Genomic DNA, 40,765 nt, shown 5'->3' with positions numbered 1-40,765 from the left:
ACTATGATAAATTGTCCTGGATTTGATGATTTTGCTACTCTTGGTGCTTCTATATCCATTAGATAGATATTTTCGTTTAGTTGTCTTTTTTTAACTATCTTGTACATTTTTCTCCTCCATATCATTACTTATGTGTATCTTTTAATCTTTAATACAATACTGTATTAATTAAGGACTATGAAAAACTCCATAGTCCCTTTTTTACCTTTACTTCTTTATCTCAATTGTTGCTGGTTTATAATCTAAATATTTTTTACGTTTTTCATTTATTACTTCCATGTTAGAGAAGTATTTTCTCATAGTGTCTTGTATTTCGAAGAAGTGATCCTTAGCTCCGCTGCCATTGATCATTGATTTTCTATATCCATCTTCTTCTATTATAAACTTCCACTTTCCATTTTCATCTTTTTCTAAATCTCCACCGCAGTGGCATACAGGACATTCTATTTTGAAGCCTTGTTCATTCCAATGTGGCTCTCCTAATGATAGAACATTTGAGTGACAAACTGGACACCAACCAAGGTTCTCATCTCCAAGAAAACCAACTTCTTCATAGTTTTGAATTCCCTTAACTACGTTTTCTCCAAGCTTTGCTGCTCTTTCTATACTTTTTTCATTAAGAAGAACTTGTCCAGGTCTTGGTGCACGATTTATCATAACTTGGTCAACCACCTTGATGTCTTGAGTTAATAGGGTAATATTCATACTTTCTAGGGCAAGTGACATCCAGCTTCTAGTAGAGCCTCCATTTGCAATAATTCCACCAACTCTATGTTTAAAGTAAGCAGGATTATTTACTTGTTTATGGAAATTGGGCTCATATGCTAAATGACGGTCTGTGAAGATTCTGTATAAACCTGCGGGCATAAATGAATACGCAGGGACAACTACAATAACACCATCAGCGGCTAACCATTCTTGCATAATTGTATCCATATCGTCTTTATCTTTAAATACACATTCAGGAGCTTCTCCCTTTTGTGTGAATTTTACGGTGCAAGACTCACAGCCAGAACAAGGTTTAATATTATAATTGTGAAGGTTAATCATCTTAACTTCTGCACCTAGCTCCTCCGCTTTCATTAGAGCTGCTTTAGCTAAAATTTCCCCATTTCCATTTCTTCTACCTGCTGTTACTGCTAAAATTTTCATTTCTACTCCTCCATATTACTTACTATCATCTTAAGTTTCAGTTTATATCTCTGCTGCTGTATCAAATCCAGCGTGAACTGCTGAATATACATTCCCTATTTGTTTTCCATCTCCGATAATATAAACTTCTGTTTCTGGAATAGCATGTCTAAGGCTAGCTATAACATCTTTACGTGGTCTCATTCCTAAAGCTAATGCAACTGTATCTGCTTCATATTCTTTCCATTGGAACCTAGAATTTATAGTCTTAATTCCTTTGTCAGTAATTTCTTCTAGCTTAGTATTAGTTACAACTTTAACTCCATGTTTCATTAATAAAGATTGCAATGAGAATCTGTTGATTAATGAAGAACCATTTAATAATGCTTCTGGTCCTTGCATTTCAAGAAGCGTTACGTCCTTACCTTGCATTGCTAAATCTACAGCTGATTCAGCTCCTGTAAGTCCTCCTCCAACAACAATTACTTTGTTGCCTACTGGTACTCTTCCACAATCTACATCTCCTGACCAATGAACATGTTCCTTATCAACACCTGGTATGTTAGGAATAAGCGGAGTAGCTCCAACAGCTATAATTAAAGCATCTGGATTTTCTTCTTTTATCATATCTTCTGTAGCTTCTGTATTTAACTTTATTGTTGCTCCGCATTTTAAAGTTTGAGCAACTATCCATTCCAAGTAGTTCTTTAAATCCTTTTTAAATGCAAGGTCTGTAGCATGTTTTAAAGTACCGCCTAATGTTTCTTCCTTTTCAAAAAGCACAACTTCATGTCCTCTTTCAATAGAAGTAAGTGCAGCCTGCATTCCAGCTGGCCCACCACCAACTATTACTACTTTTTTCTTAACATCAGCTTTTTGAACTTTTCCACCTGGATATTCTGTTTCACGTCCATTAGTTGGGTTAACAGAACATCTAGTTTTCTTAAAGAATGCTGAACGCCCGCAACAAGTATTACAACGTACGCAAGGACGTACATCTTCAACTTTTCCAAGAGCGGTTTTTCTCATGAATTCTGGGTCTGCTACAAATGGTCTTGCCATAGCAACAAAGTCAACTAATCCTCTTGATAATATTTCTTCTGCATTTTCTAAAGTCATAACTGATCCAACTGCCGTTACATATAAATCATTACCGACTGCCTTTTTAATTTCTTCAGCAAAATGTATGTTTAACATGTAAGGAACATATAATGGTTGAATCATGTATTGAATAGTAAATGGATTTGGAAGCATACCTGCTGAAACATGAAGTATATCAATTTTATCTTTTATAAGTTTAACAAATTCAATAACTTCTTCAACTTTCATTCCGCCTTCAACTAATTCATCTGCACTAATTCTGTACTCTAATATAAAGTTTTCTCCAACTCTTCTACGTACAGCTTCTAATAATTCGATACAGAAACGTGCTCTATTTTCAAAACTTCCACCATATCTATCAGTACGTTTGTTTACGTATGGAGATAAAAATTGTGAAGGAAGCATACCATGAGCTCCATGAATCATTACCATTTTAAATCCGCTGTCTTTACATCTTCCAGCAGCATCTGCAAAATCTTGAATAGTTTTATTTATTAATGGAATGCCCATTTCTTCAACTTCTGCTGGTGTTTTACCTTGAAGTTTAGAGAAGAATTCATCAATTTCAGCTGGTTTTGGAGTAGAGCTAACTGGTTTTAACCCTTTAGTCGCTAAGTTCATAGAGTTAGCAAAACGTCCTCCATGGTTTAATTCTATAGAAATTAAAGAGCCATATCTTTGTATTTCATCAGCTAAATCATCTAGACCCATTTTTACATTATCATCACCTAGATTAATTTGTCCCTCATGGTCCATTGCATGTTCCCAGTTTATCGCAGAGTCACCTACTGTAACTATTGCTGCACCACCTTTAGCAAAGGGTCTATAAAACTCAATTACTTCTTTAGTAACCCATCCTTCTGGAGTTGCCATACAAGGTACCATAGGTGCTACCTCTATTCTATTCTTAAACTCCACTCCTTTTATTGTTATTGGCGAAAACACATTTTTATATTTGCTCATTACTAATTCCTCACTCTCTCTTAATATTCATCCATGTTCATTTAAATTTAACTAAAAGATTTCTCCATTCATTTCACTATATAGGTTTGGTAATATCTCTGCTAAATTGCTATACTCCTCAACATTATGGAAGGCTAGTCCCATAGGAGCTTGAATTGGCATCTGTATTCCATCTGGAAGTAATTTGCAAAGCTTTTTATCAATTATGTTATATCCCATCCAAAATCTTGTACGTGATTCCACTCCTCCATCTACTTCTCTAAATAAATGCATCATTACAGCAGGGGCTTTAGGTCCGCCAGCTCTTGACTGTGCCATACCATTACCACATACTACTGTTATGTTCTTTTCTTTAAGTTCCTTAGGATCAAAACCTATTTGTTCTGGGCTTAAGAACGAAATCTGAATATCCTCTGGTCCATTTCCTGTATCTTCTATTACCTGATGTACACGTCCTTGGAATTTTTCTAACATTGGCGTCTCAGGATTAAGTATTTTTTCTCTATCTTCATCACTTATTGATATTCCATAATGACCGTCCCTAAACCATAGCATGTACCTTAAATCCTCAAGAGCATGCCATGCAAACCACCAATTAATCATATCTAATGAAACCCCTGGAAACTTGTTATTAACAGCAACATAACCAGCTCCATTTTCTAAAATGCAATATCCTGTTTCTACTTCATGGTATCCCGATTCAAGTAAGTGGTTTATGTCTTCAGGTTTTAATGCTTTCTCTGGGCTCATAGGTCCTTTTTTTAGAATCTCCATTAATTCTGGGTTTGGAGTTGCAAGTTGCTTATAAAAGTACTTCGAATATGACTTTTCTTTTTCTTCGTTGCTTAATTCTCTTTTTAAATCTTTTATCATATCTCTCTCCTCTTTTTTAATACTCTAGTAATCCTTTTCACATAGAATAATATTTATCTTCTTACTTGTTTATATTTTATCAATGTTGAAAATTTAATTAAAATACCTATTTGTTATTACTGTTATACGTTATTAGTATGATGTTTTTTAATTAAGGGCAAAAAAATAAGCTAGTACACATATATACTAGCTTTACTCACATACTACTCCACCTTCACTTCACTTAAAACTCCATTTACAAAGTGTGGTATGCTTGAATTCATATTTTCTTTTTTCCATGCCATTATTACATCTACAAAATCATTTTCAACCTTAAAAACTTTTATATTTTTATTGTCGTATCTTACCTGTGAATCAAACAATGCAACTCCTACCCCCGCCTCAACACAAAGGAGCACCGACTCTATATTGGGAAGCTGCTTTACTATCCTTGGATCAAACCCATTTTTTCTGCATATCTTTATTATTCCATCAAAGCCTTTAGGTGATTCATCTCTAGAAATTATAACAAACTTTTCATTTTTAAGGTCTTTAATGCTTAAACTTTCAGATTTAGCTAATGGGTTGGACACATCCATTACTATATAAGAGTTTCCTCTATAAACTGTGTCCCACACAATTCCTAATGAATCGTCGACTTCAAAGGAAAGGGTAAATATTATATCTAGTTTCCCATTAATAAGTTTTTCTCTTAACTGTTTAAAACCATAGCTTTCAACAATTAGATTAGTATTTTTATGTTTTTCTTTAAATTTTCTAATTATCATGGGCAAAAACACACTTGTATTCATAGATTCTAGGCATCCAATAGTTAAGGTGCAATTCTCACCTAAATTGGGCTGTTTTACTTTTTCTATTGCCTGCTCTATAGAATCTACAACTCCATTTATTTCTTTAAATAAGACCATTCCAGCTGATGTTAATCTTACATTTCTCTTAGTTCTAAAAAAAAGTTGGACTCCTATCTCATTTTCTAATATAGCAATTTGTCTACTTAAAGAAGGCTGAGAAACATATAAATTTTTAGCTGCTTCTGTAAAATTTAAATGCTTAGCTGCAGCAAGAAAATACTCAATTTGAAGTAAGGTAACCTTTTCATAGTTCACAAAAACTCCTCCAATATTTTGTTTTCTATATTTTCCATAAGGACAACTTAAATATATCAGAGGTAGATAGATAATTCAATCTAAGATATTTACCCTTTAAATGAAAAAATACCGCCAAAATTTCAATATTTCGGCAGTATTCTTAATTAAGCTATATTAAACCAATGCTTAATAAATATTATCTCCTATTAGAATTACTTATAATTCTAGTTAACTGTATTATTTTAATAAGTATCTCCAAGCATAGGTCTTACATTTATTTCTTCTACAACTGCTTGAGGACTTAAAGTTAGTAGAACACCCACAAGTTTTGCTATATCACTTGCTTCAAGTAATCTTCCTTCTGGAGTTTTTTCATTAGGAGTTCTTTTTTCTGTAAAAGTTCCTCCAGGATTAAGTAGTGTAACTCCAATCCCTAATTCTTTAAGTTCATTTCTTAAACTATATGCATAGGATTTTAAAGCCCATTTAGAAATTCCATAAAGTGATCCATAATCAACTCTTATGCTTGCTGTAGAGCCTATGATTATTATTCGTGGATACTCTCCTTTTTTAAGTATATCTATAAATCTCTGCACCAATTTATAATTAGAAATAACATTAACTTTTAATAACTCTTCAAGTTCATATGGAGACGCTTTTACTACTGATCTTAAAGAACTTCCAAAGTAAGCTGCATTTAAAATAATTACATCTGGTGAAAAGTTTCTTTTGGAGGTTTCTTCTATTAAAGTATCAACATCATCTTTTAAATCCCAAGCAAATCCGTTAACTCTTTCAGAAAAGCCTGAAACAGCTTTGTTTAATCTATCTGAATCCCTCGCAACTAAAAATAATTCATGTCCACTTTTATGGAGTTCTTTAGCTACATCTAATCCAATTCCCTGACTTCCTCCAGTTATAAGTATCTTCATTTTAAAACCTCCTTTTAATTAAAATCTATACATTAGCTATTATAGCCTCATTTAAAGTTTTTCTTTGAGGAGCATATGGTGTTTGATCTGGATATCCAATATCTACATAAGTCACAAGTTTTATATACTCTGGAAGATTAAAGTGTTTACTTATTCTTTCAATCATTGTCTCATTAAATGTAAGCCAAACTCCTGATAACCCAAGCGCATGAGTAGCTAATACTATGTTTTGAGCAGCAGCTCCCACATCAATAAGTCTGTTTCTTACAGGATTTAATGGATTTGCTCTATAAACTCTCTCGTCTTGTAGAAGCACTAAATGTACTGGACCTCCTGGAACATCACTTCCTCTAAATAATTTAGGGGTTGTCTCTTCTCTAACTATTAGATATTTTATAGATTGTAAGTTGCATGAGTGTGCTGCCCACAATCCACTTTCAAGTATCTTTTCTATAAGTTCTTCTGGAACTCTATCTTCTTTAAAGTGTCTCACTGATCTTCTCTCTTTTATAACCTTAAAGAATGTTTCTTGTTCTTTATCCGATAATTTATATGATTCAAATTCAGATAAATCTAAACTTTCACCCTTAAGTAATACTTCTGATAAGCCTATTAGCTTCTGAGCGTATATATATTCTGGTAATTCCTTAGAAATATTTCTTTTTTCCCATAAATCAAGAAACTTTTTAGCTGTATCCGATTGATTTTCTTTTAATTTCTCTTCTCCGTGAGCAGCTGAATAAGTTTGAATTTCTAGAGTATGGTGTATTCTTTCTCTGAACCTTGCTCTGAATTCCACCTCATCTAATGCTAAATATTCTTCCTCCAATAGGTTAAATTTTCTTAATATTTCTTCTGACATAATTATCTTCTCCTTCTTAATCTATAAAATATATTCTAATTTTTCTTCTAACTTAGGTGCATTTATTGAATTGATTTCTTTATGGATTTCATCAATAATCTCTAAAATATTTTCGTCATTTCTATTTCTTGGTCTTGAAAAAGGAACTTCAAAAATTCTACGTATTCTTCCTGGTCTAGGTGATAAAAGAACTACCCTTGTTCCTAAATAAACAGCCTCTGATACATCATGAGTTATAAATATTATGGTTTTTTTCTCTCTTTTCCACAAATCCACTATTTCATCTTGTAAAGATAACCTAGTTAGATAATCTACTGCTCCCAAAGGTTCATCCATTAAAAGCACCTCAGGGTTATTTACCATTGTTCTTGCCAGGCCTGCCCTTTGTTTCATTCCTCCTGATAATTGATGTGGATATTTATCTTCAAAACCTCTCAAATTCACAATATCTATATACTTATCAACAGTAGACTTTCTCTTTTCCTTATGAACTTTACCTATCTCTAAGCCAAACTCAATATTCTTTCTTATAGTCCTCCATGGAAATAACGAGGAATCTTGAAATACAACACCTATATCTTTACTTGGTCCATCCAGTTTTTCATTACCTAAAAATACATCTCCACTACTTTCCTTTAACAAGCCAGCTATAATTTCTAGTAAAGTACTTTTTCCACAACCGCTTGGACCCAGTATAGATACAAACTCACCTTCTTCAATTGTTAAATTAATATCTTCTAAAGCTTTTGTTCCATCTGTACCTGGGTATACTTTGTTTATATGATTTAATATAATTTTAGGCATATTCCCTCTCCTTTACTATTTCTTTGGTATAAAGCTTAAATCTACAATTTTATCTACATCATAAATTTCTTTTTGGAATCCCCATTTCTTTTGTAATTCCTGAGTTGTCTTTAAAGTTTCTATATTTATATTAGGTTCGTTTTCCCATAATTCTCTCTCTGGTTCTAAAGCTTTTACTAAAGTATCTTTAGGGATATTTAAATATTTAGTTGCAAATTCTAAAAACTCATCTTGATGTTCTTTAGCATACTCATTGCTCTTAAAATAAACTTCTATAACCTTTTTTACAGTCTCTGGATTACTTTTTATAAATTTATCACTAGCAACTAAAGCACCAGTATTAAAGTTAGGAACATAATCCCAGCCTTTTGCAAGTAATTTAGCTTTTCCTTCTATTTCTCCCATAGCTACAAATGGTTGATGTATTATTGTTGCATCAACTTGATTTGCTTCCAAGCTAGCATAAGCTTGTTGCATAGATCCGTTAGCTATCAATTCTACATCTTTATCTGGATCTAAACCATTTTGTTGTAGAATTTCTCTTACTGTAACATCCATTCCGCTACCTTTTTCATTAACGCCTACTCTTTTTCCCTTTAAATCTTTTATATCCTTTATTGAAGTTTTACCGATTAAATACCAAGCCCCTTTAGTTCTAAACATTGAGGATACTAATTTTAATGGGGCTCCTGTACTTGCCGCTGTTATAGCTTGAGAAGTATTTAAATCTCCCATATCTATAGAATCCGATGCTATAGCTGAAACCTTGTCTTTAACATCTACAAGCTCTAAATCTATCCCAGCATCTTTAAAAAATCCCTTCTCTACTCCAAACCAAAATCCTACAGCTGTCATGCCCTGATAAGCTGCATATCTTACCTTTAATGTTTCACCATCAGAAGAGCTTTCTTCTTTTTTTGCACATCCTCCTAAAACCCCTACAAACAAAGCACTTGCTATTATTACTGACAATACTTTTTTAATTTTTATCATTATTTACTCCTCCTTAACTTTTATGAATTCTTCCATTTTAGAAAAACTTTCTCTTCAAATAAATCTACTATCTTTACTAAAATTACAGATAATATAGTTACTATGATTATGATAAGAAATAACCTTGGTGTATTATAAACTGCAGCTGCTTCTGATAACATAAATCCCAAACCTTTTTTAGAAGCCTGCATTTCTGCAAATATAACACCTGTTATTCCTGTAGCTGCCATTACTCTTAACCCTGCAAATATACTTGGTATTGCTGATGGTAAAAGTACTTTTAAGATTGTCTGAAACTTAGAGGCCCTAAAAACTTTAGATACCTTTAAATAATTATTTGAGGTCTGTTTTGCCCCAGAGATTGTATTAAAGAATATAGTGAAAAAACTAAATAAGAATACAAGCACCACCTTACTTGAAAATCCTATTCCAAACCAAATAGTAAGTAATGGTATTATTGCTACTTTAGGAATAGACATAAGCCCAGACACAAAAGGTGCAAAGAACTTATCAACTTTTGGAAATGCTACAAAAAGTAATCCCAATATTATTCCCAAGGCAATAGATAACCCATAACCAGCTAAAAACTCTGAAATAGTAGCTAGAATATGTTTAAGTAATATATTCTTAGTTAGTAAATCCAATAACTCCTGGAATATCTGACTAGGCGAAGCTAAATACAGTTTATTTATTCTTCCAGATGAAACCACAAATTCTATAGCTCCCATAATAGCTAAAAGTAAAATGATCTGCCCAATTAAGTTTTTGCTATTTATCTTCTTTTTTTCCATAAGTATACTCACCTCTTAATAGTTCGTCCTTAGAAAAATATATTCTTTCGCAGGACTTGTCTCCCCAGAGCACATTTTTAGTTATCTTATGCGAAGTGTCTCCCGTAAAACCTTCTGATATGGTAGTATCAGTAACATCACAATATAATGAAGCAAATTCCTTAAACCAAGGATTTTTTTCAAATCGTGAAATCCAGGAAACCCCATAAGGGCAGTGTGATTCTTTAAGTTCTGGTACCCAACCCAAAAATGGAACGTCTGTTAGTTTGAATATATTGTCTGAAACTAAATCTAGATTCTCCTTTTTAGCCCTTTCTCTCATTGACTCAGTTCTTTCTATGGCCTTTTCAAATAGAACCTTTTTAAGTATTTCTCCTGTTTTTTCATTTCCAAGTTCCTCTACTAAAACCTTAGCAAAATAGAAATATAAATCTCCAAAATGTCTAGATGCAAGTCTTACTTGTTCTATGGCATACTCTTTATCAATCTGTTTTTTACTCATTTTTATAATCCCCCTTAAAAGTATTTTCTAATTTGTCCATATAATTTACATATTCCTTGATAGTAAACTTAGGTTTAAACTCATCCTTTATCTTTTTAGCTTCACTTGCCTTTTCTTTTAATAGTCTATATGCAGTTAAAGCCATTATTTTAGCGGTAACTATATAAGAAACCTCTTCATCTACAACATTAAAGTCTTCAGAATGAAGTGCTCCATTAACTCCTCCTGTTTCAAATTTTAAAACTGGAATTATATGAGTTAAATCTCCTACATCTGTTGAACCAGCCATGTGAGAACCTATTTCTGTCTTTCTAATCTCCCCATTAGGTATAACTTCTTTAGCAATATTAATTATAATTTCTGATGGCTTAAGTGGAATTACTGGTAAATACCCTGGAAGAGTAGTAATCTCTATTTCAGCACCTATAGCAATTGCTCCTGATTTAAAACTCCTATTAACTTTTCTATCAGCATCTAAAATAGCCTCAATAGACTTTCCTCTTACTAAAGTTTCAATAACAGCTTCATCAGGAACTACATTAACTAGATTTCCTCCTTTAGTGATTATAGGGTGAACTCTCACTGAATCCTCATCTTTAAAGGTTTCTCTTTGATAAGATAAGGCATTTAAACCTATGTTAGCCGCATTAAGTGCATTTATACCAAGATGAGGAGTCCCTGCTGCATGTGATGCCTTCCCCCTATACTTAATGAGTTTTGATAAAAATCCATTACTACTAGAATCTCCAACTATTACATCAGTTTCTCCAGGTCTTGTATGATGAACTACAGCTATATCAACATCATCAAACTCTCCTATTCTAATGAGTTCACTTTTGCCTCCACCGTATTTTATTAAATTCTTATCTTTTAAAGAGTTTTTAAACTCTATCTCTCCATATTCTTCTGAAGGAACTCCAAAGAAGATAACATTTCCCTCAATATTATTTATAATTTCCTCATGAGCTAAAGCTATTGAAGCTCCAATTATCCCAGCTAATTGGGCATGATGTCCACAGGAATGACTGGCTCCAGTACTTTTATTGGCATAAACATGTCCAGGACACACTATTGCATCCAACTCTCCAATTAAAGCGATATTTATGTCATCATCATTTAGCTCTTTTAGATATCCTTTAACCCCAGTAATAGCAAGATTGTCTTTTAAAACCTTTGTATTTTTACTTAATATTTCTTTTACTTTTTCAGCTGTTCTTGTCTCTTTATAACCAAGTTCAGCATTTTTATAGATGTCTCTTGCAAACTCTATAATTACTTGTTTATTTTCATCGATTACCTCAATGATTTTTTGTTCAACTTTATCCACTTTTTCAGCACCTCCATTACAATAATAATTAGCTTTTTCTTTAATTTATATTGTTTCCACAGGAAACTATTTATTTTAAAAAAGGCTGAGCTTTAAAAAGAATTTAAAATTTCTTTTTAAAGCTCAGCCTCTAGTATTTCTAGTCAGCTTAATATTCAATTCATTATTTTAAATAATTATTCCATATATTGCTCTAATTCCTCAGTGTATCTTTTAAGAAAGTTTAATACAAATTCCTTTTGCTCAATGGTATAATCATTAAATTCTTTGTCAAATGCTTTAGTTCTTATAGAATGAAATTCATAATGTCCATTAAATGCTTTAGTTCCTAAATCAGTCAGTTTAAAATATATTTCCTTTTTATTATCAAGAAATTTGTACTTTTTAATTAATCCTTTAAGCTCCAACTTTTTGGTCACTTTAGATACAGTACTTTTGGTAGTGTTCATTATTTTAGCAATTTCAGTTGTGTTAGCATCAGAATTTTTGCCTATTACCTCAAGCATATGTATGTCAGAAGTATGAAGTTTAACTCCACAACTACCATAATCTCTAGACTGCTTTGATAGTATTTCATTAACTGAAAACATTCTTCCAATCATTTGATCTAACCTGATATTAAAATCTTCCACCCTATCCTCCATTTTTGTTTCCTGTAGAAACAATCCTTTAATACATATTAATACTATATGAATTGTATGTCAATATTTTTTTTCTAAATTTATAATTTTAAATCCGCCATTAATATTCCTAATATTTGATTTGTTTCACTTTTTATAGGTACAGACATTGCAATACAATAGCTATTAGTATCTACAGATATGTAGGGCTCTGAAATAAAGTCCTTCCCACTTATAGCTTCTTTGAAATATGGTCTATGAGAAAAATTAACATACACTTCATCTTCAGAATAATCCAAAGTAATGGCTTTTCTTAAGCCATCCTTCTGCATTAATGCGATTAATTCAAAGTAAGGATACTTTCTTATTTCGCTTAATAATACTGGAGTAGCTTTAGCATAATCCATAGTTATAAAACTAGAGTTTTCAGCTACTTTTTTTAATGTAGCTATTCCATCATTTATATATTGTTGCTTTTTATCGTCAATCTTATAATTTTTTACAAAACTATCCACGTACTCTTTTATGTCTTTGTTCATATCATTAAGGTTACTTAATCTATTAAATATATTTTCTGTTATTTTATATTGATCTTCTGAGGAGGCCGCTATTTCTGAGGTAGTAGAAAATAAATACTCAAATGTTTCATAAACATCATTTACTGCATTATCTATTTTCTCTATTCTATCAACTTGACTTGCTATATGATCTTCTATCTTTATAAACTCATCAAAAGATTTATGTGTTTGTACCTTTAGTGTATTTAAATAATTTTTTGTTGCTTTTGAAACTTCTACATATTCCTTAATATCCTCTATTTCACTTTGTAAGCTAATAGAAATGTCTTGTATTTCTTGTTTTACTTCATTTATAATTCCTTCTATATGTTTGGCTTGTACCGCTGAATTATCTGCAAGTTTCCTTATTTCTTCAGCCACAACTCCAAAGCCCCTTCCATATTCACCTGCACGTGCCGCCTCAATTGACGCATTTAAGGCTAAGAGATTCGTACTTTTACTTATCTTCCCAACCTCATCTACTATCTCTTCTATTAAATAAGTTTTTTCATTAAGATTTATTATTTTTTTACTAGTATTTAAGTTAGATTTTGCTGTATTTTCTATTTTTCTTATTAGTGTTTCAAGATTATCATAGCTTGAGTTTAATGCACTTATATTTTCTTTCTCCATTGTCTTAATATTTTCAGCTTTCTCTGCAATCTGCTTTGACCAATCGCTCACTTCATGAGAATAATCCTTGGTTTCTTCAATTAGCTCCATCTGCTTTTCCATATTATTAGAAATATCATTAATCATAGTGGCATTTTCTTTACTTGAGGCTTTAATATCAGCTACAGCATTTTTTAGATCTATAGTATAATTTATAATTTTATCTGATAGGGTAATAATCTGAGCTATTAATCCCCTAAACTTTAATATTACCTTATTTAGATTATCTCCTAGTGTATATCTTTTAACTTTATCCCCTTCAAAAGTTTTAGTGAGATCCCCTCTTGAAATATCTCTTAGTAGTAAATCTACCTCTTTTATATAATTTGATGAAAATATATTTTTTAACATAACCTTCCCCCATTCAATTGCATATTATCCCTATCTATTTAGTAGATTTTATCTCCATTTATATACTTTGTCAATGAGTTTTAGTCATATACACCATCAATTTTCCACTTTATAATTCTCAGCACTGTTTCACTGCACCTATGTTTTACTGCTCCGCTTTTACGCTGTTCCTATTTTTCTGAAGTCCTATTCACCACTTTTCCAATGTTCCACTGTTCCACTGTTCCTGTGCTTTTGCATAAAAACACTTCACTGTTTCAAATGACCTGCATACCGCTGATTTATTTACTTTTTATCTGTATAATCCTTGCATAACCTAACTGAATGTTTTCAGACAAAAAAACTGCGAATAAATCGCAGCTTTGTATTATTTAAATCTATTTATAATAAAATTCTTTTATAATTAACTTTTCCACTTTAGCAATAATGCAGAATGTATTATTACAACTACAGATCCTATATTATGTACCAATGCCCCCAATATAGGATTTAAAACACCCGCCATAGCGAGTATAATTGCTACAAAGTTTAATATCATTGATATAATGATATTAATATTTATTGTCCTCATAGTTCTTATTGAAAGCTCTATTAAGTGTGGTATTGCTTTTATATCATCACCTATCAGTGCTATATCTGCTGCCTCAACAGCTATATCACTACCTATTCCTCCCATAGCAATTCCTACAAAGGATTTCTTTAAAGCGGGAGCATCATTTACTCCATCTCCTACCATACAAATTCTTTCGTCTTCACTTTGAAATTTATCAATTACGGATAGTTTATCTTCTGATAAACACTCTGAATAAAACTCATCAATTCCTGATTCTAAAGCTATGTTTGAAGCAGTTTGCTTATTATCTCCTGTAAGTAAAACAGTATCTTTTCCTAATTTCTTAAGGTTCTCAACCATTTCTCTAGAATTATTTCTTAACACATCTTCTAATACTATAAATCCTTTTATTATAGAGTTCTCAGCTAAAAATACAATTGTGCATCCTTTGCTTCTAAATTCTTTAACTTTATCCTCTTGAGAAGAAGTTAAAGCTATATTGTTTTCCTTTAAGAGCCTGTCATTTCCTGCTAAAACCTTCTTGCTACTTATAGTTCCGTATACCCCTTTACCTATTTCCATCTTAAAGTCTGTTATGTCTTCTAGTTGCAACTTTGACACTGAATTAAAGTGCTCTACTATTGCTTTACCTAGTGGATGTTCTGATGATTTTTCAACACTAGCTATTAGTTTTAATAGCTGTTCTTCTGAAATAGATTCATCAAAAGACTTAACCTTAGTAACCTTAGGTTTTCCATAAGTTAATGTACCTGTTTTATCAAAAGCTATTTTTCTTACCTTTGATAATCTCTCTAGGGCATCCCCTTCTTTAATTAAAATACCGTATTTAGTGGCATTTCCTATCCCTGCCATTATTGCTGTAGGAGTTGCTAATACTAAAGAACATGGACAAAATACAACTAGTATGGTAACTGAACGTATGATTTCTCCTGTAATAAACCAAGTTGCTACTGCTGATACTAACGCTATAACAACAATCCAAGTCGCCCATCTATCTGCCATACCAACTATTTTAGCTTTTCCTGCATCTGCTGATTTAACAAGACGAATCATTTTTTGAAGTGAACTATCTTCACCAACCTTTGTTGCTTTCATTTCAAATGCTCCAAATTGATTTACAGTTCCACTAAAGACTTCATCTCCAGTCTTTTTATCCACAGGCATTGATTCGCCAGTCATAACTGATTGATCTATTGATGTTTCACCTTTTATCAAAACTCCATCAACTGGTATAGTTTCTCCTGGTAATACTTTAAGAATATCATTTACCAATACCTCTTTAGCAGTAATTATCTTTTCTTCCCCAGCTTTAATTACCCTTGCTGCAGTTGGGGTTAGGTTTACTAACTTTTCAATTCCTGCCTGAGCCTTTTTAACAGTACGTTCTTCTAGTAATGCACCTAAAGTCATAATAAATGCAACTTCTCCAGCTGCAAAAGTTTCTCCTATTATAACTGATGCAATTAACGCCATAGATACTAATACGTCTGCTTTGATATCAAACTCAGTAACTAATCCAATTATAGCCTCTTTAATTATAGGAAGCCCACATAAAATAATTGCAATCCATGCTAAATCAATAGGAGCTTGTACTAAGTCAAAGAAACTAAATATAAGTGATATTACTGAAATTATAAGTCCTAATATGGTGCGATTTTCTTCATCTTTAAATACTGAATTTACTATAGCCATAACAATATCTCCCTTCTTATATACCTATAGGGGTATATGTATATAATATTGTTTGGACTATTTTTTGTCAATAAAAAAGTAGCCAATTTTCATTGACTACCTTACTTTCCTTATGACATTCTTGAAAAATGTTCTATAGCTTTTGCAAATTCTTTAATAGTTTTATCAGCATCTCCATGTTCTATACCATCTTTTACACAATGGCTTAAATGCCCCTCTAATACTACTTGCCCAACTTTATGAATTGCACTTTTAGCTGCATTTATTTGAATCAAAATATTCTCACAGTCCACATCTTCATCTACCATTCTATCTATGGCATTTAACTGTCCCATAATCTTCTTTATTCTTCTATGTATATTATCTGAATCCATACATTGACGCATGATAACCCTCCATTCACTAACCCCATTGTTATTAATATGTAGAAAGAATATCATTCATATTAACTAATGTCAACTTTAGCTATCTTCTAGAATATTTTTTCAAAAGCTATTCTTTCATTTCCATCAAGTAGATAAATTATTCCACAGTATTCAAACTTGTTTTTCTTAAGAAGTTTTTGCATAGATAAGTTCTCTCTATGAGTATCAACCTTAATGCTATGAACATTATTAATTACACAAAGCTCTTCAACTTTTTTTATAATTTCAGATGATAAACCTAGACCCTTATATGTATTATCAACAGCTATCCTATGTATTACAGCATACTTATCATTAGTAATCCACTTACCATCATAGATATTGTTATATGTACTTTCTCCATCAAAGGAAACAGCTACTGTAGCTACAATATTATCATCTTTTAATAATACATAGCTATGCCCATTCACAATATCATTATTTATAGTATCACTATTTGGATAATTATTTTGCCATTGATTTATACCTTGTTCTTTAAAATAATCTTGAGCTTGCTTTATTACTACCATTACGTTATCAACATCTGCTTTAACTGTTTTTCTAAAATTCAATTTCTTCTCCATCGTTCATTCCTTACTGTCTAATTCTCTTATTATTTTTCCAAACTACAATTTAATTTCTATAAATTATATCACATTTTATTTAAAGTGTATAAAGCTAATTATATTTCTTTTTCAATGAAATTAACCCTCTATAATTTTCCAGTATAAATACTTCTATATTACACAATATATTAAGGAATACCTTACCTTTACAAAAATCATGTTCAGCTTTTAAATATTTTTCCATGGACATGATTAACTTTGATGGCAGCTGTATAGTTCCAACACATTAATAACTTTTTTAATATATTACCTAAATTAGAATCATATTTATTGAAATTTATCTTTCTTTAAATATGATTCTTTTTTAATTCTTTATAACTATACCAACTATTAGCAAAATGTCCTATCCCTAAAAATACAACTAAAATACCTAACCAAATTGATTTTCCTAAAAAAGCAGCAAATAAAAATGCTCCCACTGGAAAAACAGCCATAGGAATAGGTATAAAACTTAAAGGCTCCCATAAAAGTTTATATTCTTGTCCTTTAACTACATATCTACCCCACAAAAAATAATATATCAATATACATAATCCCATAAAAACAGCCCAAACATTTATAGTTAATTTCTCAAAGTTATTTTTAGATATAACTAAAATTAAAATACATCCAACCTGCCCTATTCTTTCTAAAACAGTAAATGTAATTCCTACATCTTTTAAAACCTTAGGTGCATTATTTGGTGGAAACTTTATTATTAATAAATTAGGTATAAATATAGCTATTGCAATCATTGTTCCTATTATTGAAAAACCCATTACTTTACCTCCTTTAGTTGATTTATTATAATCCTAATTATACCATGTGGGTTACATATAATAGTAGTCTTACACAGTAATAATGCGATATTGACTTGAGTATTTATTATGCTTGCTATAAAATAGTAATAAGGTTACACATAATAATTATATATGGTAAAAATCATTATGGGAGGTTTAAAATGTTATCAGAATTAATAAAGAAAAATAGATCTTATAGACGTTTTTATCAAGATGAAAAAATAAGCACTGAAACTTTACTTGAACTAGTAGATTTAGGTAGGTTATCTTCTTCAGCTGCCAACCTACAATCTCTAAAATATGTATTATCTAACGATGATGAAAAAAATCAAGTGATTTTTAATACTCTTGGATGGGCTGGTTACCTAAAAGATTGGGCTGGTCCTGAAGAAGGAGAAAAGCCAAGTGCATACTTAATACTCGTTAATGATACATCTATAAGTAAAAATCCTGCTATTGATGTAGGTATTGCTTCTACAAACATTCTATTAGCTGCTGTAGAAAAAGGACTTGGGGGTTGTATGCTTTTAAATGTAAATAAAAAAATTTTAGCACCAGCTCTAAATTTAAGTGATAATCAAGAAATAGCTATGGTTATAGCTTTAGGAAAACCAAAAGAAGAAGTTATTCTAGAAAGTGTTTCTTCATCTTCGGATATTAAATACTGGAGAGATGCAAATCAAACACATCATGTTCCAAAAAGAAAGTTAGAGGACATTATTATAAAATAATTTACTAGATAAAAGAAGAATTCAGATTAATTACTGAATTCTTCTTCTCTTATTTTTTCACCTTTTATTTTATAGCTCATATCATTTGTAGTTATAACTTTATATTCGCCGTTTTCATATTCTACTTTTGATATGCTAGCGTTTTCGATTCCAGATACATCAATGCTTTTATCTAATTGATTAAAAATATTCCTAAGTATACCTCCATGTACTACTAAAAGAATATTTCCTCCTCCATTATCAGAAGCTTCTTTAGTGATTTCAGTTAATGCACCCATTACTCTATTAATCATAATATCATAATTTTCAGCTTGTCCTGTTTCATCTAAAGACGCACAAGTATCTGCAAAAGCTCTCCCAAAGTCAGGTATTTTTAAGGCTTCTTCAAAGGATTTAATATTTAATTTTTTAAATATATCATTAAATAAAACCTTCTCTATTTCTCCCTCATATTTCCCAAAATGCATCTCTCTAAGTCCTGGAACCTCTACAAGTTCTAAGTCTTTATTAGCCTTATTTTCTCTTATAACAATTTTAGCTGTCTTAACTGCACGCCCTAAATCACTGCTATAAACTGCTTTAAATTTTATATCTCTTAATCCTAAAGCAGTACTTGTAACTACTTCTTCTCCCTCTTTAGTTAATACTCCATCACACCAACCTTGAACACGTTTAGCTTTATTTATTATGGTTTGTCCATGTCTCATTAAATATAGTACAACTTTATTATTATCCACAATCATTTATAAATTCCTCACAATCTTTATTAAAATTACCCTTATTACACTAACTTTTTCTTATAACAAAGTTTATATACTATTAATTATATATCAATTTTTCTTTTATAAATTTCTTTTTTTGTAAAAGTACCATTAAAATCACTTAACATCTATTAAGCTTTTTTTATCCTCGTACATATTTTTATCTGCTACTTTAATTAAATCAGTAAGATATTTCCCATCTCTAGGAAAAATTGAATAACCAACACTAATTCCAAGATTTTTGTTAGAATAAATATCGCTTACCTTCTTTTTTATATTTTTAATCATATCATTTAAAGCATCTATAGTTGTATATGATAAAAGAATTACAAACTCATCCCCACCAATTCTAGATACATGACCTCTTAATCCAACCACATTAGCTATTATCTTAGTGCTTTCATCTATATAATAATCTCCTTCTATATGCCCATATGTATCATTAACCATCTTGGTTCCATCTAAATCACATACTATAACAAAAAAAGGATTTTTCTCTCTTGCGACAGAATCATATATCTTTTCGATTCCATTTCTATTTAAAATACCAGTCATATGATCTGTCATAGCTGACTTTTCTAATTTATTCATCATTGTTTTAGTGAAATTACTCCATAATATTACTCCTATTATGTAGATAATTCCGCCTAAAGTAAATCCAGCTTTTCTTATATTACTAATAAACTCATAATCAAAAATACTTCCTATAAAATCAGCAAAGGTTGCAACTGTTAGCAAAGCTAATCCTCCTATTAATATAAGGAAGGTGTATGATTTAAGAGGCCATTTTTTATTAGTGAAGTATAATAATTTAATCATATAGAAAAGCAGTATGGCTACGGCCAAAAATATCAATAACTTTCGAAACTCAAACATGATAATTCTCCTAAAATATTAATATACTAAATATTATATATTACATTATAATATTATTCATTAACTATTATGTTAAGAATTTATCATCTTGATTATGTAATCATCCATGTAAATCTATCATAGCTTCAACTTATTTAATTTCTTCTATAACACCCTCACAATAATTCTTTACTCCATCAAATCCATTAACCTTATATGCTTTATTTAAATCACTGCCTATTCCAGTGCAGTTAGCTCCAGCCTTAAACCATTCATTTATGTTTTCCTTATTAACCCCGCCTGTAGGCATTACTTTAAGGTCAGGGAAGATTGATTTCACAGCACCAACAAAAGCTTTTCCAACAACATTTCCCGGGAATACTTTTATAAACTCTAAACCAAGTTTTCTTGCTTTATTTACCTCTGACATGGTCATAAGTCCAGGTATTATTAAAGTCTTTTTCTCTTTGCAGTATTCTATTATTTCCTCATCAAAACATGGAGATACTATAAAGTCAGCTTTATTTTTTATACATTCATCTACTTCATTTTTAGATAAAACAGTTCCTGCTCCTATACATAAATCATTGTATTTTTCTTTTAATTCTCCTATAAGCTTTGGGGCATCTGGTACACTCATAGTAATCTCTATTACCTTAAATCCGCCTAAAATAGCACCTTCACTTATTTCTTTTGCTTCTTCATAGCTATTAGTTCTTACTACTGCAACCACTTTATTTCCTATTAAAGTTTCATATATTTTATTAAACATATCTTCCTCCTTAACGTTCTACCTTTTTATTTTTTCCTAGGTGAACAAGAACATCTTCGTAATATGGTAGTCCTTCATTATCACCTTCAACTCCTACTACCAAAGAGCCTACTGCATTTCCGAATCTTATACTATCCTCAAAAGATTCGCCCTTTATTGTTGAAGTTAAGAATCCTGCTGCGAATCCATCTCCAGCTCCAACTGTATCCACTAAAGCTTTTGGTGCTATTCCATCAATATAAAATATCTCTTTTCCCTCATATCCCATAGCCCCTTTAGCTCCTCTTTTTATTACCACTTTAGATATTCCATAGCTATAAAACCTCTTTATAGCCGCCTCTAAATCTCTAGTTTCTAACAAAAGTTCTACTTCTTCATCTCCTACTAAAAGTATATCAACATGAGGTAAAATTGAGTTTATAAATTCCTTTGCTTCTTCTTTTGTCCACATTTTCAACCTTATGTTTGGATCAAAAGATATTAATAGTCCATTTTTTTTAGCTAACCTTATAGCTTCTAAAATTATATTTTGATTGTTTTTTAATATTGAAGGAAAAACCCCTGTTATATGCAAAACTTTACTCTTTTTAAAGTATTCTTCATTTAAATCTTCTGGTTTCATAGTACTTGTAGGGGAATTTTCTCTATAATAAAAGGATCTGCTTGAGCCATCTGATAAAACCTCTCTAAAATACACAGAGGTTGGATGTCCATCTACAAGTTTAACCTCTGAAGTATCTACATTATCGGCTCTTACACTTCTTAATATAAATTTCCCAAAATCATCATTACCAAGGCTACTTATCCATCCTGATTTTAACCCTAATCTAGCACATCCTATTGCTACATTTAGCTCTGCCCCTCCAACCTTTTTCTCAAAGGTATTTGTAAATATTATTGGTCCTTTTTTCTCAGGACACATTGCTACCATTCCATCACCTATTGTTATAATATCCAAAATGACTTCCTCCTTTTTCTCTTATAATACTAACTAAAGAGTGCCAATAAAATTGACACTCTTTAGTTCACTATATTACTTGTCTATTATTCTTCTATCTTTTTCATAAACATATAACTTAATGCAAAAGATGAAGCTAAAGCTATTATCATTCCTAAAACAGCATATATAAAGTATGGTCCTATATAAGCTGGAATACTGAACACACTTGATAAAATATATCCATATAACCTAACTCCAAAGAAGCTTATAAATGCAGAGGATATGGAGCTTCCTATTGTTGCAGCTAAAAATGCTTTTTTGTATTTAGCTAAAACTCCGAATAAAGCAGGCTCAGTAATTCCTAAAAGCCCTGATATACCAGCTGAAACAATAACTGACTTTTCATTATTATTTCTTACCTTAAAGTAAACTGCTAGAGTTGCTCCAACTATAGATAGGTTGGCCATAAACATCATCGGCATTAACATATCATATCCTTGAGTTGCAAAGTTTTGAAGAGCAATTGGTGTCATAGCATGATGCATACCAGTCATAATTGCTATTGGACGAATTGCTCCAACTACAATACCTGCTAATACTGGTGAAATTGCAAATAAACCTTGAACTATCCAAGCTAAGAAATTACCTAAATGAATACCTATTGGTCCTATTACAGATAAAGCTAAAAATCCTGAAATAAATAATGTTAATGTAGGGGTTACAACAGTTTTTAAAACAGAAGGCATATATTTATCAACATACCTATGAACATAACTCATTACTAAAACAGAGAAAATAATTGGTATAACTGTTCCTGTATAATTGAAAACTGGAATTGGTATTATTCCCATAAAATAAAATGCTGCTATTTCTTTAGCTTTTGCAGCTTCCACCATAGTTGGGAACATTACTGTCGAAGCTATTGCAATTCCCAAATATTGATTTGTTTTAAACATTTTTGCTGCTGAAGCTGCTAAGAAGAATGGTAAAAATGTAAACACTCCACTAGCCATCATATCAATGATTTGAACAGTAGGTGTAGTACCAGAAATTATTTTAAGTGCTACAAGTCCTGCTATAAGACCTTTAATCATACCTGCTCCTGCAATGGCTGGAACAATTGGTCCAAAAACTCCAGATACAGTGTTCATAAATGCTGTAACTAAATCCTTTTTCACCTTTGGTTCATTATCAGAATTTTTTTCATTTGCAGACACACCTAGTTTATTAGCTAAAATGTTATAGTACTCATTAACTTTAGTACCAATTACAATTTGAAATTGGTCTTTATTAAATTGAGCACCTACCACTCCGTCTAACTTTTTAATTTCTTCTAAGTTAACCTTGTTTTTATCCTTAAGGTCAAATCTAAGACGTGTCATACAATGCCATGAATTAATAATATTTTCTTTTCCGCCAACATTAGAAATAATTGCGTTTATAATTTGTTCTTTTTCCATTAAGCATTCTCCTATTCATATTTTTATAATTTCGTTTACAAGATGAATGATAGCACAATTAATTTTAAAAATAAATCAGTCCAAAAAATCATTATTTTTTCTTTAAAGCCTTATAAAACAAGGCTTAACAAGGAACTTATACATTAATTGGTATGGTTTATTTTAAATAGCACTGATTTTATCAAACCAAATTGACTTTACCTTCTAAGACATGTTTCAATAGTATTAAAGTAATAATGAAAAGAGGAATTTTAATGACACCAACAATTATTGCAAATGTGGAATGTTTTACTTTAAAACCAGATAGACACAATTTAGTAGTAGTTAAGGTTACTACAGATAAAGGGATAACTGGCTATGGCTGTGCAACTTTTCAACAAAGACCAAAAGTTGTTAAGCTTATGGTAGAAGAATATCTTAGACCTATACTAATTGGAAAAGATGCAAATAATATCGAAGACTTATGGCATATGATGATGGTTAATTCTTATTGGAGAAATGGGCCAGTAACTAACAATGCAGTCTCAGGTGTTGATATGGCATTATGGGATATAAAAGGCAAACTTGCAAACATGCCTTTATATCAACTTTTTGGTGGAAAATCAAGAGATGCTATTCCAGCATATACACATGCTGTAGCTGATAACATTGATGATTTATATAAAGAAGTGGACTCTATATTAGCTGAAGGTTATAAACATATTCGCTGTCAGCTAGGTTTTTATGGTGGTAATCCTACTAATCTCCACTGTCCCGAAAACCCTACTCCTGGTTCTTATTATGACCAAGATGATTATATTGATACGACTTTAAATATGTTTTCTTTATTAAGAGAAAAGTACGGGAATAAGTTCCACATACTTCACGATATTCATGAAAGACTTTTCCCAAATCAAGCTGTTCAATTTGCTAAAGATGTTGAAAAGTTCAAACCATATTTCATAGAGGATATTTTAGCCCCAGACCAAAATGAATGGTTAGGACAAATACGCACGCAAACATCAACACCAATTGCTAGTGGTGAATTATTTAATAACCCAATGGAATGGAAACATCTAATTGCAGAAAGAAAAATAGACTTTTTAAGGTGTCATGTTTCTCAAATCGGCGGAATTACACCAGCTTTAAAATTAGGTGCATTATGTGAATCTTTTGGAATAAGAATTGCATGGCATACACCTTCAGATATTACCCCAATAGGAATAGCTGTTAACACTCACTTAAATATCCATCTTTATAGTGCAGCTATTCAAGAGAATATTCCAATAAATCCAAACACAAGAAGTGTATTCTCAAACATAGTTGAAGCAAGAAAGGGATACATATATCCTATAGAAGCTCCTGGAATAGGTGTAGATTTTAATGAAGAAAAAGCATTAGAATTCCCTATAGAATATAGAATGCATGAATGGACTCAAGCAAGAATTCCTGATGGATCAATTATGACTCCTTAAAAAATTAAGACAGCTTTATAGCTGCCTTAAGGAATGATGTTCTTTATTAAAAGCTGTTATATATGTGCATTTATAATCTAAAGCAATATTTTCACTCGCTACGAAAACTTTTCCTTCTGCTAGGATTCCCCTACTAGAAATTTTCATAGCGGGTGTTTTCTTTTTTTGCTGTAAAAGCTCTGCCTGCTCCTTATCTAGAAGAATAGACTCGTATGTATTAAAATAATGAGAAATCTGTAATTTTTGCTTTTTTACATAGGATTGAATTGATTTTTCAATATCGCCCTTAGATAAATTAGGAAATAAGTGCACTGGTAATTTAGAATATTCGATCTGCATTATCTGATAATTAATTATTCTAAGACGGCAAAAAGACCATATCTCATCACTAGCCTTTATATCAAAAATCTGTTGAAATTCTTTAGTGGGTAACTGTTTCTCAAAAGAAATAACTTTTGACGTTATCTTAGAATAGTGAGTTTCTGTCAGAGAATTATAAACTAATGGACTAGTTTTAATATTTTTTCCTATAAAAATACCTGATCCTTGCACAACCTTAACAATTCCCATGTTCCTCAATCTATTAATAGCCTCATGAATTGTATATCTCGAAACATTATACTGTATTGCTAATTCTCTTTCCGTAGGAAGTTTTTTTGTTACAAACTGATCTTGATAAATCTTACTAAGTAAATCATGTACAATAAACTCTCTCTTATTCATTTTAGTATTCTCCTAAAATATATGAATTTTATGAATTGCTCATAATTATAGCAAAAAAGATGATTCCTGTTCAATACAGAAATCATCCTCTTTAAAGTTTTTATTATAAAATCTCTCCGTTAGATTCAATGACTTTTTTATACCAATTGAAACTCTTCTTTTTAGATCTCTTTAAGGTTCCATTTCCTTCATTATCTTTATCTACATAGATAAATCCATATCTCTTTTTCATTTCACCAGTAGATGCACTTACAAGGTCTATACATCCCCATGGAGTGTATCCCATAAGTTCAACACCATCTTCATTTACTGCATCTTTCATAGCTTTTATGTGTTCTCTTAGATATTCTATTCTATAATCATCTTCTACATATCCATTTTCATCTACATTATCCACAGCTCCTAATCCATTTTCCACAATAAATAGAGGTTTTTGATATCTATCATACATAGCATTCATAGTTATTCTAAGGCCTAATGGATCAATTTGCCATCCCCATTCGCTTGCTTTTAAATGTGGATTCTTTAAAGTTGCGAATACATTTCCTTCTGTTTGTGCATTTATCTTAGGATCTGCACTAGTTAATCTTGAAGAATAATAACTAAAGGAAATAAAATCAACTGTATTTTCCTTTAAAAGCTCAAGATCTCCTTCTTCCATCTTTATATTAATATTAAGCTTCTCTAGCATTTTTTTAGCATAGTTAGGATATTCTCCACGAGATTGAACATCAATAAAGAAATAATTTTCTCTATCCTTCTCCATTGACTTCCATACATCTTCTGGTGCACATGTATTGGCATAAGTATTTCCAGCAGCTAACATACAACCAACTTTAAAGTTTGGATTTATTTCATGAGCAATCTTAGTTGCTTTTGCACTTGCTATTAATTGATGGTGTGCAGCTTGATATTTTATAGCTTCAACATCATCACCTTCTTCAAACACAAGTCCTGCTCCCATAAAAGGTAAATGTAATAACATATTTATTTCATTAAATGTTAGCCAGTATTTAACCTTATCTTTATAACGCGTAAAAATAGTAGTGCATAATCTTTCATAATATCCTACCATTTTACGACTTCTCCATGAACCAACTGTCTTAACTAAGTTCATAGGTACATCAAAATGAGTAATTGTTACTAATGGCTCTATACCATACTTTAGACATTCATCAAATATATCCTCATAAAACTTTAAACCTTCCTCATTTGGTGTCTCATCATCTCCATTTGGAAATATACGTGACCAAGCAAGAGATAGTCTAAAAGTTTTAAAACCCATTTCCCCAAATAGTGCTATATCTTCTTTATAATTATGATAAAAATCAATTGCCTCATGACTTGGATAATAATGATCTTCATCACATTCAAACATCTTCATTTTTCCAAGTGCCACAGGGAAACGATCTTTTCCTGCTGGAACTACATCAACTGTGGATAATCCCTTTCCACCTTCTAAGTATGCACCTTCTAATTGGTTAGCAGCCGTAGCTCCTCCCCATAAAAATCCTTCTGGTAATCTGCTCATTTAAATTTCTCCCTTCGTTAAACATATTTAGATACACTTTTATTTCAAAAATTATTAATTTATTTTAATCCACATTAAGTATGAACTTTTCCACAACTTCTGCAACTGCATTGTTATCATTATCATTTTCTGTTATATAATCTGCAACCGCTTTAGCCTTTGGATTAGAATTTTTAACAGCTATCCCAAGTCCAGCCTCTTGTATCATCTCAACATCATTTTCATCATTACCAACAGCTATACATTCCTCTAAAGAATATCCATAGTGTTTTGCTAATACTTCAAGAGCTTTACCTTTATTAATTCCTTTCCTAACTATTTCTAATGAACCAAAGCCAGAAGTCACTACTTCCACATTTGGTATAGTTTCAATTCTTCTTCTTATTTCATTAAATAGATTATTATCATCTTCATGAATCTCTATTTTTAAAGCTTTCACCCTATGTTCATCAATATAGGTTACTAAGTCTGGAACTAGACGAAATTCCATTCTATGTTTTCTAGGAAGCGATAGATTTAATTTAAATAAAAAATCTTGTACTATTCTTCCAATACCTTCTGAATACACAACATATGGATCCATAACATGATAATATACATGGTCATATTCATTTCTTAGCATTGAAATAATATCACCTACAGTGTCTGGATCTATGTATTCTTTATAAATCTCATTTAAATCACCATCGTACACTATACTTCCATTACCTGCTATAATAGGTTGATTCTTAGGCATATCATCTGTAAATAATTTAAGTGCTGCTGGAATTCTTCCTGAGCATATTACAACCTTTATTCCCAATTCAGCAGCTTTCTTTATTGCAATATAATTTGCTTCTAGCGGCTTATGTTCGGCATCTAAAAAAGTACCATCCATATCAATAGCTAATAATTTGTATTTCATTCTCTAAATCCCCCTATTTAAATATTCACAGTTACTTTTTTATTATAACCTAATATTAATCATTAAGACTTTCTATTTTTGTAAAAAGAAATTTCTATGCCATAAGCCTTGATTTTCTTTCTAATTTTACACATAATATAGATAAGAATACTAATTATAAGTTAACAATTAATAATTATAGATTAAGGAGAAAATATGTTAATAACAGATAGTTGTGTAGATTTTAATAATGAAGTCCTTGGGGACGATACAGAAATAAAGAGAATTCCTTTTATAGTTACAATTGATGGTAACGATATAATAGACAAAAACTTAGATACTTCTGACTTATTGTCAAAGATGAAAGAAACTAAAAATAGAATCTTAACAGCATGTCCTTCACCTAATGACTTTTTTGAAAGTTTTAAAAAAAATGCTGAAAATTATGTTGTTACTATATCATCAAAGCTAAGTGGATCTCACAATAGTGCAATAGCAGCAAAAGACATGTTTGAGGAAATGGAACCAGGAAGTGAGGTTCATGTTTTTGATTCAAAATCTGCTTGTGCTGGAGAATCTTTAGTTGCACTAAAGGTAAAAGAATTATTGGCTCAAAACCTTAGTTCTCTAGATATAGTGGAAAAAGTTAATAGCTACATATCTCAATTAAAGACTTTATTTGTGCTTAACTCTTTAGATAATCTAGCTAAAAACGGAAGAATAAGCAATTATCAAGCTATAATAGGAAACCTACTTAATATAGTTCCTATTATGGGTGAAAATGGTGAAGGTGAAATAGTTTTAAAAGAAAAAGTTAGAGGAAAGAAAAAAGCTTTCTCAAGACTTGTAGATATTATAGGTGAGGCTCCTATTGACTTTAAAAATACAGTTTTAGCTATAACACACGTACATGCATTAGAAAAAGCCACTGAGCTTAAAGCAGTTATAGAAAGTAGATATCCATTTAAAGATATTATTATATTTGAAGCTAGTGGATTAAGTACTGTCTATGCTGATAATGGCGGAATAGTAATCGCGTATTAACTGAATTAAATTTATTACTATTTAAGAGTGTCGACAAAGTCGACACTCTATTTTTAACGTAAATTATCCAAACTTAAAAACTATAAAATTTTAAAACCACCCATACTTATTAGTTCAAGAAAAGCGCCATAAAATCTTTTGCAGAATTAGTTAAAAATTTATTTTTATGACTAATAATTGAAAAGTTTTGTATCAATGTTATATTTTTTATTGCTACCTCTACTACCTCTCCCCTATCTAAGTTTTCCTTAACTAAAAGATATGGTAATGCAGATATACCTAAATTTTTGCTAACCGCTTTTATTATAGCTTGTGTACTTAGGCTTTGCCATCTTTGATTTATATTTATTCCATGCATTTCAAAAATATTATCTATTATTTCTCGACCAGCGCTTCCATTTTCTCTTAAAATAAATTCTGAATTATTTAAATCAGATATTTCTATTTCTTTTACTTTAGACCAATGATGATCAGGTGAGCATATAAGAACCATTCTATCTGTCATAAAAATCTTACTTTCAATATATTCACTATGAGAGAATCCCTCTATTAGTCCTAAATCAATTTCATTGCTTAATACTAAATCTTCAATACTCTTTGAATTATCAATTATAGCATTAATTTTTATATTTCTATGAGTATCTTGAAACTTTTTCACAAAGTTAGGGAGTAGATAATTTCCAATAGTTATACTCGTTCCTACTCTCAAAATTCCAATACTATCTAAGTTTCTAATACTTTTTTCTGCTTCATCAAACAAAGAGACTATATGTGTTGCATAAGAAAGTAATTGTTTACCCATTTCAGTTATATGTAATCTTTTTGAAATTCTATCAAATAACCTTACCCCATAATAAGCTTCTAGTTCCGTAATTGCGAGACTTGCTGCAGGTTGAGTTATAAAGAGCTTTTTTGCAGCTGCAGTAACGCTTTTACATTCACATACTGCAACGAAAATTTTCATATGCCTTAATGTCATACATATTCCACCTTAAATAATATAATTTTTTCTTATGATATTTATATTATTATATTATTTTACATATGAACATTCAAGTAGTAGAATTTATATTGCGGAGGGATGCTTTATGCGTAAAAATATTAATACCTATATAATACTGTTCACTTCAACTTTTTATTTAAGCGCAGTAACTTTCGGTGGTGGATTTGTTATTATACCTTTGATGAAAAAAAAATTCTCAGATGATTTAAAATGGATTGAAAAAGACGAACTTCTAAATTTAGTTGCAATAGCTCAATCAGCACCGGGTTCTGTAGCAGTAAATTCCTCCATCTTAATAGGTTATCGGGTTTGTGGCGTACTAGGTGCATTAATAACTATATTCGGAACTGTTTTACCACCACTTTTAATTTTATCTACTATTTCTTTATTTTATAAATCTTTTAGCCAAAACGTGATTGTTTCAACTATACTAGATGGAATGCAGGCTGGTGTTGCTGCTGTCATTATTGATGTTGTTATCAATATGGGACAAGATATCTTTAAAGAGAAGGAAAAACTATCTATATTACTAATGATTATAACCTTTATATTATCTCATTTCTTTAAAATTAGTGTAATTTATCTACTTATTATATGTATAGCAATTGGAGCATTGAAAACTTATTTAAACACTAAATGTAGGGAGAAAAAATAATTTATGATTCTATTTAATCTTTTTTGGAGTTTTTTTAAAATAGGTCTATTTAGCTTTGGAGGTGGATATGCTGTTATCCCCCTAATTCAAACGCAAGTAGTTTATAATAATAACTGGCTTACACAAAGTGAATTTACCGATTTAATTACAATTTCTCAAATGACACCAGGTCCTATAGCCATAAATTCATCAACATTTGTAGGAATACGAGTTGCTGGATTAAGTGGAGCTATAATTGCAACATTAGGATGTGTATTACCATCATGTATTATTATGTCTTTATTAGCTTGGCTATACTTTAAATATAAACATGTAGATATGGTTCAAGGAATTCTTAAAAGTCTTCGCCCACTAATCATAGCCTTAATAGCTTCAGCTGGTATATCTATTTTTACACTATCAATATGGGGAGAAGGAAATATATCTCTAAATCCTTCTGATATTGATTTTATTTCTATTATTCTTTTTTCATTAGCTTTGATAACTTTAAGAAAAACAAAATGTAATCCAATTTTAATTATGCTAAGTTGTGGTTTAATTAGATTTCTCTACTTTTTTATTTATAAATAACTGTCTCAAGTTTCCTATTTATTTTCCCCTACTATATACTGACAACTATTTATTATCACATTAATTTCTAATGTGTTTTAGTAATCATTTCTATTCAATAATTATATAACTTTTCATTATCCTAAATATTTAAATGAGCTTTCTTTTACATTTTTACTACTTGCCCCAATAAATACTTTAAATTCGCCTTTTTCAGCTGCAAAATTCATATCTTTACCAAAGAATTTTAGATCTTTTTCTGATATTATGAATTCTACTTCTTTACTTTCATTAGGTTCAAGTTCTATTTTTTCAAAACCTTTTAATTCCTTTACGGGCCTAACTACACTCCCAATAACATCTTGAATATAAAGCTGCACAACTTCTTTACCTTTTACCTGACCTACATTCTTAACTAACACTGAGGCTTTAATGCACTCATTACTTTTTAATGTAGTGCTGCTTAATTTAATTTCATCATACTCAAAATCTGTATACGATAATCCATATCCAAATTCATATCTAGGCTCGTTAGAAGAATCTATGTATTTAGATATAAATCTGCCTACATGTCCTGATCCAATAAAAGGTCTTCCTGTTTTAAATTCATTGTAGTGTACTGGAATTTGCCCAACATTTCTTGGAAAACTCATTGTTAATTTTCCAGATGGATTAACTTCTCCAAATAGTATATTAGCAAGAGCTACTGCTCCTTCTGTTCCTGGGAACCAGGCCTCAACTAATCCATCAACTTTATCTAATATATTATCTATAACTAAAGGTCTACCATTAAACATTACACACACAATAGGTTTGTTAAGCTTACTTAGCTCTTCAAGTAGTTTTAGCTGCATTTTATCAAGGCTTAGTTCAGTTCTACTTCCAGCTTCTCCACTTTGTAATGTATGCTCTCCTAATGCAAGCACAATTACTTCTGCATCATCTGCAACTTTTAATGACTCTTCTAAATCTTTTTCAAAATCTCTTTTCTCAAGTCCTTTGCTTGATAGGAAACCAAATCCTTCTATCATAGATAAATCACTTAAAATATCACAACCTTGAGAATACAATAAGTTTTCTCCTATTTTATCTTCCATTGTAGTCTTTAAAGTTTTTATATTAGCTTTATCTGCAAAAAAAGCCCATAATCCAACTAAGGATGTTTCATCTGCATAAGGCCCAATCAATGCAATTTTTTTATCCTTTTGTAGTGGTAATACACTATTATCATTTTTCAATAAAACTATTGATTCTTCTGCTAGTTTAAGTGCTATTTTTTTATGTTCCTCTGAACCTATAACTTCATTTTCTAAGCTTTCACTTGCGCCTCTATATGGGTTTTCAAATAAACCTAACTCATTTTTTAAATTTAATATGCGTAATACTGCTTCATCTATTAACTTTACATCTATCTCATTTTTTTCTACTAACTCTTTTAGATTATTTGAATAAACAGATGTTTTCATATCAAAATCTACACCTGCTTCAATTCCAAGCTTTGCTGCCATAAAATCATCTTCTGCAATTCCATGATAAATTAGTTCTTTTATTGCAGCATAATCTGAAACAGTTACTCCTTTAAATCCCCACTCATCTCTTAATAGTTTTCTCATAAGCCATTCATTACCTGATGCTGGTATTCCATCTACTGTATTAAATGATGTCATCACCATTTTACAACCTGCATCTACAGCCGCCTTATATGATGGTAGATACTCTTGTCTAAGTTGTCTTTCTGACATATCCACAGTGTTATACTCTCTTCCGCCTTCTGGAGCTCCATAGGCAGCAAAGTGTTTTACACAGCTTGCAACATGTTCATTATCTAAATTGCCTTGAAAACCTTCGACTTCTATCTTTGCATATATACTATTTAAATACGAATCTTCTCCTGTTGATTCCATAACCCTTCCCCATCTAGGATCACGAACCAAATCCACCATAGGAGAAAAAACCCCATGTATACCTGTTACAGCAGCTTCCTTAGCCACCATTTCTATTCCTTCTTTTACAAGTTTAGTATTCCAAGAACCTCCAAAAGCTAAAGGAATTGGTAAAACTGTTTGATATCCATAAATTATATCAGCACAAACCAAAAGAGGTATCTTATTTCTATTGTTTTTTAAATGCTCGTCTTGTATTTTTTTTAACTTTTCGGCACCAAACACATTATAAATAGACCCCATATTACGTATTACATCATCACTCATTCCTAATTTAGCTTTAGGTCCAGTAACTGCTGCATTTTCACTATAAAGAGATCCATCTAGCTGAACAAGCTGATATATTTTTTCTTCTAAAGTCATTTGCTTCAATAACTCTAACACCTTTTCTTTTTCCATATTATCACCTCATAAAATGTATTTAAATTAGTATTATAAATTTATATTCCTTATTTCAATAGCTAAAGCAATATAAATTCACTTAAAGCAAGTGAATTTATATTGTCTTTTTACCCTATACTATTTATCAAATTTCTCATACATTAAAATCATTTCTTGAATTAAATCCTTTGCTAATAAAGATGTCATTAAATGATCCTGAGCATGCACCATTAAAACACTATACTCTGGAGATTCTCCATCAGATTCTTTTTGTATCAACTCAGTTTGAGCATTATGTGCAAGCAAAGAACTTTCACTTGCTTGTTTAAGTAAATCTCTCGCCTCCTCAATATTACCTTCTCTAGCTTTTTGAAGAGCTTGAAAAGATAAAGATCTAGCAAGTCCTGAGTTTGATATTAAATTAAGTGCAATTAATTCTTGATCCATTACTATTTTCCTCCTACGTCTAGTACTATTTTTAAGCTATTTCTTCTTTCTCTTGTTCTAAATATTGTTTATCTAATAATTTAATAAATGGAGCCCATAATACAAATCCAACTGTAAATGTAGCAATAGGTATTAATGCGGACCATGGATTAAAATTAGTTGCAATAAGTTGTTGAAGTATAGGTGGAGTAGTCCAAGGTGCTTGTATAATTGGTACCGCACCAGTTAACAACATTAATCCATATGCTACACCTGTTTGTATCAATTCTACAAATATCCAAGGTATAAACAATGTCGTGTTAAACATAACTGGAAGACCAAATACAAAAGGTTCATGTATATTGAATAAAGCCGGAATTAATGCAACCTTTCCAATAGCTTTTGCCTGCTTAGATTTACCTAAAGCTACAAGTGCAACTATTTCTGATAACTTAGCCTGACCAGTATAAACTGTAAATGCATCAGTTAAAAGATATGGTAATGGCTGACCTGCATTAAATGCATCTAAGTTTGCAACCATTGCTACTGTTGCTATTGGTTGCCAAATTGATAATGTTACATTTGTACCATGTATTCCAAAGAACCATAAAATCTGAGCCAAAAATAATAGAAATAAGAATACCCAAATATTATTACCAAAACCTAATAAAGGCTTAGTTAATATTGTATAAACCGCATTTTGAAGAGTTCCAAATGAAGTAAGCTCTATTAAGTTTCTTACTAATAAAAAGAATGATAACGATCCCACTAAAGGAATTACTGATAAAAAAGGTTTGGCAACATTGTCAGGTACTGATTCTGGCATTTTAATAACAAAATTCTTATGTTGTAAATATGCATAAATTGATATGGATATTACTGTAACAAATAATGCTGTAAATACACCATTTGCACCTAAATTAGCTGTTGGTATAACTCCTGATACAACTGCATTTTTTACTATTTGACCATCTACTACTACATCAGTAACAGTAGATAGTGGAGTTACTATTAAAAAGGATGCAAATGCTACTATGATTCCAAATAAAGGTTCTATCTTTTTTAATTTAGCATAACTATTTGCTGCTGCAAAAATTATAAATACTGCTAAAATACCCATAGTAACTGGATATGCAGGTATAAGTTTAGTTTTAAGCCATAAGTCTGTTGCTGGAGCATATTTATCTAAGAAAGGAAAGTTAGTTAATATAAGTATTATTGACGCAAAAAGAGTAATTGGTAATGTTCCCATCATTCCATCTTTTATAGCAGTCATAACCTTATTACTATTTATTGCATCTGCTACAGGCATCAAATGCTTATTAAGAAATTTCTCAAGTTTTTTCATAAAATTATTCATTATGATTCCTCCAAAATTCTATCTTTACATATATTATTTTTGTACTTTAATTTACTTATTTATTAATCATAGTTTTTATTTGAGCTAATATCTTCTCTCCATTACCCATGCCATAATCCATAGGATTTATCACATCTAATGGTTTATTTTTTATGCTAGCTATTTCAGCTAACTGAGCTTTTTTATATCCTATTTGAGGTCCAAGCAGTATAACATCATAATTATCTATTACTGTTTCTAATGAATCGACTGGTTCAGCTTTTATTTCCCAATCTTGTTCTTCTGGACCAAATGCTTTTACAATTTTCTTCATTACTAGGCTTGTTGACATACCTGCTGCACATACTAACAATATTCTCATAATAAGTTCCTCCTTAATTTATATTTTCTTACACCTTTATTATTAGCAATTACTATGCCAAACACATAACAACTAAAAATTAACCCGATAAAGTAAGGCTTTATCGGGTTTAGATATATTAATTAAAATTTTTTTATACACATCAATCTATTTATACACATCAATTATAATGTGTATAAATAGATATCATACACATTATACTCTTTTTATTAATGAGTATATATAACATAATTCATCTTCATTTATTATTATTTCAAATTTCTCTTCAATATTTCTAAGTAAATATTTTAACTTTTCTAAGTCCTTAGCATACAAAGTCTTAAATGACTCTTTTCTGCTAAAAGTTACCCCTTCTTCTCTCCCTAAAATTCTTTCTAAGGCACAAACCATATGCATACTTAATCCCACAAGAGTATCTAAGTCCATTTCTATTGAATAAACTTCTTCTATTCTCTTTAGTGAATCTACTAATATATCTCTAAAGGTATTCAAATCATATAACTTAATATCATCCTTAAAATTTTCTATAATCTTATTGCATATTTCCTCTATGCTTTGTCTATTTGAAGAAATATCTTTTCTAACATTAATTATAGATTTTAGCTTAGTAAAGTCTTTATCTAAAAATAGTTCACTTGCAGAAACAAAAGGGATAGCGTGTAACTCAGGATTTACTGTTCCAATGATGGCTATTATATTTTTTTCTTTTAAAATCCTTTTAACTCTAATGTGCATATCTTCCTTATCACTTATTGACATTGGAATAACTTGAATATTTTTATCATCTATATATAGCTGTTCTTCAACCATATTCTTAAGTTTCATAGCACTGCCTTCACCTGTTAAACACATGGTTATTATAACATTTTCCTTTGATTTATCTAGCTTTGTATAATCATTGCTATAATAAATATTAAACAAATTCTTATGTATAACTTCATTATATATATCATCAATATCTGTACCCATAGCAGCTTTTCTTGAAGCTTCCAATGCTATTAATGTAGTTACCATATCTATACTCTTTATCTTAACTCCAGTTTCTTGACTTATAAGTTCTCCAAACATACTTAAAGAGCCCATATCAGCTAGCATAAGTACTCCTCCACCTTTATTTATAGATGGAATGTACTCTTTTAACTCCTCATATGCAGTTTTAGTGGATTTCTCTAAAGGCATATCGAATCCAAAAGTATTCTCTTCCCCAATTAATTTATTAACTACATCTGCCATGGAACTGGCGGTTGAATTTCCATGCATAGCTATAAGTATTACAACAACATCGTTATTTTCTTTTTGACTTACAAACTCATCAGTTATAAACATCGTTATAAACCCTATTTCATCCTTAGGTACTAAAATACTATATTCTTTCTCCAAAGCATCTGCTAAATAATTAGATACACTAAATTCCTTTGGATATTTTTCTATTATTTCTTTAATCTTATGATTTTCTACAAATTTGTTTAATCTTATTCTTTCAATAGAAGATCCCACGTGTAAACATAATCCGTAAAATATCTTCTGCGGGAAAACCTTCTTAAGCTCTTTTCCAGCATGATTTAAAAAGTCTTCAACTAATTCTATTACTTTTTCATCTACTACTTTAGAAAGCTCTTCCTTATTTATATTTTCATTAAATTTATATATAAATTTCTTAAAATACTTTTCTATGTCCATACTCATAATTAAATTAATATCATCTTCTGTTAAACCTCTAGCCTTTAATGTGCTAATTCTTTCTTCCAGAGAATCATAAAAGGTGTTTGCAATTGAACTGTCTTCTTGTTCCCTCTTATTTTTACTTCCTTCTATAGTAAAGTGAAACATAAAGCTGTCAGAGATAATTTCGTCTAGTTCTTTTTTGTGTAATTTATAGTTTATAATCCCCTTTTTTATATACTCAGGTAACTCGTCAATATCAACATTTATATAATTTGAACCATTTACTACACACTTTAAAAATGCATTTGCACAAACTAACTGTATATCATTTTTAAGCTGCCCTATATTTCCTACGCAATTATATAACATTAAATTTTTAATAACCTCTGAAGTAACCTTTATATCTTTGCTAGTTTTACCTGCTTCAATTTTAAAAAACTCACTTAAGAGAGAAAATCTTTCCTTCATTGTTCTATCTCTTAAAGATGGGAGAGATATAACCATGGGTATTCTTCTAGTAAAGGTTGATAATAAGCTGCTATCCTTATTCTCCGTAGTAGCACAAATTATAATTACATCTGCTTTATTATACTCACCTGTCTCCCCTAAAGGTTTATATTGTCCTTTATCCATAAGATAAAAAAACATTTCTTGCCCCTCTGGTGGCAGTCTATGAACTTCATCTAAAAATAAAATTCCTTTATTAGCTTTTTGAACTAACCCTTCCTTATCTTCATTTGCTCCAGTATAACTTCCTTTTTTAGCTCCAAATAATTGTGCTAATAAGAGCTGGGGATTGTTTGAATAGTCTGCACAGTTAAAGGACACAAAAGGAGAGTTTTCCATTAACACCTCATTATCAATTGCAAATTTATACATCAACTCTGCAAACATTGTCTTTCCTACACCAGTAGCTCCTAGCAAAAGTGTGTGAAGTCCTTTAGGTGGATAAAGAATTGCTGCTTTTGCCTGTTGAATAGGTTTTAATAAACTCTCACTACTTCCTATTAAAAAATCAAGACCAGAGGATTCTTGAAGCTCTCTTTTCTCTGCCTTCTCTATTTTAGATTCCACCAAATATATAACGGGCTTCCCTTTTGTTTTAACTATTTTTTCTTCTTTATATAATTTATTTAATATACTGCTGACATTTGCTCTCTGCATGTCAAGTTTATCTGCTATATAATTCGTTGTGCATCCTATTTCATACCCTTTATTTTTTTGCTTTTTACATGTTTCAGTAATAACCTCTAATATTAATTCTTCATTTGATTTTTTACTCATCAATATCACTCCCCATTAAACACTTATACACTTTTTATCTTAATAAACTATCTAATGTGTTTAATGTATTATATCATAATTTATACTTAAATGAAGATGAGTTAATGTTTTATGAGTCATTATTTTATGAATGCCTTAAATATGATATTAAAATTTAAGGATTCAGCAGAATACTGAATCCTTTCAAAAAAGTTTACTTTATTTATATATTACATTAATATCTGGATGAATTAGTTTAAGTTCACTAATAATTCTTGCTGTGGATTCATTTATAACAAAGTTTTTCCTTATTCTTGCCTCTTTACTTTTATTATTACTTACACTAGTCATTAATACCTCTCCTCCCTATAAAATCTTTAACTATTCGAATCCACCCCGCTCTATTATATACTCATGATAATGCCTTATAGCGCTATCTATTAATACGTTTAATCTTATATTTACATTTGGATGTAAGAACTTAAGCTCATTTAACATTTGAGCAGTTGATTCTCTAATGCTAAAACTCTTTCTAATAGCTAACTCTTCCTTTTCTTCTAAACTCATTACTCTACTTATCATTTTATTACTTCCTATTTTTATATTCCCTGTACTAGAAATCGTACTAATACCTCTACTTTTTAACTCCTCTTCTATATGAAATTCCTTTATTACCTTTTCATTAAGCACCTCCCCATCTGTCCATATAGCACCCTTCGCATATTCTTGCTTTTTAGGTGTTAGCTCTTCTATATTTCCCTTTACTTCCTTTTCACTTTTATTCATCATTTCTCTCCTAAGCAATTTTTACTAATATTCTATTCATATCACTGCTCACACATTCCAACATTCCGCTGTTCCTATGTTCTTATGTTTCTATGTTTCTATGTTCCTCTTCTCCCACATTTCAGTGTTTCACTGTTCCAATGTTTCGCTGTTTCGCTGTTCCGCTGTTCCCACATAAAACTGTTTCACTGTTCCAATGTTTCTGAATAAGAACAGTCCTATGATTCTTTTGTAATTTATAAAAACAAAATATCTAAACTATACAGATATCACTTTTCTTTTTATTAATCGAATCTTAATTTTTAATTTTACTATATTTTCCATATGAATATTATTTGAATTCCGACTTTATTCATCAATAACAGTCACCTTTTATACTTTCATTACATATTGTGTAGAGTAGTAAAAAATTAAACGAAAGGAGAGATAGCACTATGTCTATAATAAGAGACTTAAAAACAAAGTCTTTAATTATTGAAATACAGTCAGGTGTTGATAAAAATGGTCTTCCTACTTTTAAGAAAAAGTCCTTCTCTAATATAAAACTTGATGCAACTGATGGAGATCTTCATGCTCTTGCAGAAGCAATATCTAAAGTTCTTGCTCCTGAAACTGGAGATTATCTGTTAGATGAGCTTTCCATTTTATCAGATACTGAATAAAATGAAAAAAATAATAAGGGAAGGAGGTGATGAATATGCAATACTCTTTGAGTCTTACGTTTATTACTCAAAATGGTAGCAAATCTAATATAACTATTGCAGATGCTAAAAGTGATCTAAGTAATGAGGATGTAACTGCCTTAGTTAAAAAGATATTAGAGCTTGATATATTCACCAGCAAAAACGGCCCATTAATTTCCTTTCATTCTGCTATGCTAACTGAAAAGAATTCTAAAGACTTCGATATTCAGTTAGATTAAAAATTTAGGGTTCAGCAAATCGCTGAACCCTTTTTGACTATTATCTTTATCTTATTTTAATTACTCCACCTTCCATACCAGAAGTGGCTAAACTTGTGTACATTCCAAGTACTCCTTTAGTATATTTAGGAGGTTTTGGTGTCCATTTCTCTTTTCTTTCTTTTAGTATTTTCTCTATTTCTTCTTTTGTTTTTTCTTGTCCATTTATTCCTACTATGTTTATTCCTCTGTTTTCTATATCTATGTGGATTATATCTCCATCTTTAACTAAAGCTATTGGTCCTCCATTACTCGCTTCTGGAGATACGTGTCCTATAGCAGGTCCTCTAGTTGCTCCTGAGAATCTTCCATCTGTTATAAGAGCTACTGTTGAGTTTAGTTTTTCGTCTGAAGCTATGGCTTCTGTTGTATAGAACATTTCTGGCATTCCGGAGCCTCTTGGTCCTTCGTATCTTATTATTATTGCATCTCCTGGTTTTATGCCTCCATTTATAGTTGCTTCAAAGGCTTCTTCTTCTGAGTCAAAGGCTCTTGCACTTAGTTTTATATCTCTCATTCCTTTAGGTAAACTTGAGTGTTTAACCACGCATCCTTCTGGTGCTAGGTTTCCTTTAAGTACTGATACTGCTCCTATTTCACTTATTGGACTTTCAGC

The 40,765-nt window shown here is 30.8% G+C and carries 40 protein-coding genes and 2 pseudogenes; 7 read left to right on the top strand and 35 right to left on the bottom strand.

The window, feature by feature from the left end:
- The 18 genes and pseudogenes from BUA92_RS23085 to BUA92_RS21710 all read right to left on the bottom strand — a co-directional run.
- A pseudogene (locus BUA92_RS23085) lies at positions 1-107 on the bottom strand (sulfide/dihydroorotate dehydrogenase-like FAD/NAD-binding protein); the annotation flags it as partial.
- Positions 108-207: 100 nt separating this feature from the next.
- On the bottom strand, positions 208-1,152 hold the full coding sequence (locus BUA92_RS21790; protein WP_073022747.1) for a flavodoxin family protein: 945 nt from the start codon (positions 1,150-1,152) through the stop codon (positions 208-210).
- A gap of 42 nt (positions 1,153-1,194) precedes the next feature.
- Positions 1,195-3,195 (bottom strand): oxidoreductase, encoded by a 2,001-nt coding sequence (locus BUA92_RS21785; RefSeq protein WP_073022746.1) that lies wholly within the window; start codon positions 3,193-3,195, stop codon positions 1,195-1,197.
- Between the two features lie 51 nt (positions 3,196-3,246).
- Positions 3,247-4,068 (bottom strand): DAPG hydrolase family protein, encoded by an 822-nt coding sequence (locus BUA92_RS21780; RefSeq protein ID WP_073022745.1) that lies wholly within the window; start codon positions 4,066-4,068, stop codon positions 3,247-3,249.
- Positions 4,069-4,271: 203 nt separating this feature from the next.
- On the bottom strand, positions 4,272-5,174 hold the full coding sequence (locus tag BUA92_RS21775; protein WP_073022744.1) for a LysR substrate-binding domain-containing protein: 903 nt from the start codon (positions 5,172-5,174) through the stop codon (positions 4,272-4,274).
- A gap of 224 nt (positions 5,175-5,398) precedes the next feature.
- Entirely contained in the window at positions 5,399-6,088 is a 690-nt protein-coding gene (locus BUA92_RS21770) for an SDR family oxidoreductase (protein WP_073022743.1), read from the bottom strand.
- A 25-nt stretch (positions 6,089-6,113) separates the two neighbouring features.
- The gene (locus BUA92_RS21765) at positions 6,114-6,950 is read right to left on the bottom strand and encodes a nitroreductase family protein (protein WP_073022742.1); all 837 of its coding nucleotides are present in this window, start codon (positions 6,948-6,950) and stop codon (positions 6,114-6,116) included.
- 21 nt (positions 6,951-6,971) lie between these two features.
- Positions 6,972-7,754 (bottom strand): ABC transporter ATP-binding protein, encoded by a 783-nt coding sequence (locus BUA92_RS21760; RefSeq protein WP_073022741.1) that lies wholly within the window; start codon positions 7,752-7,754, stop codon positions 6,972-6,974.
- A 15-nt stretch (positions 7,755-7,769) separates the two neighbouring features.
- Positions 7,770-8,747 (bottom strand): ABC transporter substrate-binding protein, encoded by a 978-nt coding sequence (locus tag BUA92_RS21755; protein ID WP_073022740.1) that lies wholly within the window; start codon positions 8,745-8,747, stop codon positions 7,770-7,772.
- Positions 8,748-8,767: 20 nt separating this feature from the next.
- Positions 8,768-9,538, bottom strand: a complete 771-nt coding sequence (locus tag BUA92_RS21750) for an ABC transporter permease (protein WP_073022739.1) — start codon at positions 9,536-9,538, stop codon at positions 8,768-8,770.
- Positions 9,516-10,040, bottom strand: a complete 525-nt coding sequence (locus BUA92_RS21745; protein ID WP_073022738.1) for an L-2-amino-thiazoline-4-carboxylic acid hydrolase — start codon at positions 10,038-10,040, stop codon at positions 9,516-9,518. Before BUA92_RS21745 ends, BUA92_RS21750 begins: the two co-directional genes overlap by 23 nt.
- Positions 10,033-11,367, bottom strand: a complete 1,335-nt coding sequence (locus BUA92_RS21740) for an amidohydrolase (RefSeq protein ID WP_073022737.1) — start codon at positions 11,365-11,367, stop codon at positions 10,033-10,035. Before BUA92_RS21740 ends, BUA92_RS21745 begins: the two co-directional genes overlap by 8 nt.
- A gap of 176 nt (positions 11,368-11,543) precedes the next feature.
- The gene (locus BUA92_RS21735) at positions 11,544-11,999 is read right to left on the bottom strand and encodes a MarR family transcriptional regulator (protein WP_073022736.1); all 456 of its coding nucleotides are present in this window, start codon (positions 11,997-11,999) and stop codon (positions 11,544-11,546) included.
- Positions 12,000-12,088: 89 nt separating this feature from the next.
- Positions 12,089-13,567, bottom strand: coding sequence for a methyl-accepting chemotaxis protein (locus tag BUA92_RS21730; protein ID WP_073022735.1), 1,479 nt, complete (start codon positions 13,565-13,567; stop codon positions 12,089-12,091).
- Between the two features lie 403 nt (positions 13,568-13,970).
- On the bottom strand, positions 13,971-15,833 hold the full coding sequence (locus BUA92_RS21725) for a heavy metal translocating P-type ATPase (RefSeq protein ID WP_073022734.1): 1,863 nt from the start codon (positions 15,831-15,833) through the stop codon (positions 13,971-13,973).
- Positions 15,834-15,943: 110 nt separating this feature from the next.
- Positions 15,944-16,219 carry a metal-sensing transcriptional repressor gene (locus BUA92_RS21720; RefSeq protein WP_073022733.1) on the bottom strand — a complete coding sequence of 92 codons (276 nt, stop codon included), beginning with the start codon at positions 16,217-16,219 and terminating at the stop codon, positions 15,944-15,946.
- A gap of 86 nt (positions 16,220-16,305) precedes the next feature.
- The gene (locus BUA92_RS21715; protein ID WP_073022732.1) at positions 16,306-16,809 is read right to left on the bottom strand and encodes a GNAT family N-acetyltransferase; all 504 of its coding nucleotides are present in this window, start codon (positions 16,807-16,809) and stop codon (positions 16,306-16,308) included.
- 341 nt (positions 16,810-17,150) lie between these two features.
- A complete protein-coding gene (locus tag BUA92_RS21710) occupies positions 17,151-17,621 on the bottom strand; it encodes a hypothetical protein (protein ID WP_073022731.1) in 471 nt (156 codons plus the stop codon).
- Between the two features lie 182 nt (positions 17,622-17,803).
- On the opposite strand from BUA92_RS21710, the gene BUA92_RS21705 reads away from it, so the two are divergent.
- On the top strand, positions 17,804-18,373 hold the full coding sequence (locus tag BUA92_RS21705) for a nitroreductase family protein (RefSeq protein WP_073022730.1): 570 nt from the start codon (positions 17,804-17,806) through the stop codon (positions 18,371-18,373).
- A gap of 26 nt (positions 18,374-18,399) precedes the next feature.
- On the opposite strand, the gene BUA92_RS21700 is transcribed toward BUA92_RS21705, so the two are convergent.
- The 5 genes from BUA92_RS21700 to BUA92_RS21680 all read right to left on the bottom strand — a co-directional run bounded on the left by BUA92_RS21700 (position 18,400) and on the right by BUA92_RS21680 (position 23,161).
- Complete coding sequence (locus BUA92_RS21700) at positions 18,400-19,116, bottom strand: histidine phosphatase family protein (RefSeq protein WP_073022729.1); 717 nt, start codon at positions 19,114-19,116, stop codon at positions 18,400-18,402.
- 135 nt (positions 19,117-19,251) lie between these two features.
- Positions 19,252-19,872 (bottom strand): GGDEF domain-containing protein, encoded by a 621-nt coding sequence (locus tag BUA92_RS21695; protein ID WP_242950230.1) that lies wholly within the window; start codon positions 19,870-19,872, stop codon positions 19,252-19,254.
- A 268-nt stretch (positions 19,873-20,140) separates the two neighbouring features.
- Entirely contained in the window at positions 20,141-20,761 is a 621-nt protein-coding gene (locus tag BUA92_RS21690) for a bifunctional 4-hydroxy-2-oxoglutarate aldolase/2-dehydro-3-deoxy-phosphogluconate aldolase (protein ID WP_073022727.1), read from the bottom strand.
- 10 nt (positions 20,762-20,771) lie between these two features.
- A complete protein-coding gene (locus tag BUA92_RS21685) occupies positions 20,772-21,719 on the bottom strand; it encodes a sugar kinase (RefSeq protein WP_073022726.1) in 948 nt (315 codons plus the stop codon).
- A gap of 86 nt (positions 21,720-21,805) precedes the next feature.
- Positions 21,806-23,161, bottom strand: a complete 1,356-nt coding sequence (locus BUA92_RS21680) for a PTS transporter subunit EIIC (RefSeq protein ID WP_073022725.1) — start codon at positions 23,159-23,161, stop codon at positions 21,806-21,808.
- Positions 23,162-23,415: 254 nt separating this feature from the next.
- On the opposite strand from BUA92_RS21680, the gene BUA92_RS21675 reads away from it, so the two are divergent.
- Positions 23,416-24,615 carry an enolase C-terminal domain-like protein gene (locus BUA92_RS21675; protein WP_073022724.1) on the top strand — a complete coding sequence of 400 codons (1,200 nt, stop codon included), beginning with the start codon at positions 23,416-23,418 and terminating at the stop codon, positions 24,613-24,615.
- 15 nt (positions 24,616-24,630) lie between these two features.
- Here BUA92_RS21675 and BUA92_RS21670 read toward each other — a convergent pair whose 3' ends face one another.
- The 3 genes from BUA92_RS21670 to BUA92_RS21660 all read right to left on the bottom strand — a co-directional run bounded on the left by BUA92_RS21670 (position 24,631) and on the right by BUA92_RS21660 (position 27,773).
- Positions 24,631-25,338, bottom strand: coding sequence for a GntR family transcriptional regulator (locus tag BUA92_RS21670; RefSeq protein ID WP_021803358.1), 708 nt, complete (start codon positions 25,336-25,338; stop codon positions 24,631-24,633).
- Positions 25,339-25,441: 103 nt separating this feature from the next.
- On the bottom strand, positions 25,442-26,869 hold the full coding sequence (locus BUA92_RS21665) for a 6-phospho-beta-glucosidase (protein WP_073022723.1): 1,428 nt from the start codon (positions 26,867-26,869) through the stop codon (positions 25,442-25,444).
- A gap of 64 nt (positions 26,870-26,933) precedes the next feature.
- Entirely contained in the window at positions 26,934-27,773 is an 840-nt protein-coding gene (locus BUA92_RS21660) for a Cof-type HAD-IIB family hydrolase (RefSeq protein WP_073022722.1), read from the bottom strand.
- A gap of 195 nt (positions 27,774-27,968) precedes the next feature.
- Here BUA92_RS21660 and BUA92_RS21655 point away from each other — a divergent pair, with 195 nt between their 5' ends.
- Complete coding sequence (locus tag BUA92_RS21655) at positions 27,969-28,796, top strand: DegV family protein (protein ID WP_073022721.1); 828 nt, start codon at positions 27,969-27,971, stop codon at positions 28,794-28,796.
- Between the two features lie 109 nt (positions 28,797-28,905).
- Here the strand turns inward: BUA92_RS21655 and BUA92_RS21650 are convergent, their stop codons facing one another.
- Complete coding sequence (locus BUA92_RS21650; RefSeq protein WP_073022720.1) at positions 28,906-29,775, bottom strand: LysR family transcriptional regulator; 870 nt, start codon at positions 29,773-29,775, stop codon at positions 28,906-28,908.
- A gap of 109 nt (positions 29,776-29,884) precedes the next feature.
- On the opposite strand from BUA92_RS21650, the gene BUA92_RS21645 reads away from it, so the two are divergent.
- Complete coding sequence (locus tag BUA92_RS21645) at positions 29,885-30,454, top strand: chromate transporter (RefSeq protein ID WP_073022719.1); 570 nt, start codon at positions 29,885-29,887, stop codon at positions 30,452-30,454.
- A gap of 3 nt (positions 30,455-30,457) precedes the next feature.
- Positions 30,458-31,024 carry a chromate transporter gene (locus BUA92_RS21640; protein ID WP_073022718.1) on the top strand — a complete coding sequence of 189 codons (567 nt, stop codon included), beginning with the start codon at positions 30,458-30,460 and terminating at the stop codon, positions 31,022-31,024.
- A gap of 116 nt (positions 31,025-31,140) precedes the next feature.
- Here the strand turns inward: BUA92_RS21640 and bglX are convergent, their stop codons facing one another.
- The 7 genes from bglX to BUA92_RS21610 form a co-directional block, all read right to left on the bottom strand.
- Complete coding sequence (bglX, locus tag BUA92_RS21635) at positions 31,141-33,345, bottom strand: beta-glucosidase BglX (RefSeq protein WP_073022717.1); 2,205 nt, start codon at positions 33,343-33,345, stop codon at positions 31,141-31,143.
- A gap of 120 nt (positions 33,346-33,465) precedes the next feature.
- Positions 33,466-33,774 (bottom strand): PTS lactose/cellobiose transporter subunit IIA, encoded by a 309-nt coding sequence (locus BUA92_RS21630; RefSeq protein ID WP_073022716.1) that lies wholly within the window; start codon positions 33,772-33,774, stop codon positions 33,466-33,468.
- A gap of 31 nt (positions 33,775-33,805) precedes the next feature.
- Positions 33,806-35,113, bottom strand: coding sequence for a PTS sugar transporter subunit IIC (locus tag BUA92_RS21625; protein WP_083553626.1), 1,308 nt, complete (start codon positions 35,111-35,113; stop codon positions 33,806-33,808).
- A 55-nt stretch (positions 35,114-35,168) separates the two neighbouring features.
- Positions 35,169-35,474, bottom strand: a complete 306-nt coding sequence (locus tag BUA92_RS21620; RefSeq protein WP_073022715.1) for a PTS sugar transporter subunit IIB — start codon at positions 35,472-35,474, stop codon at positions 35,169-35,171.
- A gap of 195 nt (positions 35,475-35,669) precedes the next feature.
- Complete coding sequence (locus tag BUA92_RS21615) at positions 35,670-38,423, bottom strand: sigma-54-dependent transcriptional regulator (protein ID WP_073022714.1); 2,754 nt, start codon at positions 38,421-38,423, stop codon at positions 35,670-35,672.
- Positions 38,424-38,621: 198 nt separating this feature from the next.
- The gene (locus BUA92_RS23795; RefSeq protein ID WP_278335159.1) at positions 38,622-38,753 is read right to left on the bottom strand and encodes a hypothetical protein; all 132 of its coding nucleotides are present in this window, start codon (positions 38,751-38,753) and stop codon (positions 38,622-38,624) included.
- A 30-nt stretch (positions 38,754-38,783) separates the two neighbouring features.
- A complete protein-coding gene (locus BUA92_RS21610) occupies positions 38,784-39,188 on the bottom strand; it encodes a hypothetical protein (RefSeq protein ID WP_073022713.1) in 405 nt (134 codons plus the stop codon).
- A gap of 434 nt (positions 39,189-39,622) precedes the next feature.
- On the opposite strand from BUA92_RS21610, the gene BUA92_RS21605 reads away from it, so the two are divergent.
- Together BUA92_RS21605 and BUA92_RS21600 are read left to right on the top strand one after the other, a co-directional pair.
- Positions 39,623-39,850 carry a DUF1659 domain-containing protein gene (locus tag BUA92_RS21605; protein WP_073022712.1) on the top strand — a complete coding sequence of 76 codons (228 nt, stop codon included), beginning with the start codon at positions 39,623-39,625 and terminating at the stop codon, positions 39,848-39,850.
- Between the two features lie 35 nt (positions 39,851-39,885).
- A complete protein-coding gene (locus BUA92_RS21600; RefSeq protein ID WP_073022711.1) occupies positions 39,886-40,110 on the top strand; it encodes a DUF2922 domain-containing protein in 225 nt (74 codons plus the stop codon).
- Between the two features lie 46 nt (positions 40,111-40,156).
- Here the strand turns inward: BUA92_RS21600 and BUA92_RS21595 are convergent.
- Positions 40,157-40,765 (bottom strand): annotated as a pseudogene (locus BUA92_RS21595) (dihydroxy-acid dehydratase); the annotation flags it as partial.

It is taken from the genome of Clostridium intestinale DSM 6191 (genome assembly GCF_900130055.1).
Classification (GTDB): Bacteria; Bacillota; Clostridia; order Clostridiales; family Clostridiaceae; genus Clostridium_T; species Clostridium_T intestinale.
This window is presented reverse-complemented; position numbering and strand designations above follow the sequence as displayed.

What these genes read in the sequence shown, in the direction of transcription:
- BUA92_RS21790 (WP_073022747.1), bottom strand. Translation starts at nt 1,152, where the DNA reads ATGAAAATTTTAGCAGTAACAGCAGGTAGAAGAAATGGAAATGGGGAA.
- BUA92_RS21785 (WP_073022746.1), bottom strand. Translation starts at nt 3,195, where the DNA reads ATGAGCAAATATAAAAATGTGTTTTCGCCAATAACAATAAAAGGAGTG.
- BUA92_RS21780 (WP_073022745.1), bottom strand. Translation starts at nt 4,068, where the DNA reads ATGATAAAAGATTTAAAAAGAGAATTAAGCAACGAAGAAAAAGAAAAG.
- BUA92_RS21770 (WP_073022743.1), bottom strand. Translation starts at nt 6,088, where the DNA reads ATGAAGATACTTATAACTGGAGGAAGTCAGGGAATTGGATTAGATGTA.
- BUA92_RS21765 (WP_073022742.1), bottom strand. Translation starts at nt 6,950, where the DNA reads ATGTCAGAAGAAATATTAAGAAAATTTAACCTATTGGAGGAAGAATAT.
- BUA92_RS21760 (WP_073022741.1), bottom strand. Translation starts at nt 7,754, where the DNA reads ATGCCTAAAATTATATTAAATCATATAAACAAAGTATACCCAGGTACA.
- BUA92_RS21755 (WP_073022740.1), bottom strand. Translation starts at nt 8,747, where the DNA reads ATGATAAAAATTAAAAAAGTATTGTCAGTAATAATAGCAAGTGCTTTG.
- BUA92_RS21750 (WP_073022739.1), bottom strand. Translation starts at nt 9,538, where the DNA reads ATGGAAAAAAAGAAGATAAATAGCAAAAACTTAATTGGGCAGATCATT.
- BUA92_RS21745 (WP_073022738.1), bottom strand. Translation starts at nt 10,040, where the DNA reads ATGAGTAAAAAACAGATTGATAAAGAGTATGCCATAGAACAAGTAAGA.
- BUA92_RS21730 (WP_073022735.1), bottom strand. Translation starts at nt 13,567, where the DNA reads ATGTTAAAAAATATATTTTCATCAAATTATATAAAAGAGGTAGATTTA.
- BUA92_RS21725 (WP_073022734.1), bottom strand. Translation starts at nt 15,833, where the DNA reads ATGGCTATAGTAAATTCAGTATTTAAAGATGAAGAAAATCGCACCATA.
- BUA92_RS21720 (WP_073022733.1), bottom strand. Translation starts at nt 16,219, where the DNA reads ATGCGTCAATGTATGGATTCAGATAATATACATAGAAGAATAAAGAAG.
- BUA92_RS21710 (WP_073022731.1), bottom strand. Translation starts at nt 17,621, where the DNA reads ATGGGTTTTTCAATAATAGGAACAATGATTGCAATAGCTATATTTATA.
- BUA92_RS21705 (WP_073022730.1), top strand. Translation starts at nt 17,804, where the DNA reads ATGTTATCAGAATTAATAAAGAAAAATAGATCTTATAGACGTTTTTAT.
- BUA92_RS21700 (WP_073022729.1), bottom strand. Translation starts at nt 19,116, where the DNA reads ATGATTGTGGATAATAATAAAGTTGTACTATATTTAATGAGACATGGA.
- BUA92_RS21690 (WP_073022727.1), bottom strand. Translation starts at nt 20,761, where the DNA reads ATGTTTAATAAAATATATGAAACTTTAATAGGAAATAAAGTGGTTGCA.
- BUA92_RS21680 (WP_073022725.1), bottom strand. Translation starts at nt 23,161, where the DNA reads ATGGAAAAAGAACAAATTATAAACGCAATTATTTCTAATGTTGGCGGA.
- BUA92_RS21675 (WP_073022724.1), top strand. Translation starts at nt 23,416, where the DNA reads ATGACACCAACAATTATTGCAAATGTGGAATGTTTTACTTTAAAACCA.
- BUA92_RS21670 (WP_021803358.1), bottom strand. Translation starts at nt 25,338, where the DNA reads ATGAATAAGAGAGAGTTTATTGTACATGATTTACTTAGTAAGATTTAT.
- BUA92_RS21665 (WP_073022723.1), bottom strand. Translation starts at nt 26,869, where the DNA reads ATGAGCAGATTACCAGAAGGATTTTTATGGGGAGGAGCTACGGCTGCT.
- BUA92_RS21660 (WP_073022722.1), bottom strand. Translation starts at nt 27,773, where the DNA reads ATGAAATACAAATTATTAGCTATTGATATGGATGGTACTTTTTTAGAT.
- BUA92_RS21655 (WP_073022721.1), top strand. Translation starts at nt 27,969, where the DNA reads ATGTTAATAACAGATAGTTGTGTAGATTTTAATAATGAAGTCCTTGGG.
- BUA92_RS21650 (WP_073022720.1), bottom strand. Translation starts at nt 29,775, where the DNA reads ATGACATTAAGGCATATGAAAATTTTCGTTGCAGTATGTGAATGTAAA.
- BUA92_RS21645 (WP_073022719.1), top strand. Translation starts at nt 29,885, where the DNA reads ATGCGTAAAAATATTAATACCTATATAATACTGTTCACTTCAACTTTT.
- BUA92_RS21640 (WP_073022718.1), top strand. Translation starts at nt 30,458, where the DNA reads ATGATTCTATTTAATCTTTTTTGGAGTTTTTTTAAAATAGGTCTATTT.
- bglX (WP_073022717.1), bottom strand. Translation starts at nt 33,345, where the DNA reads ATGGAAAAAGAAAAGGTGTTAGAGTTATTGAAGCAAATGACTTTAGAA.
- BUA92_RS21630 (WP_073022716.1), bottom strand. Translation starts at nt 33,774, where the DNA reads ATGGATCAAGAATTAATTGCACTTAATTTAATATCAAACTCAGGACTT.
- BUA92_RS21625 (WP_083553626.1), bottom strand. Translation starts at nt 35,113, where the DNA reads ATGAATAATTTTATGAAAAAACTTGAGAAATTTCTTAATAAGCATTTG.
- BUA92_RS21620 (WP_073022715.1), bottom strand. Translation starts at nt 35,474, where the DNA reads ATGAGAATATTGTTAGTATGTGCAGCAGGTATGTCAACAAGCCTAGTA.
- BUA92_RS21615 (WP_073022714.1), bottom strand. Translation starts at nt 38,423, where the DNA reads ATGAGTAAAAAATCAAATGAAGAATTAATATTAGAGGTTATTACTGAA.
- BUA92_RS23795 (WP_278335159.1), bottom strand. Translation starts at nt 38,753, where the DNA reads ATGACTAGTGTAAGTAATAATAAAAGTAAAGAGGCAAGAATAAGGAAA.
- BUA92_RS21610 (WP_073022713.1), bottom strand. Translation starts at nt 39,188, where the DNA reads ATGAATAAAAGTGAAAAGGAAGTAAAGGGAAATATAGAAGAGCTAACA.
- BUA92_RS21605 (WP_073022712.1), top strand. Translation starts at nt 39,623, where the DNA reads ATGTCTATAATAAGAGACTTAAAAACAAAGTCTTTAATTATTGAAATA.
- BUA92_RS21600 (WP_073022711.1), top strand. Translation starts at nt 39,886, where the DNA reads ATGCAATACTCTTTGAGTCTTACGTTTATTACTCAAAATGGTAGCAAA.